Genomic DNA, 57,671 nt, shown 5'->3' on the forward strand with positions numbered 1-57,671 from the left:
TAGGATTTTACAAATCTAATTTTCTTGGTATTTCTTATATTTTAAAGGGACTGCAACTAGAATGCGGTAAAACCGCATTCTGTTACAGCCCCTTGGTGCTATATCTATGAAGTTAAGATATGAGTTTTAGTTTTATCTAGAAATACAGATGAATAATTTTTTAGAGTAAATTAGTTTCGAAGTCTTCTAGAATAGCCGCTACTGTTTCTGGTGTATTGCGATGGTGTTCCACGATGGATTGTGCAAAGCTTTCATACATTGGTGTACGAATTTCTTCGAGTTCGCGTAAGCGTTCGATACCACCACTAGAGAGAACCCGACCGGATGTAGATAAGTTTTCTATAGGTTGGGTTAATTGGTAGATACGACCATTTTGGCGTAAGTGTGCGTAGTTTTTAGGCACTGTTACACAGCCGCCACCAGTGGAGATAACAAGACCTGTTTGAGTGCCCAGTTTCGCAATCATTTCCGCTTCTTTTTCACGGAATGCTGGTTCCCCTTGTTCTGTAATGTATGTGGAAATGTCTCCAATTTCTTTTTCTAACTCATGATCCACGTCAATGCAGGTACGGCCCATTTCTTCACCGAGCGCTTTACCGACTGTAGTTTTTCCTACGCCAGGCATGCCGATGAGGATAATGTTTTCCTTTTCACGGCGCATATCTCGTAAGATTTGCTCAATTTCCTTTGTGCCAAAGCTTTCACCTTGGAAATGGTTAGCAGCCTCAACGCCTTGAGCCACGAGGAATGGCAAGCCATCACAATGAGGAATCTCCATCATTTCTGCTTGTAACAACAAAATCGTACGGCGTGGATTATAGATGAGGTCTACAACGCCTTCTAGCTTGGAGAATTGCGTAATATCGATGAGGTTAGCTGGATTATGAGGATACATACCGATAGGTGTGCAGTTAATAATAATCTGTGCTGTTTCGTAGTAATTAGGCGCATCACCATAGAATGGTGCCGTCTTACGAGAGAGGTGAATTATGTTCTTAGCTCCTAAGTCTTCAAGAGCTACGTGAACGGTAGCGGAGGAAGCGCCATCGCCAAGGATAATACATTCCTTGCCAGATACATCAATGCCAGCATGTTGTAGAGTAAACACAAAACCATCGTAGTCAGTATTATAGCCGTGCCATTTACCATCTTTGCGAACCATCGTATTCACACAACCGATGCGTTCTGCACGAGGGTCTACTACATCACAAGCTTCAAGGGCATTTACCTTGTAAGGGATAGTGATATTGATACCTTGTAATTCTGGATCAGCGAAGAACTCTTGTAGTTGGCTCGGTTCGCGCTCAAATAATTCGTAATTTGTATTCCCTAGTGCACTGTGAATGCGAGGGGAGAAGCTATGGCCTAACGTACGGCCAAGTAAACCAAATTTCATAGGACCTCCTAGGTCAATATACATAGAATGGCTAATAGGCTGGTACCTATTAGCCATTGGAGTTTTATAACTATATTCATTGTACTATATATGCCCTGATAGGGACTAGTAGGGATGAATATATTAGTTTTCAGGATAATTACCGAGTAAGCGGAACTTATCTTGTGATGTATGAAGCTCTGCTAGAACAGATAATACCTTTGGATCTGCTAAGGATGCTTCTAAATCGAGGTAGAACAAAAACTCAAAGTTATGGCCTACGATAGGGCGAGACTCGAGTTTGGTAAGATTTACGCCGATGTTTGCAAACTTGGTAAGTAATGTACCAAGACCACCTGGAGCATGGCTTGCTGTAGTTACCACAGAGATTTTATTAGCCCCTGGGTACACATGGAAGTCCTTGCTGATGCAGATAAAGCGCGTATAGTTGTTATCGCTATTTTGGATATTGCGCATCAATGGAGACAAATTATACAAGTCTGCACATTGCGGTGCTGCAATAGCTGCTACGCCAGGGTCATCACTAGCCGCTACGAGCTGTGCTGCACGAGCCGTGTTATCGAAGGAGCGCAATTCTACACCATCTAATTTCTCTAGGAAGTGGCTGCATTGGCCCAACGCTTGAGGGTGGGAGATGATAGTGTGAATATCCTCTAGTTTTGTGCCTTTTTTTACGAGTAAATCGTGAGAAATCCATAGGCGAGTACCGCGTACGATATAGCATTTACGATCTTCTAGAAGGTCATACACTTCTTTTACAGAACCATTGGAGCTGTTTTCGATAGGTAATACGCCGAATTGACATTCTCCAGACTCAACAGCGTCGAACACGGCACGGAATCCTGTTACATAGTGAATTTGGCTGAGGGGCAATAATTTATCACATGCCACTTGCGCATTGCTGCCGAATACGCCAGCACAAGCTACGCTGCCACGTTGTGGAGGCAAAGTAGGGGACTGCTCAATGGCTTTTTTCATTTTTACTGTGAACTCATTATCTTGGAATAATTGTTCAGACTGGTACGTACGGCTCAAGCTAAATAATGCTTCGAAGAAACGACGCGCGTATAGGTCGAGGTCTGGGCCTGCATCTCGAGTTACTTTGTCGAGGATATCTCGTTCCCGTTTGGCATCGTAAATAGCCTTGTTCATTTCTTTCTTTGCCGCCGCAACGTCCTTGGAGAGTTCCATGCGCTCTTTGAAGAGGGCGAGCATTTGGTCGTTTATATCGTTAATCTTAACGCGTACTTCATCTAAGTTCATGGTCAATATCTCCTAAGAAATCAAGAATAACGAGGGCTGTTACAGCTTCGATAACAGGTACTGCACGAAGCGCTACACATGGGTCGTGACGACCTTGGATTGTGAGCAATGTGTCCTCTTTTTGTGAAAGTGACACAGAATGTTGTTCTTTATAAATGGATGGTGTTGGCTTGATGCCCACTTGCATAACGAGTGGTAAACCATTGGTAATACCACCTTGAATACCACCGCTATTATTCGTTGTCGTTGTAATCTTGTCGCCGTCCATGGTGAAAGCATCATTCACTTCGGAACCAAGTTGTGTACACATATCAAAGCCACCGCCAAAGGATACGCCTTTAATGGCGGGTACCCCAAAGATTACGCGAGCTAAGCGGTTTTCGATACCATCAAAGTTTGGGTTGCCAAGGCCAATTGGTAGACCTGTAGCAACGACTTCAACGATACCACCTGTAGAGTCCCCATCTTTTTTGAGGTCCATAACAAGGGTTTCTACTTCGCTACGTTTTTGTGGATCAACCATAGCAATTGGCTCTGTAGCGATACTAGCTAATGCTTTCATATCTGGGTGAACCATGTTGATAGGAGCATCTTGAATCGTTCCCACTTGTTTTAAATGGCCGTGAATTTCAATGCCTTTTTCACGTAATAGTTGTAGAGCGATGCCACCAGCTACGCAAAGCGGAGCTGTAAGGCGCGCTGAAAAATGGCCGCCACCGCGCATATCTACCTTATCACCGTAGCGTATACGAGCTGTAAAATCTGCATGAGATGGGCGAGGGATATCGCGTAAGTTGTTATAATCGCTAGAGTGTTGCGATGTGTTGCGGATCATAAATGCCAATGGAGAACCACTGAGCATGCCGTCCACCAAACCTGCTAAAAATTCAGGTGTATCGGCTTCCTTACGCTGTGTTGTTAATTGATTTTGCCCTGGCGCACGGCGCTTTAAAAAGGCTTTTAACTCATCGATATCGATGGTATGTCCACAAGGTAGACCTTCAACAATACCGCCGATAGCGTATCCATGAGAGGCGCCAAAGGTAGATACCTGTATGGTTTTACCGAAATTAGATGCCATTATATTAACTCCTACTATATAGTACTTACGACTATTATTGTTATGTATCTAATCACACCAGATAAGATTAGAAATCTATACCGGTTGTGCATTACCGCCTAGTAAATTCCAGTCCTCAAAGAAGTGTGGATAGGATTTTGTGATAGCTTCGCTATCTTTTAACGTAACAGGGTTTTCACTGATGAGGGCCATCAATGTGCCTGCCATAACGAGGCGGTGGTCATTTACGCAATCGCCATGTCCACCTTTAAGTATACCACTACCGATGATGTATAGGTCATCACCATCTTCACGCACTGTACCGCCTAAGTCTCTTACGAGATTAGCAACAGCTATGAGACGATCGGATTCTTTTAAGCGTAGGCGAGCACCCTTAATAAAGGAACTTTCACCAGAAATAGAGCAGGCGAGGGCTGCCATAACTGGCAACATGTCAGGCATTTGCTCAAGGTCGGCGTGAATTGGTGTGTTACCGCGGCCAGACACGGTAATATTCATGCCGTCCCATGTTACAGTGCATCCTGCAGATTCGATAACTTGCATGATGCGGCGGTCCGCTTGCACAGAATTCTTGTTCATACCAGTAATAGTAATTGGTTTGCCTGTCATAGCGGCAGCGACCATCCAAATCGCTGTATTAGACCAATCGCCTTCGATTTGGTAATTATCACGGCCGATAAAGGATGCACCAAATGGGACTGTGAAAGCCTCGTTGATGTTTGTATCAGGTAACGTATGCTCTACCTCCACGCCAAAATCACGCATAGTTTCCGTCGTTAATGTTACATAATCACTAGATTGTAGTGGGGTAGTAGCCGTGATAGTAGATAGGCCGATTTGAGGGGCTGCCAACAATAATCCAGAGAAGAATTGGCTACTTACATCACCTACCATGGAGAAATTACCGCCTTGGAGACGACCTGTCATAGTAAATGGCGGTTTATCTTGGGAGAATGTTACACCATGCGCTTTCATTTCGCTTAGCATAGGTTCGAGAGGACGATCTGGTAAACGACCTTTGGCATCTACGTCTACATCGTTACAGATGGATGCAGCTACAGGTAATAAGAGACGTAATGTAGTGCCTGATTCGTGAGGTACTACATTGCCCTTTGCTGGGACAGGACCTGGTGTAACTGTGACAACTCTATTTTCATATACTACGTGAGCACCTAAGCCTCGCAAGGATTCCATAGTAGCATCGATGTCTTTAGAGGTACGGCTTAGTAGTATAGTAGATGGAGAATTAGCCAGGGCTGCACAAATTAATGCGCGATGTGCATGAGCCTTTGCGGGGATGGACGCGATAGTCCCCGTAGGGATGGCGTTCGTTACAGAATGCATATAAATCTCCTTATTCTAAATAGGTTGCAAGCTCTTCGTGTGTTACCACCTTGAGTTCGCTGTGGCCATAGCTAGCAGGAACTACAATTTTAATGGTAGCCCCTTCGCTTTTTTTATCGTGTTTAGCAGCTGCTAAAATTTCTTCTTTTGTTATAGTCGTAGTGGTTGGCAAATCGTGTGCTTCGATGAGGACCTTTAATTTGTCTAACGCCTCTGCATCTAATTCTCCATGTTTGACAGCACCTTGCGCCATAAGGACCATGCCAATCGCTACGGCGTAGCCATGGTGGACTTCAAAGTGGCTCGCCTTTTCAATACCATGACCAAAGGTATGACCGAGGTTTAAGAGGGCACGAACACCAGATTCACGTTCGTCTTGCTCTACGATATCCGCCTTTGCTTGAACACAACGAGCGATAACTGCACTAACGCTATCACGATGCTTTATTAATGGCTTATGTTCGAGTTGGGTTAATAACCCTGGTACATCGAGGAAACCATATTTAATAATTTCTCCGCATCCATTTTTCCACTCCATGTCTGGCAAGGTGTTAAGTGTTGTAGGATCACAGAGGACAAGGAGAGGTTGTTTGAAAGCACCCCACAGGTTTTTACCTGCTTCTAGATTGACCGCAGTTTTACCGCCTACAGAGGAGTCTACTGCGGCTAATAGGGATGTAGGAACCTGTACATAGTCGATACCACGTAGGTATGTAGCTGCTGCAAAACCGGCCATATCACCTACTACACCGCCCCCAAGGGCAATGAGCAGGTCTTTACGAGTTAATGATTGAGCTGCCATGTATTCCACTAAATCAATGAGTTGGTGGGCGTTTTTGGAGCTTTCACCAGCAGTAAAGACATAGTCGCATACGCTATAGCCTGCATTAATCATATTAGTTTTTACTAAGTTTAAATAATGCGGGGCCACATTGCTATCGCTGACGATAATAACAGAACAATTTGGTTTTAGTGGTTTAATATAATCGGCAATGCGTTGTAAAGAGCCAGCCTCGATGACAACATCGTAAGGTGTGGATGCGTTAATGTGGATGCGAGTCATAACGATTCCTTTCTTAAAAGAATAAGCTAGTATCTATTATAACGGATACTAGCTTATTTGTGTGATCTTTAAGATTATTTAGTGCATTCAACCAATGCTTGGCGTAATGCGCGAACTTCTTTCATAAGGCTAGTGAATTGGTCTGGTCGTAATGCTTGAGGGCCGTCGCACAATGCTTTGGATGGATCGTTGTGAACTTCGATCATAAGGCCGTCTGCACCACCGCCTACAGATGCAAGAGAAAGTGGACGAACCATGCGGCTCATACCGGCAGCATGGCTAGGGTCCATGATGATTGGCAAGTGAGATAATTCGTGCATCATAGGGATTGCTGTTACATCTAAGGTATTGCGAGTTTTAGTTTCGAATGTGCGGATACCGCGTTCGCATAATACAACTTGTTCATTGCCTTCGGACATGATGTATTCAGCAGCCATCAACCATTCTTCGTATGTGGCAGACAAACCACGTTTTAATAATATAGGTTTATTCATCTTGCCCACTTCTTTTAAAAGCGTGAAATTTTGCATATTACGAGCGCCGATTTGAAGCATATCTACATTATCGAAGTATTGTAGTTGAGAAATATCCATTACTTCAGAAACGATAGGAAGACCTGTTTCTTTCTTAGCAAGTTCTAATAATTCCAAACCTTCTGGGCCCATGCCTTGGAAGGAGTATGGGGAAGTACGAGGTTTGAAAGCACCGCCACGAAGGATAGTAGCACCTGCTTCTTTACAAGCTATAGCTGTTTCGATTACTTGTTCAGGTGTTTCTACGGAGCAAGGACCTGCCATTACTGCGAAGTGACCGCCACCGATCAATGCACCACCTACGTTGATTACAGAATCATCTGGATGGAATTTACGGTTTGCTTTTTTGTATGGTTCTTGGATGCGAGTTACTTTATCTACGAAATCAAGGGATTCGATTTGACGAGCATCAAGAGATGCAGTATCGCCGATAAGACCTAAAATGTTGTAGCGAGTACCTTCTACTGGGTGGATGATGATGCCTTTTGCCTCTAATTCACTGCGTAAACGAGATACCTCTGCTTCTGCTGCGTTTTGTTTTAATGTAATGATCATGATAAATCCTCCTTGTAAACTACAGTGAATAGTAGGGCTCACCATACGGGATAGCAAACAAAAAAGGGCTACCCGTAGTCTAATACGGGTAGCCCTTTTACTATTCTAAGCAACTAATAATGACTAAATCTTAATTAGCGTACCACAAATAGTTCCTTACCCGTACGTTGGATAAAGAACCAATAAAAGTATTGTTTTGTAGCTGAGCTAATTTGGTTAGTCATCTTTGGTTGCTCCTTTCTAAAAATTATGGGTATAGTATAAACCCAAATGATAAAATTATGCAATACCTAAAAATAAATTTCATGGAAGTTTTAAAATATTTTGGCTGTGGGAATTAATAAAATTTAAGATATATGTTGGGATTAAGCGTGTTTTTGATATAATAAACATAAGAAGTTTTTAGTGTTTATAGTATGTTTCGTAATACGCTGGAATCGATTTTTATAAATATACTTATTCTGCGAAAGGGTTACCTATGATTATTCAAATCTTAGATCATATAACTGATGAAATAAAACAAATTCGTATCGATGTGTTTATGAAGGAACAAGGTTTTGAAGACGAGTTCGATGAAATCGATGAAACTGCAAAATTTGTGCTCTTATCTATAGATGGTAAAGCAGCTGGCACGTGTCGATATTTTCCCAGTGATGTAGCTGGCGATGCCCATATTGGCCGTATGGCGGTACGTAAGCTGTATCGTGGACAACATTTGGGATCAAAAATAATGATGGCTGCAGAGAATGCTATTCGCCGTGATGGATTTAAAACTTGTTCCTTATCAGCACAAGTACAGGCAAAACCATTCTATGAACCCCTTGGCTATAAAGCGGAAGGAGATGTATATCTTGATGAAGGCTGTCCACATATTTTGATGAGGAAGATTTTATAAGCCGTTGTATAATAAGAATAAGCAGATAAGTAGCGTTAAATAATTTGATGTGCATATTTTTTGTTATGAGGTGAGCATCTATGAAATTAGCAGAAGCATTACAAGAACGAGCTGATCTAAACAAGAAAATTAGTGATTTGCAAGGTCGTTTAAATCAAAATAGTTTAGTACAAGAAGGGGAAATACCTAATGAAAACCCTAACGTATTGATGCAAGAACTAGAAGCGGCAATTGCAAGACTTCAACAACTCATTAAAGATATTAATCTTACTAACTGTGCAACTATTGTTGAAGGGCGCTCTTTAACGCAAATTATAGCAGAGAAAGAAGGAGCTATTATGCGACTTTCTGCATATCGTGCCTTAGCAGATAGTGCGAGTGCGATTAATTATCGTGCTCGTGGATCGGAAATCAAAATGATAGCAACTGTAAATGTTAGTGAATTACAAAAAACGGCAGATACAATATCTAAGGAGATTCGTACATTAGATAATTTACTACAGTCAACCAATTGGACCGTTGATTTAATAGAGTATTAAGTGTAAGTTGGTAATCAAGATAGGGTGGACATAAAGCCGCGATTGCTTAATTCGCATGAAAATATTCCACATTACATTTATGGGGCAGTGAGGAACTTATTGCGTAGGCCCTTATGGCGTATAAATGTATTGTTACTTTTTATAATGTATTACCATGTGTCAACTGTTTTGATGAGGGTGGCGTTGGGGCATATTAAAAGGAGCATTTCACTAGAGAATGTGAAATGCTCCCTTTTTATATTATTAAATTGCTATAAGAAAACTAATTATTCTTATTCTAAATCATCAAAATCAAAGGCTGCTGCTTTTGTATAGTTTGTAACTTTTGCTTCGAAGAAGTCAGTTTTTGTGCTATTCAAGTTGGAGAAGCTTTCGATCCATTCCATTGGATTGTCCTTGATCTCAGGGTATAGATGAGGCAAGCCGATTGCTTCTAAGCGGATGTTGGCAAGGTATTTGATGTAGCGTTCAATAAGAACGTTGTTAAGGCCGAGGATTTTATCATCAGTGATGTATTGACCCCAAGCGATTTCGTTTTCTGCACCTTGGCGAATCATGTCAGTGATTTTCGCTTCCAGTTCAGGCGTGAACAAGTCAGGGCGTTCACGACGTAACTCGCGGATGATGTTTTGGAACAATACAAGATGAGTTACTTCGTCGCGGTTGATGTATTTGAAAATAGTGGATGTAGCTGTCATTTTACCTTGGCGTGCCAATGTGTAGAAGAAGCTAAAACCAGAGTAGAAGTAAATACCTTCTAAGATATAGTTGGCAATAATTGTGTGGATAAGGTTTGCTTCGCTAGGATCATCACTGAAACGTTGGTATGCATCGGCGATGAATCGATTACGTTCAAGTAATGTTTTATCTGTACGCCATTCATCATAAATTTTGTCACGTGTAATAGGATTTGTTACAGTGTCCAAAATGTAGGAATAACTTTGAGCGTGAATTTCTTCTTGGAATGCTTGGATATTCAATAAAGATGCCACTTCAGATGCTGTAATATAACGGCTCAAGTTAGGCAAGTTTTCAGATTGAATAGAATCAAGGAAGTTCAAGAATGCAATAATTTTGTCGAATGCACGGCGTTCGTAATCTGTTAAGTATGGGAATTGCTTAACGTCTTCGTTCAAGGAAATCTCTTCAGGAATCCAGAAGTTGTTGAGCATTGTGCGGTACATTTGGTTCGCCCAGTCGTACTTGATACGGTTCCATTCGCGAAGGTTTGTGGTGTTGCCACCAATCATAGATTGCGTGCCACGTTCACCGTGTTCGTTGAAAATTAGTTTTTTATCCATAGTGGACTCCTTTATATTATCTGTGAAGATTACTCTGTTTCTATGAAGAGCAGCTAGTGCACTCATCCATTTCAAGGGATTGGTTACGGATGTAGTAGATTGTTTTAATCCCTTGTTTGTATGCCTCAACGTAAAGGTCTAGAATTTCTTTTGCTTTCATTTGAGGTGTGATATACAAGTTGAAAGATTGTGCTTGGTCAATATGACGTTGACGTACGCCACAAGCTTTGATGGACCATTGTTGGTCGATTGTATGCGCTTCTTTGTAGAGCCAGAAAGTTTTATCGTTCAAATCTGGTGCAGTTTTTGGAGTGAAAGAACCTTTCTTTTCTTCGATGAAGAATTTTTTGAAGATAGGGTCGATACCAGCCGTTGTGTTCGCAATGTTGGACGTAGAACCTGTAGGAGCTACGGCCATCAAGTAACCATTGCGGATGCCGTATTTAGCAACGTCTGCAGCCAATTGTTTCCAACGATCGGATGTGTAGCCACGACGCGTGAAGTATTCACCCGTTTCCCATTCGGAACCTTTGAACGCTGGGTATGCACCTTTTTCTTTTGCTAATTCCATGGAAGCTTTGATAGCATAGTACGCGATGTTTTCGAACAATTTGTCCGCTACTTCGATATGTTCATCAGATTCCCATTGGATATCGTGGTTTACGAGGTAGTGATGGTAACCGGACGTACCAAGACCAATAGCGCGGTATTTATCAGACGTCATACGAGACTCTGGTACTGGCGCTTGGTTAATGGAAATAACATTGTCTAGCATGCGAATTTGAAGGGCAATGTTTTCTTCTAACTCTTCGTCAGTAATACGGCCAAGGCTGATGGAATTCAAGTTACATGTAACCATGTCGCCTGTATTTGTTTTTGTAGTGATAGTACCGTCTTCGTTGATAATTTCTTCAGCAAGGTTTGTGAAGCCAACGTTTTGTGCGATTTCGTGGCACAAATTGGATGCGTAAATCATACCAGCATGTTTGTTAGGGTTTGCAGCGTTTACAGTGTCGCGGAAGAAGATGAATGGTGTACCAGTTTCAACAGCAGAGCGCATGATTTTTTTCATCATGTCTAGTGCTGGCACTTCGATGCCGTGTAAGTTCGAATCTTGTTCACATTCAAGGTAACGTTTTGTAAACTCTTTGTTATCGTCTGTGTCGTAGAAGTCCTCTAGAGCATAGCCTTTTACAGCCAAGATTTCATGAGGGTCAAAGAGGGTGAAGTTTTCACGGCCGATCATGCGTTCCATGAAGATGTTTGGAACAGAGATAGCAGGGAAGATATCGTGTGCTTTACGACGGTCGTCACCATTGTTTGTACGAAGCTCTACGAATTCGTAGAAGTCTTTGTGCCAAATATCGAGTGTTACTGTAGCGCCGCCTTTACGTTTGCCTAATTGGTCAACTGCAACAGCTGTATCATTGTACAAGCGAATCCAAGGGATAACACCACCAGAGGAGTTTTTGAAACCGCGGATATCGGAGTTCAATGCACGAACTTTACCAAGGTAGATACCAAGAGCACCACCGTGTTTAGATACGCGGGAGAACTTGCTGTTTACGTCGTAAATGGACCATAAATTATCATCTACACCAGAGATAAAGCAAGAGGACAACTGATGGAATGGTGTACCTGCATTTGCCAATGTAGGTGTAGCTGTTGTCATTTTTAACTGGCTCATCAAATCGTAGAATTTTTTGGCGTATTCTACTTTGTTTTTGCCTTCTACTAATGCCAAGTGCATTGCTATAGCCATAAAGCGTTCTTGTGGCAATTCAAAGATTTCTTTATTAAAGCCTTTTACCAAGTAACGGTCAGCTAATAATTTAAGACCTTCGTAGTTGAAGAGATAGTCTCGTTTAGGTTTAATGTAATCGCCTAACTCTTGCAATTCATCAGCTGTATATTCAGTAGCGAAGAAGTCAGCGTATTTTTTCTCTTCTACAAGCATGTGTACAAGATTTGGGAAGTTGCCATAGCCGAACGCTTTATAGCGACGAGTGATAGCTGCTTCTTTATAGAGGTCGAACAAGAATAGACGAGCTGCTACGAATTGCCAATCTTGGTTCATTTTATTAACTTGGTTGCCAAAACCGTCGTCTTTTTTAGAGATAACCTTTTCGATAGCTGTTTGTACTAAAGTTTTTTGAATTTCTTTAGTTGTCATGCCATCAACGAATTGTAACTTCGCATCCATTTCCAATTCTAGTGGATCACAAGAATCTAACCCCAAACAAGCGAAGGCAATCATACGTTTCGTTTTTTCAACAGACAACGGCTCGAAATGGCCATCCCGCTTCTTGATCATAATCTCCATTATGGTTCCCCTTACATCATAAATTTATCTGAAAATGATATATAAGATTAGCGTGAAGAATATAAAAATTCTTTAAGCTAAATCTAATCAGAAAAACAAGAAAACTACAATATATGGTAGTTTTCTTATTTATTAAATACATTATGTAATGATTATAGCGAAAAAAATCTATATATTCAATATTGACTTTTTTAAATTTATCAATGCGGTTAGATTAAATTTATCGATGTAGTTTGTGATTAATTTTATTATGGATAGATACTATATGATTTATAATAAATATAGCTTTACAATAGGAGGTTAACTATGAAATCTATCGTTATATATTCATCCCTTACGGGAAATACTAAACAAGTGGCAGAGGCTATTACTAGCGTATTGCCAGTAGATACACTTTGCGTATCTATGAAAGAGTTACCACCCGATGTATCATCCTATGATCTTGTATTTGCAGGATTTTGGGTGGATAAAGGGACCGCTAATAAGGAGGCCCGTGATGTACTAGGCACATTGCATAACCCTCACATTGCTCTGTTTGCAACAGCTGGCGTACCACCGCAAATGGCACATGCTAAGGAGAGCTTAATCAATGCAGCAAATTGTTTACCCGATGGCGTAGAGCCTGTAGGAACCTTCATCTGCCAAGGTAAGGTAGATCCTAAGGTTATCGAAATGATGTACAAGATGTTCCCGAAAGGGCATAGCCACGGTCAATCTGCTGATCGCGATGCACGTCACAAACAAGCTGCAGTACACCCAAATGAAGACGATTTTAAAGCAGCCCAAGACTTTGCTAAAGATATCCTTACAAAGCTTGGATAATAATAAGAGCAGTACCCCCTGTGGGGTACTGCTTTTGTCATATTATATATAATGTTGTAATTATTACTATATTGTATTATATGCTTAATTATAAAGTACATTAAATTTAAGTTTACGTGTATCGAATTGGTTTATGAAGTACGACGTAATCAATAGCTTATATCCATTGCCTTCTATAACGACAGGATCGACAGCTGTTTTGTCGACTGTAAGGAATTTATCATAAATATGATGCACCTCTGTCACACCATTTGGTAGAGATACCTCTAAATCAAGGCCTTTGTTGAGGAATTTGAAGGAGATGGAGTCGAAGTTAGCAGATTCCACTTGGTATTCTTTAAGATCTTGTTCGTATACAATTAACTCGATGTTTTCAATGTATTTATCGTAGCCTGCAATCGAAATAACCTTTGGTGCAGTTATAGCATCAAAATTAATATATTCAACTCGTCTGCCGTTTGTTGGGTTGGTATCTGGCAGTTTTAAATCATCTACAGGGACATATGGTGTGCCATAGTCCGTGTAGTTAGGGTCAAAGGTAGCAGCTATTGGTAGGCTTGCATGCCATTCGCCATCGACTTTAGTATAGGTCACAAATTCACGATATGTTGTATAGCCTATGAATGGTGTCAAGAGAACAGTACCTAAGGCAAGAGCCATAACTGTTGTGTGTACAGAAGGTTTTAACCCCTTCACAAGAGAGTATACATTGTGTACTAAGAAGATTAAATTGAATGCACTTACGTAAATCGTATTGAGCCAGAGAACTGGTTCATTGATCACACGTTTACCGATAAGAGCTAAGCATAGTGTAGTTAGCGTAATGAATAAGAAGCATAGGATTTGCTGTGTTCTGCTACTTTCACTAGATCTAAAACTAGCCAAGTAGAATAGGTAGAAAATAGCTACATACGGATAATAGGTGTAGAAGAAACGCGTATCCTCTCGAAGCCCTAACAGAATCAAGACTAAATAGATGTTAGCTAGAATGCCTGTAATAATGGACGCCTTAGGCAAGATGATGCCGAATACAACAGTAAAAAATGAGTTTGGTGCTGGAGGACCTGCGGGATCCTCTTTGTAAGAACATACCATAGATAGACAAATGAACATATTAATGGATGCGAGTACCTTAAAAATGGTTTCTTCAAAGTTGAATGGTTGGTCCACGATGATGAAGAAGAACCATAAACTCATGATGATAACAATGTTATATAGCGTAGACGTAACAAGGGTGATGCCAATCCGTTTGATGCGGTTAATGATTTCACCGATGTAGTGTTCACCAGGCGATGTGAAATACAAGGCAATCATGGAGTACAGCCATAGGTACGATATATTTTCCGTAGCCAGTTCAATACCCCGCACATAGCCGTAGCTTTCGTGAATCATATAAAGGCCAACGCTGATTCCGATACTTACTAAGGTATATAAAATGGAAAACTTTCGGGTTCTTGTTATATAGCTTTGTAATATAACGATAAAGAAATACAGTGAGTATAGTTTAATGTCGATTTCGGCAAACCAATCTTGTTCAATATACAACGGTGTACATGAAAATATGGCAATTAATGCCAGTAATATAGGCGACTGCGTTGCTAGGTCCCGCAGCGATGACCATAAATGTTTAATGGCAAATTTCATAGATGTCTCTCCCTCTATAAATATAAATATCCCCTCTTATTATTAGTATACCTGTTTTCTGGTGAAAGTCCTATGAGGTTTTACATGCCCTTAAATATACATTACAATAATACTAAGAAGTAGTTTTCAGAGAAACGAGGTTGTCACATGGAATTCTCTTATTTTTTACCTGTAAATATTCAGTTCGGTTGGAATAAAGTAGATAGTGTTGCGGACTTTGTTAAACCATATGGAAAAAAAGTCCTTATTGTAACGGGCCGAACTAGTGCTAAGAAGTCTGGTTTATATGATCGGGTGGTAACAAAACTTGATAATGCCCAAATTAATCATGTCTTATTTGATGAGGTAGATGCGAATCCATTGACTACAACGGCTATAAAAGGGTCCGAGTTAGCAAAGGCTAATGGCTGCGAAGCAATTGTTGCTATTGGTGGTGGCTCTATTATGGACTGCGCCAAGGGAATTGCCTTTATGGCCGTGAATGATGGCGATATTAACGACTATATCTTTAATCGTAAAACAAGTGATAACGCGTTACCTCTTATCGTAATTCCTACGACCTGTGGCACAGGATCTGAAGGTAATGGTTTTGGAGTTCTTACCAATCCTGAAACAGGGGATAAAAAATCTTTGCGTTGTAATGCTATTGTGCCTAAGGTTTCCATCGTAGATCCTGCGGTAATGGGCACTATGCCATCTCATGTATTGGCATCTGTTGGATTTGATGCACTATGCCATAATGTTGAGGCCTATACCGCGAAGACCGCACAACCTTTTACTGATGCACTATCGTATTGTGCAGTAACATTATTAGCGCAATACCTTGTACCTTTATATAAACATGTGAAAGCCGTTGCGAACGGCAAACCTATAGTGCTCAACGAAAAACAACTCACAAAAGCTTGGGAATCTGTAACCCTTGCCAGCACCATTGGCGGTATGGTAATCAATACGGCAGGTGTAACCTTGGCCCATGGTATGGAACACCCTGCCAGTGGTCTTAAAGACATTACGCACGGCGTAGGCCTTGCCGTTATCGAACCCGTTGTAGTGGAATACACGTGGAGTGCTAATCCTGATAAATTCGGTGCGTTGGCTCGTATCTTCAACCATGGTGATGGTTCTGAACTAGGTGAAGCATTACGTTCAATTGTTCATGACTTAGACCTTACCACAAACCTTACAGAACTGGGCTTTACGAAAAAAGACATTCCTTGGCTCGTTGATAATGTATACATTGTAGCTACAGGAAATATTGCGAATACAGTGGCTGAAGTGAGCCGTAAAGATATAGAAGTGTTGTATAAGAAAATGTTCTAAGTGTTGTCATAATAGGAGAGAGTTTTGTTCCAAGGATTTTATGGCCTATTAACGGTTATGTTATGCGTGTTGGTTGCAATTGTGGTAGTGCTATTTAATATAGCACCTATTACATATATTGTTTTTAGTATAGCCATATTGTTGAGTGTATTTTTACAATATAGGCGCTTTAAGAAACAATCTATATCTGAACGTACCCATAGCCGATTGGCTTATGCGTTGTTTATTATCATAACCCTTAGTATATATTGGCTCGTAGCTGATTGGTTTCAATATGATCTTAATACAACTGTTGATCAGTTTGAGGATTTTGAGTACAGTACCACTGATTGGAAACGAGGATGGCCTAATAATAGCGAATTACCAGAAGGGCTTAAATCTCCTGAGCAGCTTTCGGAAGGTATTGATAAGGTATCTATGGTACGAACAGATGTTGCTTGGGCTACTGCGTATCCTTATCGTTATGTAGTTTTAGAGGGAGACCCTAAAGTAATTGCTCAATATGAGGCAATAGCAAAACAAAATACAGCCTATACAGCGCAAATTGATGCGGATGGTGTATTACGTGAGTTAGATACTGGGGAGAAAAAGCGTTTTATATCTCACCCTAATAGCTATCGCATTATAGAGAGCGTTGAGGAGGAACCTCTAAATTTACCAAAACGGAGTTTTATAGAGTGGTTACGGTTTGCACCTCGAAAAGAAACGAAAAGAGTGGTGAACGACACCTATAATTCTACTAAAAATCATAGACTATATGTCTTTGTAGACGATGGGAATACTAAAAGACCTCATTTTGTGGAACTTTTGATCAGTAATGATGGGACACGGGCTGTGTTTTATCAATCTAAGTAATTTGAGTAGGTATTGTTGTGGAGATCGTAAATGCAACAGTGTTTAATTTACTTAAAGAAATTGTTTTTTTCTAATCCTTATAGAAAGAGTATATGGTTTTTTATAATTCTTTGGGTATTAACATTTTTCTTCTCAGATTATATCTCGTATTCTGGGGTGTACTATCTGATTTTATTAATCGCCACGATTGTATTATTGCTTGAAAAATGTAGAGTTATTGATAGTGAGAAAACTGTACGTAAAAGATTTTTATCATATTTTTATGTTATCTTTTTTCTGTGTATGCTTCCTACATTAGCTGTTACCTTAGTGTTTTCTGCTGTAGGATTATCCCATTATGATATACAACGGTGGCACTCTACTTGGCCCTCATCTAAGGCGGGGTATATTCCATCTCAATTGCAAGCGCCTAAGTCTTTACCAGAGAGTTTGAAAGTGGTTTCTTCTGCTGAGATAATAGGATTGGGTGGAAATTATAGTTGCTTAGTATTAGATGGTGATGAAGCTACGATTTCAAGGTATGAGGAAACTGTTAGATCTAATGCTTGGTATTCGTTTATAAATGGCAGGGACAAGGATACTACAGTTGAAGTACTTAATTCGTTTACATATCCAAAAGATAAAAATGTATTGGTTAGTGACATAAACAATTATTATGAGATTATCACTATTCAACGACAAAACTGGAAATTATTTCCCTGGTTAATTGATGGCAGGCAGCGTGTTGGTGATGATTCTAATGAAGATTATTATTATAGTACTAGGATATCGGCTGAGAAATATGTAGTATATGTTATTTACCATAACTTTGATCATGACCAGCCAAGAGTGATTTACTTTATGTTTAATCCGGAACGAACGCGAATGATTACTGTAGATATAGATATGTATCATTAGAGTTGGGCAGAGTTTGTATATAAAATTTGGAACAATACTTGAATATATTCTAATATATTCAAGTATTGGAATTGACAGCATTAAAACATATCTTTATAATATGATTTATCAAGAGACTAGGATGTATCTATAATCCCAGCCCTTAGGGCTGGGGTTTCTTTTTATAGTCTCCGTAGTTTAGTTAGTAGAGAGGTGTTTTTATGGCAGATCAAAATAACAAAAATGTTGATGCCTTAGCGCAAGAGATTACCTTGAAAAGTCGTGGTCAAGGTAAATTACGTCAATTTATATTATGGATGGGTGCGCTCATCATCGGCGCTATCTTAGGATGGCAACATATTCCAGTTCTTAATGATTTATTTAATTTCATTGCTGCAGTATTTACGCATTTATTCCAATTCATTGCAATACCTACTGTATCACTAGCGGTTATTACCACATTGTCCATGTTGGGTGCTAAGAAGGATACAGGCCGTATCTTTGGTCATGCTGTCACCTATACATTGTTAACAACAATTTGTGCAGCCGCTGTTGGTCTTGGTTTATTCCTTTGGATTGCGCCAGGTAACTTACCACTTGATGTAATCGGTGCCGGTGCAGCGCAAGTGCCTGAAAAATTAGGTCACGTAACATATTATGACCATTTCTTATCCGTTATTCCTAACAATATCTTGAAACCGTATTTAGAAGGTAACGTATTGTCCGTTATGTTCATTTCTGCTTCCGTTGGTTTAGCCTTTGCTTTCATGCCTCGTACACAGAATCGCGAAGCAGTGTTGAAGGTATTATTCGGACTACAAGAATTACTGTTCACATTGATCAAAGCATTACTCTATGTATTGCCAATTGGTATCCTTGCTTTTGCAGGTCAATTATCTGCTCAAATCGAAGCAGGCGTAATCGTTGGTGCCTTAGGTAAATACACGGCTGTAGTTATTGGTGGTAACTTGATTCAATTCTTTATCGTAATTCCATTGTTCTTGTTATTCCGTGGTTTAAACCCAGTAGACGTATTCCGTAAAATGTCTCCGGCTGTAGCCGTTGCGTTGTTTACTAAATCTTCTGCAGCTACATTGCCTGTAACATTGGCGTCTGCTGAGGATAATTTGAAAGCTCATCCTGCAGTAGCTCGTTTCGTATTACCAATTTGTACAACAATTAATATGAATGGTTGTGCCGCTTTCATCCTTGTAACATCTTTATTCGTAATGCAAAATGCAGGTATGGAATTAACGATTGGTACTATGGTAGCTTGGCTATTTATTGCAGTTCTTGCAGCCATTGGTAATGCTGGTGTTCCAATGGGATGTTACTTCTTAACATTGTCCTTGATGAGTTCCATTGGTGCTCCAATCGGCTTGCTTGGTATTATCTTGCCAATTTATACGATTATCGACATGATTGAAACTGCTGAAAACGTATGGTCTGATGCATCTGTTTGTGCAATGGTTGACCATGATTTACAAGGTACATTAAATGATTCTAGTGGCGATGATATGCCTCAATTCCAAGGTGCTTAAGTTGTACTACGAAATATCATAATATATTTTGATAGGTTATCTCCTAAACCGGAGGTAACCTATTTTTGATTTTCCTATGTAGTAAAGTTTTAGATTTATGTGATTAATACTATTATATTGAAAACGATAGTTGGTATAATTAAGAAAAGGAGGATTGCTATGGACAGAAAACTAATGAAATTTTTAAGTAACCGTGAACCACAAGTAACTACAGATATTGATGTTATAACTGCTGCTGTAGCAGTACCCTTATTAGAAGTTGATGGTGAAGATCATATTGTATTCACTGTGCGTAGCCACCAACTACGAAGACAACCTGGCGAAATTAGTTTTCCCGGTGGGCACTGTGAAAGTACCGATAAGACCGGTGCTGATGCGGCTATTAGAGAGTGCTCGGAAGAACTTGGTATAGCTATTGAACAGATTGAGTTATTAGGTCCTTTAGATTGTTTAGTGTCGGCCATTGGTGTTAAACTACATGCCGTAGTAGTTCGATTACATACATCAGAGTTTAATCCTAATAATGCTGAGGTAGGAGAAATCTTTACAGTACCATTATCGTATTTGCTCAAAATGGAACCTACTGTGGGGCATTTAGATATTGGCACAAAGCCATTGCGAGATTTTCCATTTGACCTTCTGGAAGGATATCAGATTGATTGGAAAATTCGTCAAAATTATTCCGTATATTTTTATCCCTATAAGACATATACGATATGGGGATTAACAGGTAGGGTATTGAAAAATTTCCTAGATTTATATCGTCAAGGTAATACTATATAAAATGAAAGATAACGAAATAACTTCATTTGATAAAGAATTGAATAAATTCCTCCAATCTAAGTGTCTAATACCTGGTGGCCTTGGTTTATGGGAAACCTATTTTCGTAAAATTTGTACGGCTTGGGGCCGTATCGATAGTGAAATTAGACCTCAGCACATCATATTTTCCGCCGATAATGGGTGCAATATGGAAGGTTATGTAGGCTATAACTATGAGGTAACGCAAAAGCAGTCTCGTAATATGTTGCTCGGTCGTTCATCGGCGACGCAATTTTGTAACTTTAATAACATTCCTTATGAGGTTGTTGATGTAGGCATTGCCTCAGATGATGGCATCGGAGTGAATCGCAAGGTCGCAAAGGGGACAAAGAATATATTAAACCACCCTGCTATGACTGAGGATGAATTTAATAGTGCCTTTCAATCTGGCTATGAACGAGTTGAACATTATGTAAAGCAAGGGATAAATCTTTTTTCCTTTGGTGAAATGGGACTTGGTAATACGACGACTTCTGCTTGTGTTTTGTCTACCTTAACTGGAGCTGATCCCACTGAAACTGTAGGTCCTGGTTCTTGGCCTGATAAACCAGATTTGATGAAGCGTAAAATTGATTTTGTGCGCGCTGTATTAGATAAGCATAAGGCTAATATTGTTTCTGAAAGTGAGCCTGACCGAGTTCGTAAAATTGTAGCCCATGTAGGGGGCTTTGATATTGCTGCTATTCTTGGAGCTATGTTAGCTTGTGTTGATTTTAAAAAGCCCTTTATTATTGATGGCTTTATTACAGCTGTAGCAGCAGCTTGTGCGGTACATATGAATGATCGTGTTAAGGATTATGCATTGCCATCTCATAACTCTCGAGAAAAAGGCATAGAGCTAGCTTTAGTTGAGGTAGATATTACACAAGACATGGTTCCTATTCAAGCCCACATGTCGATGGGGGAAGGGACAGGAGCTATCTTAATGGTTCAAATATTGAAAACGACACAGCATATGTTTGTAAACGTTGGGACCTTTGCAGATTTGATGAAATTATAAGGAGAAAGAATGAAAATAAATAAATACTTTGATATACATTTTGAGCGAGCTGATGATGCAACTATCGCTAAAAGGTTAATAGGCGGGGCTAAGATTAAGGGACCTGCTTTGGTTATCCTGATCCTCTCCATGTTTATTGCCTCTATTGGGTTGAATATGAATAGTACGGCAGTTGTTATTGGTGCTATGCTTATATCGCCGTTGATGGGACCTATTTTAGCAATTGGTTTTGGCTTCGCTACGCTTAATTTTACAGTTGTGAAGAGTGGTATTTTAAGATTGTCCTTACAGATTACGATTGCTGTTTTGGCATCTGCTTTATATTTTTATATTTCTCCCGTTCAGGCGGCTACATCTGAACTATTAGCGCGTACAGAACCGAATATTTTTGATGTATTCATTGCTATATTTGGTGGGTTAGCTGGGATTATTGGGCAAACGCGTAAGACCTTAGATAATGTTATACCAGGTGTTGCGATTGCGACTGCACTTATGCCACCACTATGTACGGCAGGATATGGACTGGCTAATGGAAATTGGCAATATTTCTTTGGGGCTAGCTATTTATTCTTTATAAATGCATTCTTCATCTTCTTTGCATCTTTTATTGTTTTAAAGGGTGTATATAGTTTGCCGTTCCATAAACAAGCAGAAGAGGTTAATCGTCGTAACCAGCTAATATTTCTCGTGATTGGTCTTATTATGGCTATACCAAGTATTTATGCAGGCTATGATATGACCATCAAGTATTCTGAGTCAAATCATATGGAGCAGTTTATTAAGAATGATATTAATCAAGAGGGACGTCGACAAGTGATTGATTATTCATTGGATCAAACGAATAAGCTAGTAGACATAGTAGTTATAGGAGCTCCTGTGACTTCAGAGGAGCAAGCCCAGTTGGATGACAAGTTACAGAAAGATGAGTACTTGCAGCCTTATACATTACGATTTGTTAATAGCGTAGATGAGAAAAAATCTACTATGGATAAGACGAACTTGAATAAATCTTCAGAGAATCTTGAAACATATAAAAACTTGAGTAATCTGTACCAGCCGACTTATCAAATAGTAAGTGAAACTATAAATACTATGAAAACGACAGAAGCTGAAGCAAAGGCGTTATTCCCGTTTGTAAGCAAAGTGGAAGGTATGCCTTTGATAGATAATCTAGAAAAGCCTAAAGCGAGTCGCTATATGGTGATTATCCATACCACGTCCACTGTATCTGATGCAGATTCGGAACGAATAAAAGCTTGGTTAGAAGCTAAATTATTAGCACCTGTAACTATTTCTATCGAGCAAACAACGTCAACTCTATAAGTTGATTTTTTGATTTTGATTATATTGTTTATTATATAGAGTGACATTTATAACGGTACTAAGTTTGATTTTAGCTATTAGGTATATTACCTAGTAGTACGGAGAATCGTCTTAGTACCGTTTTTATGTATCTGATAAAAATACCTTTTCAAGACATAACTCTATAGATACGAAAAGGGCGTAACACCAATGGTGTTACGCCTTTTTTAGTAAATCAAGCATCAATAGGTTTAGCATATTTTTTTCTATACGAATGAGGTGTTTCTGTAGTAGCCATTTTAAATATTTTACAGAAGTAGCTAGTTCTATTATACCCCAATGTTTTACTGATCTGGTTGACTGTTAACTGGGAGTAGACTAATAATTTTTTAGCCTCTTGCATGCGTAGCAACGTAATATATTGCATTACTGAAAGGCCTGTATCATCTTTAAAAATCTTAGAGAAGTATGACTCACTTAAATGAATATGATCCGCAATTCTTCTGAGCGATACTCGTTTGCTCAAGTTTTTTTCTATATACAATATAGCTTTTCTAATTTCTGGACGATTAATAGGTTGTTCAGACTCAATGAAGTCAGGTAACTGTTCATATGGTAGTTCTTCTGCCACTAAATCATTGAATGGAAAGTAATGTTCTACTAAGATTCGTAAAACTTTTGTAGCGCTATAAATTTGTTCAGCCGTAAGAGTTGGTAATGCCTGGTATAAGGCGCGAAGCTTAGTATCCTCGTGCCAATCTGTTTGTGTAGGTAAAATTGGTTTAATTGTAGTATCCTCTGTTTTTGTTTGACCGGCCATGATAAATCCTAAAATACCTCCATCCTTCATTACTGGTACAGAAAAGTCTATAAGCCCCATATGACAACGATAAGGACAAGAGGATAGCTCCTTTGTGGCATCTAGTCCACCATACAAGTCACATTGATTGCATCGCTTCGCATAGATTGGGTTACGACGCACAACCTTACAGAAGGGGGAAAAGTTATATTCTTGAGATAATACTTTTCCACGATTATTGACGAATATTGCTGCGATTTTTGTAATATTAGTGAAATCACGCATGACTTCATTGATAAGTTTTGTATCTTCTTTACTGCAAATCATAATCTAACCTCCAATCACAAATGTGTTAAGAGGTCTAGTAAGTTCACCGCTATAATAGAGTAGCTTGTTCTCTATTTAGTGGACAGACTCTAAACCTGAAAAAGAGAAAAGTGATATATCACCTAAAATTCATATACTTATAACTTTGCGTTATTACTGATACATATTCGGCTGTGCATGTATAAGTATAACAGGATTGTAGTATTTTGATAATAGGAAAATCGCATTTTACAAATATACATAAAAATGTTGTATAGCAAAATTTTTATAATAAGAGTAGATAAAACCTTTGTTTAACAATGATTTAGAAAGGATTGAGTCCGATGGATAGTGACTGAATAGCAAAGCATGCTCTATAAAAATATATGGTGTACAGGAAATAGTTGTATATATATGAATAGAAAATGAAGCGATAAAAAGTGAATGGAACAATTATGGCGATATAAAGAAATAATACAATATCCCTGTACCAAGATGCTTTCATTACATGTATGGAGGTTATTATGGCGACAACATGTGGATTAACTGAATTTGTAGGGACTAGTAAAACTGGTGATACTATTGGTCTCGTAATTGCTAACGTAGATCAACAAGTATTAGATGCGATGAAACTAAAGAAAAAATATCGTTCCATCGGTATTTTAGGTGCTCGTACTGGTGCAGGCCCACACATTATGGCTGCTGATGAAGCAGTAAAAGCAACCAATACTGAAATTGTTAGCATTGAATTACCTCGTGATACTAAAGGTGGCGCCGGTCACGGTTCTCTTATCATCTTTGGTGGTGACGATGTATCCGATGTAAAACGCGCTATTGAAGTAGCATTAGCTGAAGTGGAACGCACCTTTGGCGATGTATACGCAAACGATGCTGGTCATCTGGAACTTCAATATACAGCACGCGCTAGTCATGCAGTAAATGCAGCATTTGGCGCTCCTGAAGGTAAAGCCTTTGGCCTTATCGTAGGTGCTCCAGCAGCGATTGGCGTAGTTATGGCCGATGTAGCTGTTAAATCTGCAAACGTTGATGTAATTGGTTATGCATCTCCTTCTGCAGGCACAAGCAATTCTAACGAAGTTATTTTACAGATTTCTGGCGATTCTGGGGCTGTACGACAAGCAGTTATCTCTGCTCGTGAAGTTGGTAAACAATTGCTCGGTACGATGGGTGACGAACCAGTGAACGGAGCCCCTTCCTATATCTAATCTGAAAGGATGGTATGCCCTATGAAATCAAAACGTTTTGAAGTATTAAGTCAACGTCCTGTCAATCAGGATGGTTATGTAAAGGAATGGGTAGAGGAAGGTTTTATAGCCATGGAATCTCCTCAAGATCCAAAGCCTAGCCTCAAAATCGAAGGCGGTCGCATCATGGAACTCGATGGTAAACGCCGCGAAGACTTTGATCTTATTGATACATTTATTGCTAATTACGGTATTGTTCTCGATGGTGCTGAACAAGCAATGGCAAAGGATTCAAAAGAAATTGCCAATATGATGCTTACACCTTCAGTACCTCGTGAAGAAATCGTTAAAATATGTAAATCCATTACACCAGCGAAAATGCTAGAAGTTGTTTCTTGCATGAACGTTGTTGAAATGATGCAATGTATGCAAAAAATGCGCGCTCGTCGTACAATGGCCAACCAAGCCCACGTAACGAACGTAAACGATAACCCAGTACAAATCGCAGCAGATGCTGCTGAAGGTGCACTTCGTGGTTTCGCTGAAGAAGAAACTACAGTAGCTGTTGCTCGTTATGCACCACTTAATGCGATTAGCTTGCTAGTAGGTTCTCAATGCGGTCGACCAGGTGTATTGACTCAATGCTCCTTGGAAGAAGCAACAGAATTAGAACTTGGTATGCGTGGCTTCACAGCATATGCAGAAACAATTTCCGTATATGGTACAGAAGACGTATTTACCGATGGTGATGATACCCCTTGGTCTAAAGGATTCCTCGCATCTGCTTATGCATCTCGTGGTCTTAAAATGCGCTTCACCTCTGGTACAGGTTCTGAAGTACAAATGGGCCAAGCAGAAGGTAAATCTATGTTGTACCTTGAAATCCGTTGCCTATACATCACAAAAGGCGCTGGCGTACAAGGTATCCAAAATGGTTCTGTAAGCTGTATCGGTATTCCAGCAGCCGTACCTTCTGGTATCCGTGCTGTATTAGCAGAAAACCTTGTAGCAGCTATGCTCGACCTTGAATGTGCATCTAGTAATGACCAAACATTCAGTCACTCCGACTTGCGCAGAACAGCTCGTACATTGATGCAATTTGCGCCTGGTACTGACTTTATCTGTTCCGGTTACAGTTCTACACCAAACTACGACAACATGTTTGCTGGTTCCAACTGGGATGCAGAGGACTATGATGACTGGACAGTTATCCAACGTGACCTTAAGGTAAATGGCGGTCTTATCCCTGCTCGCGAAGAAGAAGTAGTAGCAGTTCGTAATAAAGCGGCTCGTGCACTACAAGCTTTGTTCAAAGCATTAGGTTTGCCTCCGATTACAGATCAAGAGGTAGAGGCTGCTACTTATGCGAACGGTTCTAAAGATATGCCTCCTCGCGATAAGGTTGCAGATATTAAAGCTGCACAAGACTTGTTGAATCGCGGTGTGACAGGTGTTGACTTTGTAAAAGGCTTAGCTAAAGAAGGTCATACTGATGTAGCGCAAAGTATCTTGAACCTATTAAAACAAAAAATTTCCGGCGATTACTTACAAACATCGGCCATCTTTGACCGTGATTTCAACGTTATCTCCGCGATTAACAATAGAAATGACTATCAAGGTGTTGGCACAGGTTATCGTGTGGAAGGTGAAGATTGGGAACGCATTAAAGATATTCCAAACGCCATTGATCCACGGGATATATAAGGAGGTGTCATGATGGCTGAAATTAACAGAGATGTATTACGTTCTATTATCCTAGACGTTTTACAAGAAATGGGTGGTGTTCATGAAGCACCACAATTCAAGGCTAGTGCTGGTAAAAGCACAACACCAAGTGCGGCTCCTAGACATGAAGATCCAACTGGTGACGATAGCTGGCTCCAAACTGGTGGCCCTGCACAACCTGGCACAAGCGCAGATGAAGTGGTTATTGCTATTGGCCCCGCCTTTGGACGTAGTCAACGACAAACTATCGTTGGTGTACCGCATCAAGAGGTAATTCGCCAAGTAGTAGCTGGCATTGAAGAAGAAGGATTAAAGGCTCGTGTGATTCGTGTATATCGCTCCTCTGACGTAGCAGCTGTAGCTGTTGAAGGCGATTCTATTTCTGGATCTGGCGTATGTATCGGTATTCAATCTAAAGGTACAACCTTGATTCACCAACGGGACTTACAACCACTTTCAAATTTGGAATTATTCCCTCAAGCACCGTTATTAACAGCTGAAACCTACCGCGCTATCGGTAAAAATGCTGCTAAATATGCGAAGGGCGAATCCCCAACACCAGTACCAACCTTGAACGATCAAATGGCTCGTCCAAAATACCAAGCATTATCTGCATTGCTACACATTAAAGAAACTAAGCATGTAGTAAAAGGTAAGCCGGCTGATGAAGTTCGTGTCACTGTATAAGGAGGTTTACTATGGCTAATGAATTAGAAACCTTAATTCGGCAAATCGTATCTGAATTAGAAGGGGCGAAGGGGAATGCAACACAGTGTTCTGCGCCTCATAAAGCATCTACACCTAATACAACAGTTGTAGATAGCGTGGTTACCATCGAAGATTATCCGATTGCGAAAAAACATCCTGAATGGATTGATCTTGGTCAAGGACGCGACTTGAGTCACATTACAATGGATAACGTAATGGCAGGCCATATTACAATGGATGATTTGAAGATTTCTCCATCCATTTTGAAAGCCCAAGGTCAAATTGCTAAGGCTGGGGGCCGAGATCAAATTGAACTCAACTTCTCTCGTGCTGCAGAAATGACGAAGGTAAGTGATAAACGTTTACTTGAAATGTATAATGCACTTCGTCCATATCGTTCTTCGAAACAAGAACTGTTAGATATTGCTAGCGAACTTGATGGTGTAGGGGCTCCAATTTGTGCAAACTTTGTACGTGAAGCAGCGGAAAACTATGAACGTCGTAAAAAATTAAAAGGTGATAATTAACCTATAGGAGATGTCATTATGAAACGAATTGTTGGCATCGATATTGGAAACTCGACAACAGAAGCGGCCTTGGCCGAGGTGCATAGCAATGGTGAAGTTAAGTTCTTATCCTCCGCTATCGCTAGTACGACAGGCATTAAAGGGACTCGCGAGAATATCGTAGGCCTCATGGATGCCCTCAAGTCGCTAATTAGGTCTGCTAATCTTACACTACGAGATATTGACTTAGTACGTATTAATGAGGCTACACCGGTTATTGGCGATGTGGCCATGGAAACGATTACGGAAACCATCATTACAGAATCTACTATGATAGGGCATAATCCTAAAACACCAGGCGGTTTAGGTCTTGGTGTAGGATATACAGTTCCTATTGAACAGCTTATCGATAAGCCCCAAGGCCAGCCATACATCGTGGTAGCTTCAAAGATTATCGATTTTGAATTGATAGCACAGCTTATCAATGCGTACTGTCAGCGAGGCTATGATATTCGGGCTGCTATCCTTCAAGCCGATGATGGGGTACTCGTTAATAATCGATTGGATCATAAAATTCCTATCGTAGACGAGGTTGCGTATATCGATAAAATTCCAATGGGTATGCTTTCTGCTGTAGAGGTCGTAGAACCAGGGCAGGTAGTGTCACAATTATCTAATCCTTATGGGATTGCCACTGTATTTGAGCTTTCACCAGAGGAAACAAAGAACATTGTACCTATCGCTAGAGCCCTCATCGGGAACCGCTCTGCTGTAGTTATTAAAACACCGGCAGGGGATGTAAAGGAACGGGTTATACCAGCTGGCTCCATCATCGTCATAGGAAAGGATCGAACTGTATCCGTCGATGTATCGGCAGGGGCCGAAAAAATCATGGAAACCCTTGAGTCGATTCATCCTATAGAGGATATTAGTGGTGAAGCAGGTACAAATGTAGGGGGCATGCTTGAAAAGGTTCGCCTTACAATGGCGCAGTTGACGAATAAATCACCTCAAGATGTATTTATCCAAGACTTGCTAGCCGTAGATGTAGCTGTTCCTATCAATGTAAAGGGCGGACTTGCAGGTGAGTTCTCCATGGAACAAGCCGTAGGCATTGCATCCATGGTTAAATCAGATCATCTACAAATGGAAATCATTGCGAAGCAGGTAGAAAAAGAGTTAGGTATACCTGTTGAAATCGGTGGTGAAGAGGCTGAGTCGGCAATCTTAGGCGCATTAACAACGCCAGGGACGGCGAAACCAATGGCTATACTCGATCTAGGCGCAGGCTCTACCGATGCATCTATCATCAACCAAGAAGGAAAGATTAAGGCCATTCATCTCGCTGGAGCGGGAAACATGGTAACAATGCTTATCAACTCCGAACTTGGTTTAGAGGATATGCATATTGCTGAGGCCATTAAGAGAGATCCATTAGCTCAGGTACTTAGCGTATATCACATTCGTCATGAAGATGGAACAGTACAGTTCTTTAATGAACCGCTGTCGGCTACATTGTTTGGCCGCGTTGTTATCGTCACTCCTGATGGACTTGTTCCAATAGAACGAGATATTCCTCTAGAAACGATTAAGCGTGTGCGCCAAACGGCAAAGAAACGGGTGTTTGTAACAAATTCACTGCGAGCGTTAGCATCTGTAAGTCCTACTCATAATGTGCGAGATATACCATTCGTAGTTATCGTAGGTGGATCTGCACTAGATTTTGAAATTCCTCAACTTGTAACCGATGCACTTTCACAATATGCATTAGTAGCAGGTCGAGGCAATATTCGAGGCGTGGAAGGGGCCCGAAATGCTGTTGCAACAGGACTTGTACTCTCCTATGCACAGAAGGGAGGCCTATGATGGATCAAAGTATCATCAGTAAGCCGACCATCTTGCTCTATACTACACCGCATATTGGTGAGGATGTGTTAAAACCTGTTTTATACGGTATTGAAGAAGAGGGCTTGCCCGTGGTGATTGAGACTCATAGTGGGACTCATCTGGAGTTGGCTGTTTTAGCATCTCGAAACTCTGCTTTATCTGTAGGAATAGGCGTAGATGAACAAGCGATTGTGTTGACCTATAAAAACATACCGACTCATCAGTTCATCTATCGACTAACAGGCTATGCTCAATATCCAGATAGCTTGCGCACCTTAGGTGTAAATGCAGCTCGCCTTGTAAAAGGCAATCCTTTCGTTTTTGATGAGCGATTGGAAGTGGCCTTTTAAATACAACAAACTTGAGAGGTGGTGCATATGGCTATTTATACGAAAACTGGTGATGCAGGTACTACGGCCCTCTTTGATGGCACCAGAGTACCTAAGAATTCACTTCGTGTGGACACATATGGAACCTTTGATGAATTAAATGCACAGGTTAGTGTTTGTGAGAAATTAGTGGTCTCACCGGACAATAAACATGTGCTTCACACATTACAACATCAGCTCTTTCGCTTATGTGCGGAGGTAGCAACGCCTCATGTGGAATATCTTAGTGAAAGTAGCAATTTAATTTCACAACAAGATATTAGCGATTTGGAACGTATGATTGATGACTATACGAAGCGATTACCACAGCAACATAGCTTTATATTAAGCGGTAACTATTTATCTGCTGCAGAGCTTCATGTGGCGCGCACTATATGTCGTCGCGGTGAACGACTACTCATTAGTTTAGGTGAAGTAGAACCAATTCGCGATGAGGTTCGAAAATTTATAAATCGATTATCCGATGCTCTTTATATCATGGCTCGCATGGAAGACTATGTGCAATTTGTAGAAACGATTGTAGAGCGCGTAGCAGAACGTGTTAAGAATAGTCCTGCTGAGGTACTGGCGGAAACGAATCAGAGCTTACGACATATGGAGCATACTAATGAAAATGGAGTTAGTTATATGGAAACTAGAACAAAGCTAGAACAGATTATGACGAAACTTTCACAAACAGCTATGGACTATGCTCAGTCCATAGGCGTACCTATCGTTGTATCCATCGTGGATGCAAAGGGGGTATTAATGTATTTCCATCGTATGTCAGATGCATTGCTCATCAGCAATGATATCGCACAGGCAAAGGCCTATACAGCAGTGGCTCTCAAAGCGGCAACTCATGAAGTACATCAAAGTGCACAGCCTGATGGCGATCTATTCAACATTGAATCCATGGTAAATCGTAAGATCTGTACCTTTGGTGGAGGTTACCCAATCATCATCGATGGCGAAATTGTCGGTGGGTTTGGTATTAGCGGTGGTACCGTGGCAGAAGATATGGACATTGCATCTCATGCATTACAATCTTTGTTAACTCAATGAGGTGAAGACAATGGACGTAACGCAAATGTATATTAGTGAGTTTGTTGGTACTGCAGTTTTAATCGCATTTGGTAATAGTACAAATGCATCGATTTTGTTAAAGAAAACCATTGTTAGTATCTTTGGTACTAACTGGTTACACATTATTTTTGGATGGGCGTTTGCCGTAGCCTTTGGTGTTTATGTAGGGTTTACACTTGGTGGGCCTGGTCATTTGAACCCAGCCGTTACTTTTGCCCTTGCTGTGGCAGGCTTGTTTCCTTGGGAGCAAGTAATTCCCATGTCCATAGCTCAAATTGCAGGTGGTTTTACTGGCGCTGCCATTGCTGCATTGTTCTATTATCCACACTTTAAAGTAACCGGTCCTGACGAAGGAAACTGTGTTGGGATTTTTGCAACAGGTCCGGCAATCGATAATAAACCTTGCAATTTGATGTCTGAAATCATAGCTACATTTATGTTTATGTTAGCAATACTTTGTTTAGGTAAAATGGCTGATGGTTTAGCACCAATGGTTATAGGTATTCTTGTGGCATCTATTGGTATGTCCTTTGGTGCAACTACAGGTTATGCTTTAAATCCAGCTCGTGACTTCGGTCCGCGTTTGGCCTATACTATTTTGCCAATTCCTAATAAGGGAACGGCAAATTGGCAGTATGCATGGGTTCCATTCGTTGGGCCTTTGATTGGGGCTAGCTTAGCTGTAGTATTCTTCAAGTTAGTGGCGCCTTAAGAAAAATCTTTACAGAACGACTGGTATATTTACTGTCCAGTGCCACTATATGAAATACACAATTTGTATTAGGAGGAGGTTATATGGCCTTTCAAGAGGTAATTGATGCAAAACAACGCATCATTCAAGAATTTGTACCCGGAAAACAGGTTACTATAGCTCATGTTATTGCTAATCCTAAGCCTGATTTATTTAGAAAAATGGGGCTTGAAGAAAAGGGGCGTAATGCTATTGGGATTCTTACCATAACACCTGGCGAAGGGACCATTATTGCAGCCGATATTGCAAGCAAGTCTGGTGATATCGAAATCGGTTTCATCGACAGATTTTCGGGAGCACTTCTCATAACTGGTGATGTATCTGCTGTTGAATCAGCATTGCGCAGCGTTATCGAAGGATTGCAACGCATATTAGGATTCTTTCCAACGGATTTAACAAGATCCTAATGAAAGGGTAATTATGAGTACCGAACAAAAACAAAAGCGCATCCTTCTCGTAGGGCGCAGTGGATGTGGTAAGACCACATTAGCAGATACGATTACCCATGGCTCTGCCACGTATCATAAGACACAAGCTATAACGCGCGTAGGTAACTTCATTGATACCCCTGGAGAATACATGGAAAATCCTAATTACTATCGAGGCATTATCTTGCATGCCTATGATGCGGACTTGGTGATTTTCATGATTCCTGCAGGTGATACGACAACGATATTCCCGCCAAGTTTTGGGAATTCCCTAAATCGCGAGGTTATAGGTATTGTATCAAAGGTGGATACGGGCAAAGATGTAGAGGCGCCTCGCCGTAATCTTAAACTGGCGGGGGCTACTAAGATTTTTGAAATATCCGTTCACGATCAAGAATCGTTGAACAGTTTATGTGACTACATATACAGTTAGTTGAAAGAAGGTTTTTCCATGGACAGAGGTTTTGAAGAACAACTCAACCAATTTATTTTAAATAAGGCGATTATTCCAAAAAGCTTAGGTCTATGGGAGCGATATTTCAAAAAAATGTGTCTTGCTTGGCAAGAGATTCGGCCTGAGATTCACGTACAACATATTATCTTTTCTGCAGATAACGGAATCTCCGTAGACGGACTAATCGGTTATAACTACGAAATTACTCGTAAACAATCTCAGAATATGATTGATGGTAAAAGCGCAGTTGCTAATTACTGTATCTTTAACCATATTCCTTACGAAGTGGTAGACGTAGGCATTGCGTGTCCTAAAGGAATAGGGATAGACCGAAAAGTTAGTCAAGGTACGAAAAATATTTTACATGGTGCCGCTATGAGCGGTGAAGAATTTGATTTAGCATACCAAGCTGGTTATAACCGCGTTGTGTACTATGCGGAATCGGGAATCAACCTGTTTTCCTTCGGTGAAATGGGCGTTGGTAATACTACCACATCAGCAGCTGTGTTAAGCGGGCTTACAAAATTAGACCCACGAATAACCGTAGGACCTGGATCTGGTCCCGATGACGAAGCGTATATGAATCAAAAACGTGAGTTTGTACGGACTGCATTAGCCCATCATAAGGGGTATCTTAATACACCAAAGGATGTAATTAGTCGCGTTGGTGGATTTGATATAGCCGCAATTACAGGTGCGATGGTAGCCTGTACAGATTTGCATATTCCATTCGTTATCGATGGGTATATTACGGCGGTGGCGATGGCTTGTGCCACTCAAATGAATGGTGAAGCGCCATTGTATGGCATTCCATCTCACTATTCTCGTGAAGTGGGCATGGCCGCAGCACTAGCGTATGCAAATATTCGTCTTGATGAAGTTCCAATCCATGGACAAATGGCATTAGGTGAAGGTACAGGAGCTGTGTTGATGGTACAACTTCTTAAAACCGCACATTTTGCCTTTATGAACATAGGCACTATGGTGGAACTTTTAGAAAAATAAATTTGTGATCTTTGTACTATGTTTTGTAAAAGGAGAGAAAACAGATGACACAAGAAGCATTAGGTATGGTGGAAACTAAGGGTTTAGTAGGCGCTATCGAAGCAGCAGATGCAATGCTTAAAGCAGCTAATGTGGAGCTCGTAGGCAATGAAAAAATTGGCTCTGGTCTCGTTACTGTTATGGTTCGCGGTGATGTAGGTGCTGTAAAAGCTGCCGTAGATGCAGGTGCAGCCGCTGCGGAACGCGTAGGTGTTGTTATCTCTACTCATGTAATTCCAAGACCACATAGAGATGTGGAAGGTATTTTACCAACAAAGGGTGAATAATTATGACCGATACTAAAGGTATGGTAGATGAGATTTTAAGACGCGTATTGATGCGTATTGATGACGCTGGTTTAGGTGATGTTACAACTGGCGTAACAACTACTGCATCTTGTGCATGTGGCTCGTCAGCAGTAATTACGCCTAGTATAAGTCAACTACAAACATCAATCATTACTGAACACGTAGGTAGCACTATAACAGGCGATACAATTGGTCTCGTAATTGCAAATGTAGATAGTCAAGTATTGGAAGCTATGAAGCTCACTAAGTCATATCGATCAATCGGTATCTTAGGTTCACGTACAGGTGCAGGGCCGCAAATCATGGCTGCTGATGAAGCTGTAAAAGCAACGAATACAGAGATTGTTAGCATTGAATTTGCTAGAGATATGAAAGGTGGTGCCGGAGCTGGTTCCCTTATCATATTTGGTGGCGATGATGTATCTGATGTAAGACGTTCAGTGGAAGTAGCATTACGTGAATTAGAACGTACTTTCAGCGAAGTATATATGAATGAGGCAGGTCATGTGGAAGTTCAATATACAGCTCGCGCTGGAGAAGCCTTAGTCACTGCCTTCGGCACTCCAGAAGGTAAAGCTTTTGGTTTGATTGTTGGTGCTCCAGCGGCTATAGGTGTAGTTATGGCAGATACAGCAGTTAAATCAGCTAATGTAGATGTGGTAGGCTATCGTTCACCATCGAGCTCCGCTATGAGTAACGAAGTTATTTTACAAATTTGTGGTGATTCGGGTGCTGTTAAACAAGCTGTAAAAACGGCACGTGATGTAGGACTAGCTTTACTAGAAACTATGGGAGAACGACCTAAGAATAAAGGTAATGCTTATATTATCTAATGGATGAAGTAGGCATGCAATGTAGCTAATGTTATAGGACTGCATGAATCGTACGTGCGAATCATCAAAAGAAATAGACGTCGGGAGGTGGCATGGTGAAAGATTCACTAGGGTTACTAGAAGTAGCTGGTTTGCTGGGGGCTATCACCGCATCAGATGCAATGGTTAAAGCTGCAAATGTACGGCTAATCGGCATAGAAAAGGCGAGAGGCCTTGGCTGGATGACTGTAAAGGTTGCTGGTGATGTAGCCGCTGTTGAAGCAGCTGTCCAAACTGGTGTAGCGCTTACAAAAGGTATGAACCTTTATGTGGCTCATAAAGTAATTCCTCGACCTGCAGAAGGCTTAGTAGAATACTTTAATGATGATTTTACAGATAAGCCAGCTAAGGTATCTGATGATACAAAAGCATCTCAGGAAGCGGTAGTTAATGAACCAGTAAAAGCAGAAGATAATACATCTGAAGAAGAGAAATCTTCATTAGATGAAAAGGTTGCTGAAGTGTTAGATGAAATCGTATCTACGATTATAGAACCAAAAAGTTCTAAGTCGACTGGTACAAAGAAAGTAGCACCGAAGAAAGCTCAAAAAAGAAATAATGTAGTAAATAATAAAGGAGATTATCATGAATAACGCATTAGGCATGGTAGAAACAAAAGGTTTAGTAGGCGCAATTGAAGCGGCAGACGCAATGGTAAAAGCAGCTAACGTTACATTAGAAGGTACTGAAAAAATCGGTTCCGGTCTTGTAACAGTAATGGTTCGCGGTGATGTAGGCGCTGTAAAAGCAGCTGTTGATGCGGGCTGTGCAGCAGCACAAAAAGTAGGTGAAGTAGTATCTACTCATGTAATTCCACGCCCTCATAGTGATGTAGAATTGATCTTACCTAAGAAAGGATAATAGCTTATGGATCGGGAACAGATTCGTGCTATCGTACGAGAAGTGATCGAAGCCATGTTCGAATCGTCCATTCCCGTAGGTGTGAGCAATAGACATGTCCATCTATGTCAGGAGGACTGGGATATATTATTCCCTAACCAGGCTATTACTAAAAAAAGTGACTTAAAACAAACTGGAGAGTTTGCTTCAGAACAAACAGTTACTTTAGTGGGACCCAAGGGAGTTATCCAGAATGTCCGCGTTTTGGGACCGCTCAGAAAACAATCACAAGTGGAGGTATCATTGACCGATGCACGTACATTAGGTGTTAAGCCTCCAATTGTGCTATCTGGTCATTTAGAATCGGCCGTAGAGATTACTCTCTGCACCGAAAATGGTGAAGTCACTAAACCTATTTGCATTGTTGCGAAGCGCCATATTCATATGTCGCCAGAAGATGCAAAAAGGCTTCATGTAATCGATGGCGAGAGTGTGAGCGTAGAATTGCAAACACCTGAGCGCACTACTGTATTCAGTGACGTCATCGTTCGAGCTGTACCTGGTTTTGTTCTAGAGCTCCATATTGATACAGATGAGGCAAATGCTGCCAATGTACAAGGTACAGTGATGGCGAGAATTGTACAGTAAAGTAGGTGATATGATGAAAGGTTTGAAAAAGGCAAATAATACCTTGCAAGAGTTCTCTGATCTTGTAGAGTCTAAACAAGTGAGCTCTCATAATCAAAAGAATTTGCGCGTAGGCATTGACCTTGGTACATCATCTATTGTCTTATCCGTAGTTAATGATAAAGGCAAACCTATATATGGTGCCTTTGAATACAACGAGTCCATCCGTGATGGCCTTGTAGTAGACTATGTAGGCGCTGTTACAATTACGCGAGCTTTAAAGGCTAAGGCAGAAGCAGCTTTGGGCACAGAACTTGTATATGCTGCGGCAGCTGTACCACCTGGGACGATAGGAAAGAATAAAGATGTAGTCGGTCATGTGCTAGAAAGTGCTGGTTTTGAAGTAACTTGTATTCTAGACGAACCTACCGCTGCTGCTAATGTGCTAGGCATCACTGATGGCGCTGTTATCGACGTCGGTGGTGGCACTACGGGTATAAGCATTTTAAAGGATGGCCAAGTTGTATATACCGTAGATGAGCCTACAGGAGGTACCCATATGAACCTCGTGATTAGCGGAGCCTATGGCATCTCTATCTCCGAAGCTGAGGCTTATAAGCGCAATGAAGCTAATAAACGCGATGTATATGCAACGATACGGCCTGTTGTTGAAAAGATGGCAGCTATTTCTAAGCGTGCGTTGCAAGAGGGGGGCTATGAAAAGGGGACTCCTATTGTTGTTGTAGGTGGTGCTTCTAATTTTGAAGAATTCACAAAAACCTTCAGTCAATATATAGGATTGCCTGTGCATAAGCCATTATATCCAGAATTTGTAACACCCTTAGGGATTGCCATAGGAAGTGAGCATTAATATGGATGCATTAGTTAAACTGGTGCTAGAACGCCTAGAAAAGCGCATGACATCCACTGCAACTTTTATGGTCACAGATTGCAATAGCTATGATGAACATATATTATTGCAGAACCAGCTCATTTCTTTCACTGGTATAGATTATGGTCATATACGAGAGCTGATGAGCCATACATTGGTGCCTTGGGTAGCTTGCCTGCACCGTGCATTAGCTTATGACTGTGAGGTGACGATACGCCTAGCAGTTCCTGTAACCTCGTTGATGAATCCATCAGTCATTCTAGATTGGCCTATCAAATTTCTAGATAAATTTGGTCGTCCTATATATGCTAGTCATCAAGCGTGGATAACGGCCTCTTTTGTTAAATCTTGTAAAAGTCAGTCTATTATCGTCGTATATAGGGGACAACGGTTCACCATGGCTGCTCGAGATGAAATCGAGAGCTTAGGTATCACAATAATTGAAGGGAACGAGAAGTATGCAAGTCGGTAAAGTTGTGGGTAGTATCGTATCTACTCAAAAGCATGAATCTCTAAAGGGAATGAAACTGATGATGGTAGATATTCTCGATGGAGAACAAGAGTTGACGGGGCGCATAGAAATCGCCGTCGATACAGTATGTGCTGGTGAAGGTGAATATGTGCTTTTAACTCGAGGTTCATCGGCACGGCATATTTTCGAAAATGATAAAGGCACCGCAGTAGATTGTGCTATTGTGGGTATTATTGATAGTTTTGAAAAATAATTGTATAGGAATTAGCTGGTGCCAGAATTAAACCTAGTTATTGTGTCACATCATGAATGTAACCTTGATTGTGTACACCGTAAGTTGATATGGTCATTGCATCAGCAATGCAACCTATATGGAGGTTCATGATGGAAAACAATACACAGTTGAAAGAAATGATCCGCTCCATGGTTATAGATGTATTACAGGGGCAAAAGCAAGAAAATGCCTCATCAGAATCTATTAAACAAGCACCTAGGGGTCAAGTCGAACCAGGGGTATTTGATACAGTTGATGACGCAATTCAAGCAGCAAAAGCAGCGCAAGCTCGCTTTGAAGATTGTACCTTGGCAACCCGTGAAAAGGTAATTGCAGATATCCGTGCTGCTATGCGACCACGAGTACAAGAGTTGGCTCAAAAAACTGTTGAAGAAACGGGAATGGGCCGTATTGCGGATAAAGTACTAAAATTAAATCTTACACTTGATAAAACACCAGGCGTAGAAGATCTTGTGACAGAGTGTGAAACTGGCGATAATGGTATGACATTATATGAATTATCTGCGTACGGTGTCATTGGTGCCATAACGCCCAGTACGAATCCAGCAGAGACATTGATATGTAACTCTATTGGTATGTTGGCTGCAGGGAATGCTATATTCTTTAGCGTTCATCCTGGTGCCAAACATCTGAGCAGATTACTTGTTAGCGAATTAAACCAAATTATTGCTAAATCGATTGGTATTGAAAACCTTATCGTTACACTTCGTGAGCCATCTATTGAGTCCGCTCAAGAGATGATGCTACATCCAGATGTGAGCTTATTAGTTGTTACTGGTGGGCCTGGTGTAGTAAAACAAGCACTTCAAAGTGGTAAAAAGGTTATCGGTGCTGGTGCTGGTAATCCACCAGCCTTTGTAGATGAAACGGCAGATATTAAAAAGGCCGCTCAAGATATTGTTCTCGGTGCAAGCCTAGATAATAATATTTTATGTATTGCTGAAAAGAGCGTTGTAGCTATGCGCCAAATTGAACCACAGCTGGTTCAAGAAATGGTAAAAGTTGGTTGTGTCCTTATTGAAAACCAACAAGATATTCAACGCTTGCTAGACTTAACAGTTTTACCAAATGGGACACCAAATAAACAGTTCGTCGGTAAAAATGCAAGCGTTATTCTTGATGCGGCACATATTCCGTATAATGGTGACCCTCGCTTAATTATCTTGCGTACACCAAAAGAACACCCATTTGCAGTTATTGAAATGTTAATGCCTATTTTACCTGTTGTGACCGTAGATAGCTTTGACGAAGGTCTCGAAGTATGCTTGATGCTAGAAGCTGGATTACACCACACGGCAACAATGCATTCTTTGAATATGGAACGCCTCAATTGTATGGCTCGCAAGATGAAAACATCTATATTTGTTAAAAATGGTCCATCTTATGCAGGTCTTGGTTTCAGTGGAGAAGGAACAACAACCTTTACGATTGCCACTCCAACTGGGGAATCTACAACATCTGCTCGATGTTTTGCACGTCGTCGTAGATGCTGCTTAACAACGGGCTTTAATATTAGATAGGTGGTGAGCATATGAATAAATGGACCTTTCCGACCCAAATCTATGCAGGGCCAGATTCGTTAAATCGTCTTACAGAATTTAATAATGAGTCTATCCTTATCATATGTGACCCATTTTTAAAAGATTCCTCAAACCTTACGTATGTGATAAGTCTTATGGAAGGTAAAAATAAGATAAGTACTTATACAGAAGTAGTTCCAGATCCTCCGATTACCCATGTAGTAAAAGGTATCCAGTATATGGAAGGTATTAAACCGACTATCATCATTGCAATTGGTGGCGGCTCTTGCATTGATATGAGTAAGGGAATTGCCTATTTTGGACGTAAGTTAAAGCATATGGATATTAAATCCTTTATTGCTATTCCTACTACTAGTGGAACAGGATCAGAGGTAACCTCCTTTGCCGTTCTTACGGATAGTGAAACACAAGTTAAATATCCTCTTCTTGATGATGCAGTACTACCTGATGAAGCTTTATTGACTCCGTTGTTTGTTAAAACATCACCGCCAAATGTTACTGCTTATAGCGGTATGGATGTGCTTGTTCATGCTCTAGAAGCCTATGTAGCTACAGAGGCAAATAATTTTACTGATGCGTTGGCACAGCAAGCAATTGAGCTTGTCTTTGAATACCTACCAAAATGTTATAAGCCAACAGCCACAGACCAAGATCGCATGTCAATGCACGAAGCATCATGCCTTGCAGGACTTTCCTTTAACAAGGCCGGCGTGGGTCTCGTTCATGCCATGGCACATCAGTTGGGTGGGCAATTTCATGTACCTCATGGTCTAGCTAATAGTATGCTCTTACCATATGTGATTGCTTTTAATTGTTCTCATAATCCTGATGTGGCAAAAAAATATGCTCGTTTAGCTGCTAAATTAGGTTTTGTATCTCATAATGCCTCAGAGGAAGATAAATTAGGGTCTCTTTTAAGAGCAATCATTAAGTTACAACGCACTTTAAAATGCCCAATGACACTTACTGATTTTGGTGTGGATAAAGCTACATCTGAGATAAAACTAAATCTTATGACTGATAGAGCGTTGGAGGATATGTGTTATCGATTTAATCCATATCCAGCCAATCATGATGATATTATTGGCTTATATAAGAACGTACTATAATATATCAAGAATTCATATCAATATTTTCTTGGGAAAAAGAGATTTTAATGATATTCATTAAAGTCTCTTTTTATTTTTTTATGGTATATAAAATGTCATTACGCACAAACATTTTTATCGTAAAGTGCTATAATAAAAGTTACGGCACACAATAAATTGTAGCGTGCCGGATTATAAATAATCATATTTTATATACTACATTGGAATACGTTAAAATATAGATTTTATCTATGTTTATTGTATAATGTGTATGTAATATTTACATTTTAGATGTGTAGTTAAAGCTAAATGTTTTAGTATTTAACTTATACTTATGAAGGTATATGGTGCGAGGGTACCAAATCTTCACACTTTCAAGAGAGGTATATATGCAAAAATCCTTACGTATGGGGATCGATGTTGGTTCAACAACAGTCAAGGTCGTTTTGTTGGACCAACAAGATAATTATTTGTATAAAAAATATATCCGACATTACGCTAATATTTTGGATACTGTTTATACATTGCTACAAGAAGCTCAAGTGGGTTATGAAAATGAGAATGTACATGTAGCAATTACAGGCTCTGGCGGTATGGCGATGGCCGATAAGGTACGTATACCTTTTGTTCAAGAAGTAATTGCTGAAACTAAGGCGATTAAAGCGTTATATCCTCAAACTGACGTTATTATCGAGCTCGGTGGGGAAGATGCGAAGGTTACCTATTTGGGGCGTACTGCAGAACATCGTATGAATGGTTCTTGTGCTGGTGGAACAGGGGCCTTTATAGACCAAATGGCAACCTTGTTACAAACAGATGCGTCCGGTCTTAATACATTGGCTATGAATGCGGATACAATGTATCCGATTGCAGCGCGTTGTGGTGTATTTGCTAAAACTGATGTACAAGCCTTGTTAAATCAAGGGGCGTCTCATGAAAATATTGCTAAATCCGTATTTCAAGCTATTGTAAATCAAACGATTGCTGGTCTTGCATGCGGTCATAAAATTGAAGGTAATGTAGCATTCCTCGGTGGTCCTCTGACATTCTTGTCCGAATTGCGTCAATGCTTCTGTGATACATTGACACTTGATGAGGAGCATCGTATCATTCCTGAAAATGGCGAACTCTTTATCGCCTTGGGCGCAGCTTTAATGAATGATGAATGCCGTCAGATTACGGTTGGTGAATTAACAAATGAAATTGGTGCGCTCATCGGTATTCCGATGGAAGCTACTGACCGCGTCGATCCACTATTTAAAAATGAAGACGAGTTAAATGAGTTTAGAAATCGTCATGCGAAGGCCGTGACTCCGAAAGCAGACATTAAGGAGGCCGTAGGTCCTTGTTATCTTGGAATTGATGCGGGTTCTACTACGCTAAAAGTTGTTTTAATTAATGCTAACAATGAAATTATCTTCTCACATTATGGTCCCAATCATGGTAAACCATTAGAAAAATCACAAGAGTTGATTGAACAAATTTATGGTTTGCTACCGAAGGGGGCTTATATTGCGCATTCTGGTGTCACTGGTTATGGGGAAGCCTTTTTGAAGCGAGCCCTGGGTATCGATATTGGTGAAGTAGAAACGATTGCTCATTATCGGGCCGCACAATTCTTCTGTCCAGATGTATCCTTTATTTTGGATATTGGTGGTCAGGATATGAAGTGTACCAAGGTACGTAATGGTTATATTGAAGATATAGTTTTAAATGAAGCTTGCTCCTCAGGTTGTGGTTCATTTATCGATACATTTGCTACATCCTTGCGTTTGCCGATTGAGCAATTTGCCAAGGAAGGTTTATTGGCACCTATGCCAATCGACTTGGGGTCTCGTTGTACCGTATTTATGAACTCTAAGGTAAAACAAGCGCAGAAAGAAGGGGCAACAGTTCCTGATATTGCAGCTGGTTTGGCTTATTCTGTTATAAAAAATGCTTTGTATAAGGTTCTTAAGGTGAAAGACCCTAAAGACCTTGGTGATCACATTGTTGTACAAGGTGGTACATTCTATAATGAAGCGGTACTTCGGGCCTTTGAAAAATTGATGGGCGTTGAAGTGATTCGTCCTGATGTATCCGGTCTGATGGGTGCCTATGGGATGGCTCTACTCGCATCAGAAGCTGCAGAGGAGTTACAAAATCAACACAGTACATTACTAGATATGGCAGGTTTGAAATCCTTACAAGTTTCTACATCTATGCGCAACTGTGGATTATGTTCTAATAATTGTATGCTCACCATCAATGCATTCTCCGATGGTCGTACCTATGTAACGGGTAATCGTTGTGATCGTGGTGCCGGCGATATGATTCAAGAGAAACATAAGCCCGTTCCTAATATGGTAGATGCAAAATTACGCCGTTATTTTGATTATTTCCTCAAGAAAAATATTCCAGAGTTCGAAGGTAAGTTACGTATTGGTATACCGCGCGTCCTCAATATATACGAAGATTTTCCGTTCTGGTTTACATTCTTCCATCAATTAGGCTGTGAAGTGGTGTTGTCCAATTATACGACGAAGGATCAATACAACAAGGCTATTGATACGATTCCATCTGATACAGCTTGTTATCCTGCTAAGGCTGTGCATGGTCATATTCGTGATCTTGCAGAGGCACAGGTTGATTTGATTTGGTACCCATGTATTCAACATGGTCCTAAGGAATTTAGCCGCGATAATAATTACCATTGTCCTATGGTTATCTCCTATCCAGAGTTAATTCGGAACAATATGCAGGATGTTATGGGGGAAACACCATTTTATGCCCCATTCTTGCCATTAGCAGATAAAAAATCTTTAGTGCCTGCGTTAGTGAAAGCCTTAAAAGACTTGCCTTTCAGTAAAGGTGAAATTTCTGATGCTGTAGAGGTTGCGTGGGCAGAGCAGGAAAAATGTAAAGCTGATTATCGAGAGATGACAAAGAAAACGGTGTCTCGTCTTGTAGCAGAGCAAGTTCCTACAATCGTATTGGCGGGGCGACCATATCATTTAGATTCAGGTATTAATCATGGTATTCCTGAACTCATTACATCCCTTGGTATGGCTGTCCTTACTGAAGATGGTGTGGCGCCACTAGGGTATGAAATTAAGCATTTGCGCGTTGTAGATCAATGGTCGTATCACAGTCGTTTGTATCGTGCCGCTGAATTTGTCAGCCGCACAGAGGGGTTCCAAATTGTAGAGTTGAATTCCTTCGGTTGTGGTCTTGACTCAATCGTTGCGGACCAAGTGAAAGATATCTTGTCTGCAAAGCATAAGATTCACACCTTACTAAAAATTGATGAAGGTACAAACTTGGGTGCTGTTACTATTCGTTTGCGCTCGTTGCAATCTGTAATGGAGCGCAGTATGCGTAAGCATCATAATCCGGAAGCACCAGTAGAAACAACTATCGATGATATTCCTTCCTATGATTATGACCGTGTTGTATTCACGGAGGAAATGAGTAAGACTTATAAAATCTTAGTACCTCAAATGTCACCACTTCATTTCCAATTATTGGATCCAGTGCTTAATTCTGAAGGCTACGATTTTGAGATGCTGCCAGCTCCAACGAGAGAAGATATTGAGATAGGTCTAAAATATATCAACAATGATGCTTGTTATCCGGCTATTATCGTCGTTGGTCAATTGATGAGTGCCTTGTTATCTGGTAAGTATGATGTTGATAAAACGGCGGTAATCATTTCTCAAACCGGTGGTGGTTGTCGAGCAACGAACTATATTGGCTATTTGCGTAAAGCCCTTATTGATGCGGGAATGGAACAAGTGCCAATTTTGTCACTTAATGCTAGTGATATGGAGCGTCAACCGGGCTTTAAATTGACAAAATCTTTCTTGCATCGGATGATTCAAGCCGTAGTTTACGGCGATGCATTGATGCAATGTGTATTGGCTACCCGTCCATATGAAATTAATCCAGGATCTGCAGATGCATTGTGTGATTATTGGATAAAAAAATTACGGGAACGCATCACAAAAGCCAATATCTTCCAATATAGCAAATATATTAAGAATATCATTGATGACTTTGATAATTTGCCTGTAGATAAATCAAAACCAAGACCTCGTGTAGGCGTAGTAGGTGAAATTTATGTTAAGTTCCATCCTAGTGCGAATAACAATATCAATGAACTCATAGAAAAAGAGGGGGGCGAGGTTGTAACCTCTGGCTTACTAGATTTCTTCTTGTACTGTGCAATGGATAGCACGTATCGTGCAAAACATTTAGATGGTACCTGGTTATCTGGTTTCTTCGGCTCCTTGGCTCGAGAGGCCTTAGAACTATATCGCTTGCCATATGCAAAGGCAGTGGCAGCGTCAAAGAACTTTGATCCATTACAACGAATGACAAAGGTTGCAAAAGAGGCGGCCCACTTTATTGATCTTGGTAACCAATGCGGTGAAGGTTGGTTTCTTACAGGGGATATGATTGATCTCATTGAAAAAGGTGCAAAACAAGTTGTATGTTTACAACCCTTTGGTTGTTTGCCTAACCATGTAAGTGGTAAAGGTATGGTAAAAACTTTATCGGAAGCATATCCTGATGTACGCATTGCAGCTATTGACTATGATCCGGGTTCAAGTGCAGTAAATCAAGCAAACCGATTGAAGTTGTTGTTAGCGACTATGTTTGAATGATAACTTAATAGTTAATTAAATAATTACCAATATATAGAAAAAAGCGTCCTAGGACGCTTTTTCTATGAAGTTGATATTAATTTTCTTTAATCATTGTATAGAAGCACACTAATGCTAATGCAGCACATGCAACCATAACAATCCCCATAGGAACACCGGTGTGACTGCCACCGATACCTACTAATGGTGATACAAAACTCGCTGAAAACATGCCTGCAAAGCCTAGAATAGCAGAGGCACTACCTGCTTGGTGTCCGTATTTAGCCATTGCCATAGAGAAACCGGCTGAACCGAATACAGATACAGTACAAATCGTAAAGAAAAGAATAATACTAGTTACTATAAAGGACCAATTAAAGTACATCGCACAAAGGAACAGCGTTGAGCCGATAGTTAACTGCCATAAACTAGTGTTTAAGATAGTTTTCATTGTTACAACATTACTTGCTTTTGCACTAAGCACACTAGCGAGGATAATCCCACAACTATTGATACCAAACATATAACTAAACTCTTGTGCAGATAGGTTGAAGATGTTTTGGTATACAAAGGATGAACCAGAAATATAGGCAAAGAAACCTCCAAAAGCAAACAGCTGCACTAGAGATTGTCCTAAGAAACTTTTATCCTTAAGTAGAGTACCATAGTTTTTAAAAGCTATGGTAATGCCACCAGAAATACGCTTTTCTGGTGGAAGGCTTTCAGTAAAGATAAAAGATCCTATAAGCAATACGGCAGAGAATCCCGCAAGGATGATGAAAATAAATCGCCATGTAGAAAATAATAAAAGCTGACCACCTATGAGTGGTGCAATAACAGGAGCCAACCCATTGACGAGCATGAGAAGCGACATAAGACGCATTAATTCCTTACCCGATGCAAAGTCTCGTGAAATCGCCTTAGCAATAACAACACCAATAGAACCTGTTAAACCTTGCAAAAAACGTGCAACTAGTAAAACTTCAATATTAGGTGCAATAGAACAGAGAATGCTAGCGATTACACATAAGATATTGCCAATGATGAGCGGTTTTTTTCGCCCGAATGAGTCGCTAAGTGGACCGCCAATTAATTGACCAATAGCGATACCAAATGTCATAATACCAATTGTCATCTGAATAAGGGATGCATTTGTATTAAGCTCATGAGGCATAATTGGTAAAGCCGGTAAATATAAATCAGTTCCCAGTGGTGTGATAGCTGTTAGAAGCCCAAGAAATACGACAATGAATAAAGAAATTTTCTTTGTAGACTCCATAAAATCTCCTTGATTAAAAATGGGAATAATAAAAGTCTGCGAATCGCACTTCGCAGACTGCATTTAATTGTGTTTTTTTGTAGGTCTATTGTAACATGATTTTAGATGAAGTTCTATAAATTTTTGCATACAAATATGTGTATAATATAACAAAAAAGAACAGCTCATTTCTGAGCTGTTCTTTTGGTTTACCTTATTTGCAATATCTTAGAAGAAGATACTGTGAATTTGGTGGATGAAATGTTGACCGAAGAAGGAAATGCAACCATGCATTACGATGAATACGATGAAGTATTTGAATGCAGTGTTCATGATAACGCTTGCTTCGATTTCATGCTCTAATTTGTGAGCTTCATCAGCGCTGACTTCTTTGTGGTTTTCAAGGTATGCTTTCAAAGCAGGACCTACGGCACCAATGGAAATCGCGATGGATTGTGGAGACAACATTTTACCGATACCAGCTGCACCGGAGTTAACAGCTGCTAACCAGAAGCCAAGGTCTTCCCAGTTTGTAGGATCTAAGCCTTGTGCTGCTGCAATTTGAAGTGGGCCAAACAATACGTTGGAGTTTGTACCAGAACCAGTTAAGAATGCACCCAACGCACCTACGATAGGAGCGAATAGTGGGTACAAGGAACCTGTACCAGCAACCATTGCTTTCGCAATATCTGCAGTCATACCAGAGTATGTCATCAATTTAGCAGTCATAACAACTGTGATGATTGTAAGGTATGTAAATTTCAAGTTTTTAACTGTAGAACCCAATGTACCGAAGATTTCGCCAGCTTTTGCTTTTTGAATGAAACCACCAACAATACCAGCGATGAAAATCATGATACCAGGAGTTGCAATCCAAACGAATGTGTAAGGTTTTGCACCAGGACCTTGGTAAATAGGTACAGATGTTTTAATGGACGCTAGAGGACCATTGATTGCAGGGAACAATTTAGAAGTTAATAACAACAATACGAAGATCAAGATAAATGGCATAGCCGCTACAAGACCTTCACCACCGGAAACTTTAGGAGTTTCGCCAGTTTGTTTAACTGCGTATTCAGGGTCATTAGGAGGCATAACTTTTGCACAGATAATGATAACTGCCATGATTACAATGGATGCAGAAATTACGGATAATTCAGGACCCATTACAGCATTGATTACGGTTTCAGGAACAGCCAATGCTAAACCGGAAAGTAATGTCACAAGGAATACGCCTTTTAACGCTTTAACGCCGCCACCGATAATCATAACAACGAAGAATGGAGCGATAAGGTTAAGTAAGAATAATTGAACAGAAATAAATGTACCTAAGTGGCTTGGATCAAGGCTTGTCAAGGATGCCAATGTAGTAGTTGGGATACCAATGGAGCCAAATGTTGTTGGTACGGAGTTTGCAACGAGACATGCAATGATAGATTTAAGTGGGTCAAAACCTACGGCAACCATCATAGCTGCAGGGATTGCAACGGCAGTACCGAAACCAGCCATACCTTCCATGAAGGCACCAAAGCCCCATGCAAGTAACAATGCAAGCACACGAGTATCAGATGTTACAGAAGAAAGCATTGTTTTAATAGTTTCCATTGCTTTCGTATATACTACCAAGTTATAAACGAAGATAGCAGCTGTAATAACTAATAGGATTGGCCAAATTGCCAATGCGGCACCTTCAAGGGCACCAGTGACCATAATAAATGGGTCAGAGGAGAATGCTGTAATAGCGATAATGAAAGAACCAATTGCAGCAACACTTGTTGCTTGCCATGCTGGTAATTTCAAGATGGATAACGCTACGATCAACCAAATGATTGGAGATAGCGCTAATAGAACGGTGAGAGCACTCATTTCTAAGTTCATCCTTTCATAAAATAAAATATTTATATGCTTAACAGGACGATGTAGCATTAATCAATTTAATTGATAAGTAAATCGCTATTATATTAAGTTGTAAAATTTCAGTAATAAAAATAAGTTACAATAGAATAAAAGATGTACTTATCATAAAAATTGATATTTATCTCAAAAAATTCAACCTCATTTCGGTGAGGTTGAAAATATAAGAGAGGGGACATAAACAGTGTTTATGTCCCCTTCTATACTAACTACAAGTCCTTGTTAGGGCCGTCACTAAGTTCAGGTATTAGTAGTTACCTTTGAACATTGTAGCAGGTGCTTCTGGTACATAATCGCCGAAGTAGGATTTGAAGTCAAGGCCTAATTCGTTGCAAAGGTCTTGAACTTCAAGCATTGTACCGTTAAGTACAGGGATACCTTCAGCTTTAACTTTTTCAACGGATTCGTGTTCTTTTTCACCATGAGTGTAGATACGTTCTTGACCTGCAGCTTTAGGAGCTTCACGTAATTCTTGTAAGAATTGAGAGAAGTGTTTTTTGATTTCAGCAGGATCGCCGAAGAATTCAGGGTTGATAGCCATGAAGCCGTGGCAGATATTGGATTTACCGCCAACCATACATTTGTTGGAAGTACCACCTTGGGAAAGGATGGAGGAGAACAATTCAGCAATCATGCCGTTACCATAACCTTTGTGGCCGCCAAGAACTTCTGTAGCACCACCTAAAGGAAGGATACCGCCGCCTTCATGACGGGAAATGTTGCCCAATACTTCAGCTGCGTCAGTGGAAGGAACGCCGTCTTTGTTAACAGCCCAGCCATCTGGAGTAGCTTTGCCCATTTTGTTGTACATTTCAAGTTTACCACGAGTTACTACTGTAGTGGAGCAATCGAAGAAGAAGTCAACAGGATCAGCTGGTACAGTCCAAGCGATAGGGTTGGAACCAAGCATAGCTTTACGAGCATATACAGGAACCATGATTGCTTCGGAGTTTGTACAAGAGAAACCGATTAAGCCTTGGTCGGATGCCATTTTAGCATAGTAACCAGCGATACCATAGTGATTAGAGTTACGTACGGATACGATACCAACACCAGATTTTTTAGCTTTTTCGATAGCTTTTTCGATAGCCATGTGGCCTAAGATTTGACCCATGCCGTCATGACCGTCGATAACTGCGGAGATTGGAGTTTCTTTTACGATTTCAGGTTTTGCGTCGATTTTGATCAAGCCGTTAGTGATACCTTTGTGGTAACGAACCATACGTTGCATACCATGGCTTTGAATACCGAATAAGTCGGAAGTCAAAAGTACGTCTTGGATGATGTCCGCTTCTTTTTCGGAGAAACCGAATTTTTGGAAAGCATCCATGCTCAATTTTTTCAATGTTTCATAAGGGAAAAGAACAGTGTTTTTTGCGTCTGCCATTGTTAAAACCTCTTTTCAGAAAATATGTACCTGATATAGTTACTCCACTCTGTAACAATTATGAACATTACATGATTGTCCGGTGAGTTCTATATCCTCTCAAATGACAATGTCAGTATAGCATACAATATTCAGATATTGAATAGTTTTACATAACTAAATACATTACATAATTTGCATAGCGTTCGTGAAATTTATCACAGGTTTTAGTATAAAATGCTGAAATAACAGAGTATACCTTGAAATAATTGATTATGACTTTTAGTAATTAATACATTCCTATACGTAAAAAATAGGTGTTTTGGATAAGGGTTATCTATTTGTATTGTAGGGGCTAAACTATAAATAAATAGCAGAAAGTATTGATATTTATTGTACATCTATCGAGTATATATTGATAAAATTTATAACTGATTGTATTTATTTTGATGAGTTAATTGGTGGCGTGCATTGATATACAATGTATGCAGTACAAAAGTATCCATATGATGTTGATAGTCGTTAATTTTGTTACAGATATAGAGCTATTTTTGTGATACTATAAATATACAGATGATAATATATACATATGACGAAAATGTAGTGATAAGTGAGGTACTTATATGCGTGAATATACTAATATATGTCCATACGATTGTCCTGATGCGTGTGGTCTTGTTGTTACGGTAGATAATAATAAAGTAATAAAGGTTCGAGGACATAAAGAACATGCTTTTACAAGAGGTACCTTGTGCCCTAAGATGGTACATTATGAGCAAATTATTCATTCTCCTAAACGGTTGACCACTCCATTAAGGCGTGTTGGTAAAAAAGGTATTGGTATTAATCAGTTCGAACGGATTTCATGGGATGATGCGTTACATACTATTGTAAATAACTTTAAACATACTATTGATACATTTGGTAGTGAAAGTATATTACGGTATTCCTATGCTGGAACGATGGGGGCCGTAAATAGTCCGGCAGGTGATTATTTTTTTCGCCGTATAGGTGCAACTAATCAAGATAGAGGAATTTGCTCTCCTGCTAAGCAAGCTGCTTTTAAGTCTGTTTATGGCGATACCATTGCCATTAAACCACAAGAAGCGCAATATAGTGATTTGATTATATTATGGAGTATTAATGCAATTGCTACGGATTTACATTTTCTACACGATGTCAATGTAGCTAAACAAAGAGGGGCCACTGTATGGGTTATTGATACACATAAAACGTATACCTATGACCAAGCTACGCATCATGTATATGTAAAACCTGGATCTGATGGGGCCTTAGCTCTTGGGTTGATGCATATCATACATCGTGATGATCTTGCAGATATAGATTTTATTCAACGCTATGTACAAGGTTATGAAGAACTTGTAAGAGATGTGTTACCTACCTTTACACCAGACTATGTATCTTCTATTTGTGGTGTGCCGGCTGAAGTAATAGAAGAGTTGGCACATGCTTATGCAAAGGCGAAAGCCCCATTTATTCGCCTTGGTAGTGGCGTATCCCGTTATGGTAATGGCTCCATGAGTTGTCGTTGTATCAACGCATTGCCAGCTGTTATAGGCGCATGGCAACATTTAGGTGGCGGGTTGCTGTCGAGCGCTAGTAGTAGTCAATACTTAAATAAATCATTTATGCAACAACCACAAGTCGTAACACCAGCTAAGCGTTTGATGCCTATGATTTTACTGGGAGACTTGTTGACGAACCCTAAGGCGCTCCTTGAGCATGGCTTAGAAGATACTAGCGGAGGCGTGCCGGTTCATAGTTTATATGTATTTTCTTCTAATCCAGCTATTACTGCACCAAACCAAAATTTTGTTAGGCAGGGGCTCATGAGAGACGATTTGTTCACCGTTGTACATGAACGCTTTTTTACAGACACCTGTGCTTATGCAGATATCATATTGCCTTCTACTAGCTCGGTAGAGTCAGACGATATATTTAATTCTTATGGTCACTATACCATTGGGGCTAACTATCATGCTATACCTCCAGTGGGAGAATCGCGTTCTAATTGGCAGGTTATTTCTGAACTAGCTCGTCGCATGGGATTGGATGATCCGTTTTTTAAGATGACAGAATTGGAATTGATCGAACAGATGGTTCGCAGTTCATCTAAACTTTCACAAGAGGAACAAGACAGAATTTTACAAGGTGATTTGGTGGAGGTTGAGCTACCGGAGAACTATAAACTGGATTTTAAAACTCCGTCTGGGAAAATAGAAATTTTAAATCCTCAAGAAAATATTCCCTTGATTACCTATAGAGAACCTTATGGTGATGGTGAACCGTTTTGGTTAATTGTAGGCAATGATATTCGCATATTAGATTCAAGTTTCTGTGAAATGGAATTTGATGATTCTGAGTTAATGAAATTGCGTATGAATCCAGATGACGCTAGATTATATAATATCAATGATGGCGATGTTGTAGAAATCTATAATATTCGTGGTACCGTACGTATTAAAGTATATTTGGATGCTATGGTACAAAGGGGTACTTTGGTAACCCTTGGCGTATGGTGGCAATCTCAATCTAGTGATGATGCGGTAGGCATTAATGCCCTTACTGCATCTCGTCCTACAGATGCGGGCTGGGGAAGTACATTTTATGATGTGCAAGTGAATATTCGTAAAATTTAATCATTATTCGTGTAATTTTATTTAGTTGTTGAAGTAAAGGCCCCATATCATATATAATATAATCTATTACTATAGTGTATTATGAAGGGAGATAACCTTATGGATGGAAAAGAAAATCTATCACTGCGCGCCTATTTAGCGATAGGCATGATGTTATTTGCCCTATTCTTTGGTGCGGGAAATCTTATTTTCCCGGCCGCATTAGGCCAACAAGCAGGCTCTAATGTAGGATGGGCATTGGCTGGTTTTGTATTAACTGGCGTGGGGCTACCATTGTTGGGCGTTATGGCTATGGGCTATTCTGGCTGTAAAGATGTAGAAGAATTAGCTGGTCGTGTTCACCCTGTTTATGGTCTTATTTATACTGTGGCATTATATTTGAGTATTGGACCAATGTTCGCTATACCTAGAACGGGTACTGTTGCTTATGAGATTGCAATCAAACCGTTTACAGAAGGCATGGCTATGGACATGCAACCGCTAGCATTGGCTATATTCTTTGGTATTTCTTTGTGGCTATCTATTAGCCCACAAAAGCTTGTAAATCGTATTGGTAATATTTTAACACCTGCATTATTACTCGTTATTTTATTGCTTATCGTTAAATCCTTTATTACGCCACTTGGTTCTTACATGGAGCCGCAAGCAGCTTATGCAACAACTGGTACAGCTGTGTTACAAGGCTTCCTAGATGGTTATAATACGATGGATGCATTGGCGTCAGTAGTATTCGCTATTCTTGTGGTAGACTTTGTACGTCTTACAGGTGCTACATCTCGCGATATCATTACGAAAACAGTTGTGGAAGTAGGTGCTATTGCGGTAGCATTGCTCGGTATTGTGTACGTATTCATTGCTAACATTGGTGCTACAAGCGTAGAACGATTTGGTTTGTTCGAGACAGGTGCTCCGGTGTTAACTGCTAGTGCGGACTTTTTGTTTGGTGCTACAGGTCAAGTTATTTTGGCAGTCATTGTATTGTTAGCTTGCTTGAGTACAAGTATTGGTCTTATTACATCTTGTAGTACATATTTCCATAAACTATATAGCAAAATCAGTTATAAAGCATTTGTTGTTTTATTCTCTGTAGCTGCATTTGCATTAGGTCTATTTGGCTTAAAAACAATTATCAGTGCAGCTATTCCTGTATTAATGCTCTTGTATCCATTGACTATCGTTATTATATTCTTAGCCTTAGGTGATGGTCTTTTCGGTGGTCGCCGATGCGTATATGCATGGACTATGGCTTTAACTATGATCTCTGCATTGATGAGCGGTCTTGAAACTGCAGGCTGGGCGCCAGATGCTTTACAAGCGTTGTTTAGCGAATATATTCCATTCCAAGGTATTGGTATGGGTTGGGTAAGCTTTGCGGTACTTGGTTTTATCATCGGTCTTATCCATAAAGGACTTGCGTCTGATACAACTAAATAATACTAATGGTGAAAGCCATTTAGGATAGTATAAGGAAAACGACTTTTACTTTCTTGCTTCCCTGACTATTAAGTCTAGTCAAAGTTGCAGTGAAGGTAAGAGTCGTTTTTTATGAGTTTTATTTTAGTATATATAATAACTTTTATTATATGATTGTGGTAAAGCTAATAAAATATAATTGCTTTTATGAGAAGGACTTTTTATAATAAAAGTAATGTTTTTAGTAACGGAGTAAAGGCGTTTATGAGTGAAGTTGTGAAGGGTGGTTTATACCGCCATTTTAAAGGAATGTATTATTACGTATTAGATGTAGCTACCCATTCTGAAACCGGTGAAAAGTTAGTGGTCTATCAAAAGTTATATGATAGTCGAGATCTTTATGTGCGCCCTTTAGAAATGTTTTGTAGTGACGTAGATAAAGTGAAATACCCAGATGTGAAACAAGAAAAACGGTTTCAATTGATGTCTGGACGAGATGAATAGTGTTTGTAATATAGTTTGGATGTGAAGCTGTTATAGCTGATAGATAGGAGGGCCTGTGGAACGAAAGTTTTTCTTTTTCGATATTGATAACACATTAGCGGTGTGGCCAGAAGGAAAAATCCCAGAGAGTGCTCAATATTGTATAGATGAATTGCAACGTCGAGGCCATTTAGTATCCCTTGCAACAGGTCGTATTCAAGTGGATGCGATGCGTTTTGCTGAGCAAGCGGGGATTAGAAATGTAGTTGCCGACGGAGGGCATAGTATTACCATTGATGGCAAACTAGTGTCTATGATTGGTATGAATCGTGATATGTGTATTCAATACCTTGAATATTTAGAGTCTAAGCATATACCATGGGCTGTAACAGATCGTAACAAATTGGGACGTATTACGCCTTATAAGGAAATATTGGACTGGCATCCAGGATGGGATGTATTTAAAACTATAGTAGAACCTGAATTTGACTTTCACAGTGTGGACGATTTCTATAAAATCTATGTATTCTTCAAAGATGGTGAAGAAGAGGAAAAAGATATTGAACACATGACGCATAAACTCATTCGTTATGGTGATGGTTGTGTATTATATGAGCCTATGGAAAAAGCATTAGGCATTAAAAATATGATAAGCCATTTTGATGTGAATTCAAATCAGGTTGTCGTGTTTGGTGATGGCTATAATGACTTGTCTATGTTTAGACCGGAATGGTTAAATATTGCTATGGGGAATGCTCGGGATGAACTGAAATTAGAGGCTGATTATATTACTACTGATTGCGATAAAGATGGTATTTATAATGCATGTAAGCACTTTAAATGGATTGATTAAAGGATGATATCCTATTTAAATTCTATGAGGAAAATGGTAAATTTAATATTTATTTAAACCAAAATTTCTTTGAAACATGATATACTAAAAAAGAGCCGCTCACGGGTTGAGCGGCTTTTCTATGTAAAATTTATGAAACCTACTGAGTGGGTTTTGACTCATATATGTTAGTAAAAATATAGTACAATTAATATTTCAGTTACTTAGTACAAATCTGTGGGGGAATTATGAACTGGAAACGTTTAGCGCTATGTGCAATGTTGGGGATTTCTATGCTTGCTACAACGGCGTGTGGAACAAATAGTGGTGAACAACCACAAGGCAATACGGTAAAGGCAGAAACTGTGGCAATGCCTAACTTTACAAATTCACCAATTGCTGATCAATATGCCATATTCAATACAAATTATGGTCAATTCAAGGTTCGTTTGTTGGGGTCCAAATCTCCGATTACTGTGAAAAATTTTGAATACCTTGTAAAAAAAGGTTTCTATAATGGGGTTACATTCCATCGCGTTATTGAAGGCTTTATGATTCAAGGCGGAGATCCAGATGGTACAGGTGCTGGTGGTCCTGGTTATACGATCCCTGATGAGTTTGCCAATGACTTGCATTTTAATAAAATGGGGGTTCTTGCCATGGCAAACCGCGGTCCTAATACAGGTGGGTCTCAATTCTTTATCACATTAGGCCCTACATCTTGGCTTGATAATAAACACACTATATTTGGTACCGTAGTACAAGGTATGGATGTAGTTGAAAAAATTGGCAAAGTAAAGACTGGAAAAAATGATAAACCAATCGAACCGGTTGTTATTAATTCTATTTCTATAGAAGCAATTACGGATGATGCAAGTAAATAAAATGGATCATGAACGATATTTTACGTATATCCTGAGATGTGCTGATGAAAGTTTATATTGTGGGTGGACTACAAATCTTGAAAAGCGAGTGGATGCTCATAATGGTCTTGTTACTGGTGGTGCTAAGTATACGAAAGGTCGTCGGCCTGTAACCTTGGTTTACTATGAAAGCTTTCGCCAAAAACAAGAAGCACAATCTAGAGAATATGCTATAAAACGTCTAAATAAGGCTCAGAAATTACGCCTTATTGCGTCTGCTACTATGGATACATTGGAGAATATAAATCTCACAGAATAGGTGCACAAAACATTCAAAACAAGCTGCTTTTGTGCTATAATATATTGATATGTTATGACCATGGAGGAGAACGACATGAAACGGGTTTTAGTATCCGTAAAAAGTGTACAACGAGACATAGATGGACAGGATACCGTGGTGGAATTGATTTCTCCCGGTACTTCGCAAGAAAAGAATGGAATTCAATATATTCGTTACGAGGAATCTAGTGTAACAGGTCTTGAAGGTGTTAAAACAACAATCAAGATTTATGAGGATTCTATTGTGCTCTTGCGTACTGGTGCCGTTAATATGAGACACCAATATATTCGTGGGGAAGAACGCGAGTCAACCTATGAAACGCCACTAGGGGATCTTCACATGGCCGTAAAGACACATGAATTAACAGTAGATTTTCACGATGGAACAGGCCGTGTCCATTTAGGATACGATATTTCCATTGAAGGTGAATGGCAATTTTATAATCAGTTAGAAATAGACGTGCGGGAGGATACAGAGCATGGAAATGAAGGAAATCCTGAAATCGGGGATTGAACAGGCATTACAAGATACGATTAACAGCGGTGGTTTACCAGCTGGGGAATATCCAGAAATCGTTCTCGAAGTGCCACCTCAAAAAGAATTCGGTGATTTTTCTACAAATATCGCTATGCAATCCGCTCGTGTAGCTCGTCAAAACCCTCGTGCTATTGCAGAGGCTTTGATTAGCCATATGAATTTTGATTGGCTCGAACGTGCTGAGGTTGCTGGTGCTGGTTTCATCAACTTCTTCTTGAAATCTGATATGGTATACGATACGTTGAAAGCCATTTTGAATGCTGGCGAAGAGTATGGTGTGCAACCATTGCGCGCGCGCGATACCATTCAAGTTGAATATGTAAGTGCGAATCCAACAGGCCCGTTGCATGTAGGTCATGGCCGTGGTGCTGCTTACGGTAGTGCTCTTGTAAATTTGTTGCGGGCAGCGGGTTACAATGTACAATCTGAGTATTACATCAATGATGCGGGGAACCAAATCGACAATATGGCTATCTCCATTGAGTACCGCTTCCAAGAGTTGCAAGGTGCGACATTAGTGTTCCCACCTAAGCGCAACGAAGATGGTTCCATGCCTGAATTCGATATTCCAGAAGGGGCTCTCGTGTTCCCTGAAAATGGCTACCGTGGTCCTGACATTATCGAGACTGCAAAAGCTATTGCAGAACGAGAAGGCTTCGATACATTAAATGCTATGAACGAAGCAGATCGTATTGCATTGTTC

Annotated in this window: 53 protein-coding genes (1 of these 53 cut by a window edge); 40 read left to right on the top strand and 13 right to left on the bottom strand. The window is 40.1% G+C overall.

All coding sequences use genetic code 11. The features are described from left to right. Positions 1–160: 160 nt before the first annotated feature. The 6 genes from VEI_RS09730 to aroF form a co-directional block, all read right to left on the bottom strand. Complete coding sequence (locus tag VEI_RS09730; protein WP_059364723.1) at positions 161–1,396, bottom strand: shikimate kinase; 1,236 nt, start codon at positions 1,394–1,396, stop codon at positions 161–163. Positions 1,397–1,519: 123 nt separating this feature from the next. Continuing rightward, the gene (locus VEI_RS09735; protein WP_059364726.1) at positions 1,520–2,659 is read right to left on the bottom strand and encodes a bifunctional chorismate mutase/prephenate dehydratase; all 1,140 of its coding nucleotides are present in this window, start codon (positions 2,657–2,659) and stop codon (positions 1,520–1,522) included. After that, on the bottom strand, positions 2,646–3,740 hold the full coding sequence (gene aroC / locus VEI_RS09740; protein WP_059364730.1) for a chorismate synthase: 1,095 nt from the start codon (positions 3,738–3,740) through the stop codon (positions 2,646–2,648). The genes VEI_RS09735 and aroC overlap by 14 nt, the downstream gene beginning before the upstream one ends. Before the next feature lie 75 nt (positions 3,741–3,815). Then, the gene (gene aroA / locus VEI_RS09745) at positions 3,816–5,084 is read right to left on the bottom strand and encodes a 3-phosphoshikimate 1-carboxyvinyltransferase (RefSeq protein ID WP_059364733.1); all 1,269 of its coding nucleotides are present in this window, start codon (positions 5,082–5,084) and stop codon (positions 3,816–3,818) included. A 10-nt stretch (positions 5,085–5,094) separates the two neighbouring features. Next, the gene (gene aroB / locus VEI_RS09750) at positions 5,095–6,147 is read right to left on the bottom strand and encodes a 3-dehydroquinate synthase (protein WP_059364737.1); all 1,053 of its coding nucleotides are present in this window, start codon (positions 6,145–6,147) and stop codon (positions 5,095–5,097) included. 74 nt (positions 6,148–6,221) lie between these two features. Next, positions 6,222–7,235, bottom strand: a complete 1,014-nt coding sequence (gene aroF, locus VEI_RS09755) for a 3-deoxy-7-phosphoheptulonate synthase (RefSeq protein ID WP_059364741.1) — start codon at positions 7,233–7,235, stop codon at positions 6,222–6,224. A 478-nt stretch (positions 7,236–7,713) separates the two neighbouring features. On the opposite strand from aroF, the gene VEI_RS09760 reads away from it, so the two are divergent. Beyond that, on the top strand, positions 7,714–8,130 hold the full coding sequence (locus tag VEI_RS09760; RefSeq protein WP_059364743.1) for a GNAT family N-acetyltransferase: 417 nt from the start codon (positions 7,714–7,716) through the stop codon (positions 8,128–8,130). An 80-nt stretch (positions 8,131–8,210) separates the two neighbouring features. Beyond that, positions 8,211–8,669: a DIP1984 family protein gene (locus VEI_RS09765; RefSeq protein WP_059364746.1), complete on the top strand. Its 459-nt coding sequence runs from the start codon at positions 8,211–8,213 to the stop codon at positions 8,667–8,669. A 272-nt stretch (positions 8,670–8,941) separates the two neighbouring features. On the opposite strand, the gene VEI_RS09770 is transcribed toward VEI_RS09765, so the two are convergent. Together VEI_RS09770 and VEI_RS09775 are read right to left on the bottom strand one after the other, a co-directional pair. Further along, positions 8,942–9,970: a ribonucleotide-diphosphate reductase subunit beta gene (locus VEI_RS09770; RefSeq protein WP_005375612.1), complete on the bottom strand. Its 1,029-nt coding sequence runs from the start codon at positions 9,968–9,970 to the stop codon at positions 8,942–8,944. A gap of 40 nt (positions 9,971–10,010) precedes the next feature. Beyond that, positions 10,011–12,293: a ribonucleoside-diphosphate reductase subunit alpha gene (locus VEI_RS09775; protein ID WP_059364748.1), complete on the bottom strand. Its 2,283-nt coding sequence runs from the start codon at positions 12,291–12,293 to the stop codon at positions 10,011–10,013. A 306-nt stretch (positions 12,294–12,599) separates the two neighbouring features. Between VEI_RS09775 and VEI_RS09780 the strand changes: the two genes are divergently transcribed. Then, positions 12,600–13,115: a flavodoxin family protein gene (locus VEI_RS09780; protein ID WP_059364752.1), complete on the top strand. Its 516-nt coding sequence runs from the start codon at positions 12,600–12,602 to the stop codon at positions 13,113–13,115. Between the two features lie 84 nt (positions 13,116–13,199). Here VEI_RS09780 and VEI_RS09785 read toward each other — a convergent pair whose 3' ends face one another. Next, complete coding sequence (locus VEI_RS09785; RefSeq protein ID WP_059364755.1) at positions 13,200–14,759, bottom strand: hypothetical protein; 1,560 nt, start codon at positions 14,757–14,759, stop codon at positions 13,200–13,202. A gap of 147 nt (positions 14,760–14,906) precedes the next feature. On the opposite strand from VEI_RS09785, the gene VEI_RS09790 reads away from it, so the two are divergent. From VEI_RS09790 to VEI_RS09820, 7 genes are all read left to right on the top strand, one after another. Then, positions 14,907–16,079 (top strand): iron-containing alcohol dehydrogenase, encoded by a 1,173-nt coding sequence (locus tag VEI_RS09790; RefSeq protein ID WP_059364758.1) that lies wholly within the window; start codon positions 14,907–14,909, stop codon positions 16,077–16,079. Between the two features lie 24 nt (positions 16,080–16,103). Further along, complete coding sequence (locus VEI_RS09795) at positions 16,104–16,934, top strand: hypothetical protein (protein WP_059364761.1); 831 nt, start codon at positions 16,104–16,106, stop codon at positions 16,932–16,934. A 30-nt stretch (positions 16,935–16,964) separates the two neighbouring features. After that, positions 16,965–17,831: a hypothetical protein gene (locus tag VEI_RS09800; RefSeq protein WP_059364763.1), complete on the top strand. Its 867-nt coding sequence runs from the start codon at positions 16,965–16,967 to the stop codon at positions 17,829–17,831. Between the two features lie 200 nt (positions 17,832–18,031). Next, entirely contained in the window at positions 18,032–19,351 is a 1,320-nt protein-coding gene (locus tag VEI_RS09805; RefSeq protein WP_059364766.1) for a dicarboxylate/amino acid:cation symporter, read from the top strand. 159 nt (positions 19,352–19,510) lie between these two features. Beyond that, entirely contained in the window at positions 19,511–20,134 is a 624-nt protein-coding gene (locus VEI_RS09810) for an NUDIX hydrolase (protein WP_059364769.1), read from the top strand. A gap of 1 nt (position 20,135) precedes the next feature. Beyond that, positions 20,136–21,173, top strand: coding sequence for a nicotinate-nucleotide--dimethylbenzimidazole phosphoribosyltransferase (locus tag VEI_RS09815; protein ID WP_059364771.1), 1,038 nt, complete (start codon positions 20,136–20,138; stop codon positions 21,171–21,173). 9 nt (positions 21,174–21,182) lie between these two features. After that, positions 21,183–22,496, top strand: a complete 1,314-nt coding sequence (locus VEI_RS09820; RefSeq protein WP_059364772.1) for a DUF389 domain-containing protein — start codon at positions 21,183–21,185, stop codon at positions 22,494–22,496. Between the two features lie 214 nt (positions 22,497–22,710). On the opposite strand, the gene VEI_RS09825 is transcribed toward VEI_RS09820, so the two are convergent. Further along, positions 22,711–23,601, bottom strand: a complete 891-nt coding sequence (locus VEI_RS09825) for a PocR ligand-binding domain-containing protein (RefSeq protein ID WP_059364775.1) — start codon at positions 23,599–23,601, stop codon at positions 22,711–22,713. Positions 23,602–24,104: 503 nt separating this feature from the next. Here VEI_RS09825 and pduB (VEI_RS09830) point away from each other — a divergent pair. The 22 genes from pduB (VEI_RS09830) to VEI_RS09935 all read left to right on the top strand — a co-directional run bounded on the left by pduB (VEI_RS09830) (position 24,105) and on the right by VEI_RS09935 (position 45,323). Beyond that, positions 24,105–24,806, top strand: a complete 702-nt coding sequence (gene pduB / locus VEI_RS09830; protein ID WP_059364778.1) for a propanediol utilization microcompartment protein PduB — start codon at positions 24,105–24,107, stop codon at positions 24,804–24,806. A 21-nt stretch (positions 24,807–24,827) separates the two neighbouring features. After that, a complete protein-coding gene (locus VEI_RS09835) occupies positions 24,828–26,489 on the top strand; it encodes a propanediol/glycerol family dehydratase large subunit (protein WP_059364781.1) in 1,662 nt (553 codons plus the stop codon). Between the two features lie 12 nt (positions 26,490–26,501). Further along, positions 26,502–27,197 carry a propanediol/glycerol family dehydratase medium subunit gene (locus VEI_RS09840; RefSeq protein WP_059364783.1) on the top strand — a complete coding sequence of 232 codons (696 nt, stop codon included), beginning with the start codon at positions 26,502–26,504 and terminating at the stop codon, positions 27,195–27,197. A gap of 11 nt (positions 27,198–27,208) precedes the next feature. Next, the gene (locus VEI_RS09845; protein ID WP_059364786.1) at positions 27,209–27,745 is read left to right on the top strand and encodes a diol dehydratase small subunit; all 537 of its coding nucleotides are present in this window, start codon (positions 27,209–27,211) and stop codon (positions 27,743–27,745) included. A gap of 18 nt (positions 27,746–27,763) precedes the next feature. Beyond that, positions 27,764–29,590 (top strand): diol dehydratase reactivase subunit alpha, encoded by a 1,827-nt coding sequence (locus tag VEI_RS09850; RefSeq protein WP_059364789.1) that lies wholly within the window; start codon positions 27,764–27,766, stop codon positions 29,588–29,590. After that, on the top strand, positions 29,587–29,961 hold the full coding sequence (locus tag VEI_RS09855) for a glycerol dehydratase reactivase beta/small subunit family protein (RefSeq protein ID WP_059364792.1): 375 nt from the start codon (positions 29,587–29,589) through the stop codon (positions 29,959–29,961). Before VEI_RS09850 ends, VEI_RS09855 begins: the two co-directional genes overlap by 4 nt. 27 nt (positions 29,962–29,988) lie before the next feature. Continuing rightward, complete coding sequence (locus VEI_RS09860; protein ID WP_059364795.1) at positions 29,989–31,044, top strand: cob(I)yrinic acid a,c-diamide adenosyltransferase; 1,056 nt, start codon at positions 29,989–29,991, stop codon at positions 31,042–31,044. A gap of 10 nt (positions 31,045–31,054) precedes the next feature. Continuing rightward, complete coding sequence (locus VEI_RS09865; RefSeq protein WP_059364798.1) at positions 31,055–31,777, top strand: MIP/aquaporin family protein; 723 nt, start codon at positions 31,055–31,057, stop codon at positions 31,775–31,777. Between the two features lie 83 nt (positions 31,778–31,860). After that, positions 31,861–32,223, top strand: a complete 363-nt coding sequence (gene eutS / locus VEI_RS09870) for an ethanolamine utilization microcompartment protein EutS (RefSeq protein WP_038117203.1) — start codon at positions 31,861–31,863, stop codon at positions 32,221–32,223. 13 nt (positions 32,224–32,236) lie between these two features. Further along, complete coding sequence (locus VEI_RS09875) at positions 32,237–32,677, top strand: EutP/PduV family microcompartment system protein (protein WP_059364802.1); 441 nt, start codon at positions 32,237–32,239, stop codon at positions 32,675–32,677. A gap of 18 nt (positions 32,678–32,695) precedes the next feature. Further along, positions 32,696–33,703 (top strand): nicotinate-nucleotide--dimethylbenzimidazole phosphoribosyltransferase, encoded by a 1,008-nt coding sequence (locus tag VEI_RS09880; RefSeq protein WP_059364805.1) that lies wholly within the window; start codon positions 32,696–32,698, stop codon positions 33,701–33,703. A gap of 44 nt (positions 33,704–33,747) precedes the next feature. Then, a complete protein-coding gene (gene pduA / locus VEI_RS09885) occupies positions 33,748–34,029 on the top strand; it encodes a propanediol utilization microcompartment protein PduA (RefSeq protein WP_059364808.1) in 282 nt (93 codons plus the stop codon). A gap of 2 nt (positions 34,030–34,031) precedes the next feature. After that, on the top strand, positions 34,032–34,883 hold the full coding sequence (gene pduB / locus VEI_RS09890) for a propanediol utilization microcompartment protein PduB (protein WP_223209368.1): 852 nt from the start codon (positions 34,032–34,034) through the stop codon (positions 34,881–34,883). Positions 34,884–34,975: 92 nt separating this feature from the next. After that, entirely contained in the window at positions 34,976–35,515 is a 540-nt protein-coding gene (locus VEI_RS10615) for a BMC domain-containing protein (protein ID WP_059364811.1), read from the top strand. Further along, positions 35,508–35,783: a propanediol utilization microcompartment protein PduA gene (pduA, locus tag VEI_RS09900; RefSeq protein ID WP_005385294.1), complete on the top strand. Its 276-nt coding sequence runs from the start codon at positions 35,508–35,510 to the stop codon at positions 35,781–35,783. The genes VEI_RS10615 and pduA (VEI_RS09900) overlap by 8 nt, the downstream gene beginning before the upstream one ends. Before the next feature lie 6 nt (positions 35,784–35,789). Beyond that, complete coding sequence (pduL, locus tag VEI_RS09905; RefSeq protein WP_059364815.1) at positions 35,790–36,410, top strand: phosphate propanoyltransferase; 621 nt, start codon at positions 35,790–35,792, stop codon at positions 36,408–36,410. Positions 36,411–36,420: 10 nt separating this feature from the next. Next, the gene (gene eutJ / locus VEI_RS09910) at positions 36,421–37,260 is read left to right on the top strand and encodes an ethanolamine utilization protein EutJ (protein WP_082161480.1); all 840 of its coding nucleotides are present in this window, start codon (positions 36,421–36,423) and stop codon (positions 37,258–37,260) included. A gap of 1 nt (position 37,261) precedes the next feature. Further along, positions 37,262–37,753 (top strand): PduM family microcompartment protein, encoded by a 492-nt coding sequence (gene pduM / locus VEI_RS09915; protein WP_059364821.1) that lies wholly within the window; start codon positions 37,262–37,264, stop codon positions 37,751–37,753. Continuing rightward, positions 37,740–38,006, top strand: a complete 267-nt coding sequence (locus VEI_RS09920) for a EutN/CcmL family microcompartment protein (RefSeq protein WP_059364824.1) — start codon at positions 37,740–37,742, stop codon at positions 38,004–38,006. Before pduM ends, VEI_RS09920 begins: the two co-directional genes overlap by 14 nt. Positions 38,007–38,137: 131 nt before the next feature. Next, positions 38,138–39,568: an aldehyde dehydrogenase family protein gene (locus VEI_RS09925; RefSeq protein WP_059364829.1), complete on the top strand. Its 1,431-nt coding sequence runs from the start codon at positions 38,138–38,140 to the stop codon at positions 39,566–39,568. 11 nt (positions 39,569–39,579) lie between these two features. Then, the gene (locus VEI_RS09930) at positions 39,580–40,698 is read left to right on the top strand and encodes a 1-propanol dehydrogenase PduQ (RefSeq protein ID WP_059364832.1); all 1,119 of its coding nucleotides are present in this window, start codon (positions 39,580–39,582) and stop codon (positions 40,696–40,698) included. A gap of 368 nt (positions 40,699–41,066) precedes the next feature. Beyond that, positions 41,067–45,323: a 2-hydroxyacyl-CoA dehydratase gene (locus VEI_RS09935; protein ID WP_059364835.1), complete on the top strand. Its 4,257-nt coding sequence runs from the start codon at positions 41,067–41,069 to the stop codon at positions 45,321–45,323. A gap of 76 nt (positions 45,324–45,399) precedes the next feature. On the opposite strand, the gene VEI_RS09940 is transcribed toward VEI_RS09935, so the two are convergent. The 3 genes from VEI_RS09940 to VEI_RS09950 all read right to left on the bottom strand — a co-directional run bounded on the left by VEI_RS09940 (position 45,400) and on the right by VEI_RS09950 (position 49,861). Next, positions 45,400–46,581 carry a multidrug effflux MFS transporter gene (locus VEI_RS09940; protein WP_059364838.1) on the bottom strand — a complete coding sequence of 394 codons (1,182 nt, stop codon included), beginning with the start codon at positions 46,579–46,581 and terminating at the stop codon, positions 45,400–45,402. Positions 46,582–46,788: 207 nt separating this feature from the next. Next, positions 46,789–48,426 (bottom strand): L-lactate permease, encoded by a 1,638-nt coding sequence (locus tag VEI_RS09945; RefSeq protein ID WP_059364841.1) that lies wholly within the window; start codon positions 48,424–48,426, stop codon positions 46,789–46,791. 295 nt (positions 48,427–48,721) lie between these two features. Then, positions 48,722–49,861, bottom strand: coding sequence for an Ldh family oxidoreductase (locus tag VEI_RS09950; protein WP_059364843.1), 1,140 nt, complete (start codon positions 49,859–49,861; stop codon positions 48,722–48,724). A gap of 602 nt (positions 49,862–50,463) precedes the next feature. Here VEI_RS09950 and VEI_RS09955 point away from each other — a divergent pair. The 8 genes from VEI_RS09955 to argS form a co-directional block, all read left to right on the top strand. Further along, the gene (locus VEI_RS09955; protein ID WP_059364846.1) at positions 50,464–52,500 is read left to right on the top strand and encodes a molybdopterin-dependent oxidoreductase; all 2,037 of its coding nucleotides are present in this window, start codon (positions 50,464–50,466) and stop codon (positions 52,498–52,500) included. 99 nt (positions 52,501–52,599) lie between these two features. After that, positions 52,600–53,934 (top strand): branched-chain amino acid transport system II carrier protein, encoded by a 1,335-nt coding sequence (brnQ, locus tag VEI_RS09960; protein ID WP_059364848.1) that lies wholly within the window; start codon positions 52,600–52,602, stop codon positions 53,932–53,934. 243 nt (positions 53,935–54,177) lie between these two features. After that, on the top strand, positions 54,178–54,417 hold the full coding sequence (locus VEI_RS09965; RefSeq protein ID WP_059364851.1) for a DUF1653 domain-containing protein: 240 nt from the start codon (positions 54,178–54,180) through the stop codon (positions 54,415–54,417). A 55-nt stretch (positions 54,418–54,472) separates the two neighbouring features. Continuing rightward, complete coding sequence (locus VEI_RS09970) at positions 54,473–55,249, top strand: HAD-IIB family hydrolase (protein WP_059364854.1); 777 nt, start codon at positions 54,473–54,475, stop codon at positions 55,247–55,249. 227 nt (positions 55,250–55,476) lie between these two features. After that, the gene (locus tag VEI_RS09975; protein WP_059364856.1) at positions 55,477–56,112 is read left to right on the top strand and encodes a peptidylprolyl isomerase; all 636 of its coding nucleotides are present in this window, start codon (positions 55,477–55,479) and stop codon (positions 56,110–56,112) included. After that, positions 56,096–56,410 carry a GIY-YIG nuclease family protein gene (locus VEI_RS09980; RefSeq protein WP_059364861.1) on the top strand — a complete coding sequence of 105 codons (315 nt, stop codon included), beginning with the start codon at positions 56,096–56,098 and terminating at the stop codon, positions 56,408–56,410. The genes VEI_RS09975 and VEI_RS09980 overlap by 17 nt, the downstream gene beginning before the upstream one ends. Before the next feature lie 75 nt (positions 56,411–56,485). Next, positions 56,486–56,944, top strand: a complete 459-nt coding sequence (locus tag VEI_RS09985) for a YwiB family protein (protein ID WP_059364866.1) — start codon at positions 56,486–56,488, stop codon at positions 56,942–56,944. Continuing rightward, positions 56,910–57,671, top strand: the beginning of a protein-coding gene (gene argS, locus VEI_RS09990; protein WP_059364869.1) for an arginine--tRNA ligase. 972 nt of this gene lie beyond the right edge of the window; the window shows 762 of its 1,734 coding nt (coding positions 1–762); the start codon lies at positions 56,910–56,912; the stop codon falls past the right edge of the window. The genes VEI_RS09985 and argS overlap by 35 nt, the downstream gene beginning before the upstream one ends.

This window comes from Veillonella tobetsuensis, from assembly GCF_001078375.1.
Lineage (GTDB): Bacteria > Bacillota > Negativicutes > Veillonellales > Veillonellaceae > Veillonella > Veillonella tobetsuensis.

Excerpts from the sequence above, each read along its gene's own strand:
- VEI_RS09810 (WP_059364769.1), top strand. The coding sequence starts at position 19,511 with ATGGACAGAAAACTAATGAAATTTTTAAGTAACCGTGAACCACAAGTA.
- VEI_RS09950 (WP_059364843.1), bottom strand. The coding sequence starts at position 49,861 with ATGGCAGACGCAAAAAACACTGTTCTTTTCCCTTATGAAACATTGAAA.
- VEI_RS09840 (WP_059364783.1), top strand. The coding sequence starts at position 26,502 with ATGGCTGAAATTAACAGAGATGTATTACGTTCTATTATCCTAGACGTT.
- pduA (WP_059364808.1), top strand. The coding sequence starts at position 33,748 with ATGACACAAGAAGCATTAGGTATGGTGGAAACTAAGGGTTTAGTAGGC.
- pduB (WP_059364778.1), top strand. The coding sequence starts at position 24,105 with ATGGCGACAACATGTGGATTAACTGAATTTGTAGGGACTAGTAAAACT.
- VEI_RS09940 (WP_059364838.1), bottom strand. The coding sequence starts at position 46,581 with ATGGAGTCTACAAAGAAAATTTCTTTATTCATTGTCGTATTTCTTGGG.
- VEI_RS09920 (WP_059364824.1), top strand. The coding sequence starts at position 37,740 with ATGCAAGTCGGTAAAGTTGTGGGTAGTATCGTATCTACTCAAAAGCAT.
- VEI_RS09945 (WP_059364841.1), bottom strand. The coding sequence starts at position 48,426 with ATGAGTGCTCTCACCGTTCTATTAGCGCTATCTCCAATCATTTGGTTG.
- VEI_RS09825 (WP_059364775.1), bottom strand. The coding sequence starts at position 23,601 with ATGATTTGCAGTAAAGAAGATACAAAACTTATCAATGAAGTCATGCGT.
- VEI_RS09845 (WP_059364786.1), top strand. The coding sequence starts at position 27,209 with ATGGCTAATGAATTAGAAACCTTAATTCGGCAAATCGTATCTGAATTA.
- VEI_RS09930 (WP_059364832.1), top strand. The coding sequence starts at position 39,580 with ATGAATAAATGGACCTTTCCGACCCAAATCTATGCAGGGCCAGATTCG.
- VEI_RS09925 (WP_059364829.1), top strand. The coding sequence starts at position 38,138 with ATGGAAAACAATACACAGTTGAAAGAAATGATCCGCTCCATGGTTATA.
- aroF (WP_059364741.1), bottom strand. The coding sequence starts at position 7,235 with ATGATCATTACATTAAAACAAAACGCAGCAGAAGCAGAGGTATCTCGT.
- VEI_RS09965 (WP_059364851.1), top strand. The coding sequence starts at position 54,178 with ATGAGTGAAGTTGTGAAGGGTGGTTTATACCGCCATTTTAAAGGAATG.
- VEI_RS09760 (WP_059364743.1), top strand. The coding sequence starts at position 7,714 with ATGATTATTCAAATCTTAGATCATATAACTGATGAAATAAAACAAATT.
- VEI_RS09805 (WP_059364766.1), top strand. The coding sequence starts at position 18,032 with ATGGCAGATCAAAATAACAAAAATGTTGATGCCTTAGCGCAAGAGATT.
- VEI_RS10615 (WP_059364811.1), top strand. The coding sequence starts at position 34,976 with ATGGTGAAAGATTCACTAGGGTTACTAGAAGTAGCTGGTTTGCTGGGG.
- aroB (WP_059364737.1), bottom strand. The coding sequence starts at position 6,147 with ATGACTCGCATCCACATTAACGCATCCACACCTTACGATGTTGTCATC.
- VEI_RS09835 (WP_059364781.1), top strand. The coding sequence starts at position 24,828 with ATGAAATCAAAACGTTTTGAAGTATTAAGTCAACGTCCTGTCAATCAG.
- VEI_RS09820 (WP_059364772.1), top strand. The coding sequence starts at position 21,183 with ATGAAAATAAATAAATACTTTGATATACATTTTGAGCGAGCTGATGAT.
- VEI_RS09855 (WP_059364792.1), top strand. The coding sequence starts at position 29,587 with ATGATGGATCAAAGTATCATCAGTAAGCCGACCATCTTGCTCTATACT.
- VEI_RS09800 (WP_059364763.1), top strand. The coding sequence starts at position 16,965 with ATGCAACAGTGTTTAATTTACTTAAAGAAATTGTTTTTTTCTAATCCT.
- aroC (WP_059364730.1), bottom strand. The coding sequence starts at position 3,740 with ATGGCATCTAATTTCGGTAAAACCATACAGGTATCTACCTTTGGCGCC.
- VEI_RS09730 (WP_059364723.1), bottom strand. The coding sequence starts at position 1,396 with ATGAAATTTGGTTTACTTGGCCGTACGTTAGGCCATAGCTTCTCCCCT.
- VEI_RS09880 (WP_059364805.1), top strand. The coding sequence starts at position 32,696 with ATGGACAGAGGTTTTGAAGAACAACTCAACCAATTTATTTTAAATAAG.
- VEI_RS09955 (WP_059364846.1), top strand. The coding sequence starts at position 50,464 with ATGCGTGAATATACTAATATATGTCCATACGATTGTCCTGATGCGTGT.
- VEI_RS09785 (WP_059364755.1), bottom strand. The coding sequence starts at position 14,759 with ATGAAATTTGCCATTAAACATTTATGGTCATCGCTGCGGGACCTAGCA.
- VEI_RS09770 (WP_005375612.1), bottom strand. The coding sequence starts at position 9,970 with ATGGATAAAAAACTAATTTTCAACGAACACGGTGAACGTGGCACGCAA.
- VEI_RS09850 (WP_059364789.1), top strand. The coding sequence starts at position 27,764 with ATGAAACGAATTGTTGGCATCGATATTGGAAACTCGACAACAGAAGCG.
- eutS (WP_038117203.1), top strand. The coding sequence starts at position 31,861 with ATGGCCTTTCAAGAGGTAATTGATGCAAAACAACGCATCATTCAAGAA.
- brnQ (WP_059364848.1), top strand. The coding sequence starts at position 52,600 with ATGGATGGAAAAGAAAATCTATCACTGCGCGCCTATTTAGCGATAGGC.
- aroA (WP_059364733.1), bottom strand. The coding sequence starts at position 5,084 with ATGCATTCTGTAACGAACGCCATCCCTACGGGGACTATCGCGTCCATC.
- VEI_RS09865 (WP_059364798.1), top strand. The coding sequence starts at position 31,055 with ATGGACGTAACGCAAATGTATATTAGTGAGTTTGTTGGTACTGCAGTT.
- VEI_RS09935 (WP_059364835.1), top strand. The coding sequence starts at position 41,067 with ATGCAAAAATCCTTACGTATGGGGATCGATGTTGGTTCAACAACAGTC.
- pduB (WP_223209368.1), top strand. The coding sequence starts at position 34,032 with ATGACCGATACTAAAGGTATGGTAGATGAGATTTTAAGACGCGTATTG.
- pduL (WP_059364815.1), top strand. The coding sequence starts at position 35,790 with ATGGATCGGGAACAGATTCGTGCTATCGTACGAGAAGTGATCGAAGCC.
- VEI_RS09985 (WP_059364866.1), top strand. The coding sequence starts at position 56,486 with ATGAAACGGGTTTTAGTATCCGTAAAAAGTGTACAACGAGACATAGAT.
- VEI_RS09815 (WP_059364771.1), top strand. The coding sequence starts at position 20,136 with ATGAAAGATAACGAAATAACTTCATTTGATAAAGAATTGAATAAATTC.
- VEI_RS09765 (WP_059364746.1), top strand. The coding sequence starts at position 8,211 with ATGAAATTAGCAGAAGCATTACAAGAACGAGCTGATCTAAACAAGAAA.
- pduA (WP_005385294.1), top strand. The coding sequence starts at position 35,508 with ATGAATAACGCATTAGGCATGGTAGAAACAAAAGGTTTAGTAGGCGCA.
- VEI_RS09860 (WP_059364795.1), top strand. The coding sequence starts at position 29,989 with ATGGCTATTTATACGAAAACTGGTGATGCAGGTACTACGGCCCTCTTT.
- VEI_RS09775 (WP_059364748.1), bottom strand. The coding sequence starts at position 12,293 with ATGGAGATTATGATCAAGAAGCGGGATGGCCATTTCGAGCCGTTGTCT.
- VEI_RS09790 (WP_059364758.1), top strand. The coding sequence starts at position 14,907 with ATGGAATTCTCTTATTTTTTACCTGTAAATATTCAGTTCGGTTGGAAT.
- VEI_RS09735 (WP_059364726.1), bottom strand. The coding sequence starts at position 2,659 with ATGAACTTAGATGAAGTACGCGTTAAGATTAACGATATAAACGACCAA.
- pduM (WP_059364821.1), top strand. The coding sequence starts at position 37,262 with ATGGATGCATTAGTTAAACTGGTGCTAGAACGCCTAGAAAAGCGCATG.
- VEI_RS09980 (WP_059364861.1), top strand. The coding sequence starts at position 56,096 with ATGATGCAAGTAAATAAAATGGATCATGAACGATATTTTACGTATATC.
- VEI_RS09875 (WP_059364802.1), top strand. The coding sequence starts at position 32,237 with ATGAGTACCGAACAAAAACAAAAGCGCATCCTTCTCGTAGGGCGCAGT.
- VEI_RS09780 (WP_059364752.1), top strand. The coding sequence starts at position 12,600 with ATGAAATCTATCGTTATATATTCATCCCTTACGGGAAATACTAAACAA.
- VEI_RS09975 (WP_059364856.1), top strand. The coding sequence starts at position 55,477 with ATGAACTGGAAACGTTTAGCGCTATGTGCAATGTTGGGGATTTCTATG.
- eutJ (WP_082161480.1), top strand. The coding sequence starts at position 36,421 with ATGATGAAAGGTTTGAAAAAGGCAAATAATACCTTGCAAGAGTTCTCT.